Source organism: Sanguibacter sp. Leaf3 (assembly GCF_001425965.1).
GTDB classification, from domain to species: domain Bacteria; phylum Actinomycetota; class Actinomycetes; order Actinomycetales; family Cellulomonadaceae; genus Sanguibacter; species Sanguibacter inulinus.
The window spans coordinates 454,856-512,526 of sequence record NZ_LMRH01000001.1 but is presented as its reverse complement, the minus strand read 5'-3'; the positions used below and the strand labels follow the sequence as shown (position 1 = coordinate 512,526).

Sequence of the window (57,671 nt, the reverse complement as noted above, 5' to 3'; positions counted from 1 at the left end):
GCGTGGTCGACGACAACCACCTCGTCTTCGTGGTGGTCGACGGCCGCAGCCCCGGGTACAGCGCCGGCGTCACCATGACGGGTCTCGCCGAGATCATGCAGGGCCTCGGTGCCACGACCGCCTACAACCTCGACGGCGGTGGGTCCTCGACGATGGTCTTCGGCGGCGAGCTCGTCAACGACCCGCTCGGCAAGGACCAAGAGCGCGGCACCTCCGACATCTTGTACATCGGCGGGTGAGGGCGGTGATCGTGCTGGTCCCCGCCTACGAGCCGGCAGCCCCGCTCGTCGACCTCGTCTCCTCGCTCCGGGCAGCCGACCCTGCGCTGCACGTCGTCGTGGTCGACGACGGCTCCGGACCGGCCTTCGCGCCGGTCTTCGCCGCGGCGCAGGCCGCCGGGGCCCTCGTGCTGACGCACCCGACCAACCGCGGCAAGGGCACGGCACTGAAGACGGGCTTCGCCTGTGTCGTCTCGGCCTTCCCGGGGCACGATGTGGTCTGTGCAGACTGCGACGGCCAGCACAGCGTGGTCGACGTGCTCCGCGTCGCCGACAGGGTGCAGACCTCCGAGGCCGCGATGGTCCTCGGCTCGCGCCGGTTCGTCGGTGACGTCCCGCTGCGCAGCCGGGTCGGCAACAGCGTGACCCGGGCGATGTTCCGCCTCTCCACGGGCCTCGACGTGCACGACACCCAGACCGGGCTGCGCGGCTACCCGGCCGCGATGCTGCCGTGGCTGCTGACCGTCGACGGGGACAGGTACGAGTACGAGCTCAACCTGCTGCTGCGCGCCTCGGCCACGGGGAGGGCCGTCGAGGAGGTCGAGATCGCGACGATCTACCTCGACGACAACGCGTCGTCCCACTTCAGGCCCGTCGTCGACTCGGCACGGATCTACGCACCGTTGCTGAGGTTCATGCTCGCCTCCTTCGCGGCGTTCCTCGTCGACACCGTGGTGCTGCTGGTCCTGCACGCGCTCACGGGCTCGTTGCTCGGTGCCGTGCTCGGCGCACGTGCCGTGAGCTCGACGGTCAACTTCGTCACCAACCGCCGGCTCGTCTTCGAGTCGGCCCGGGAGAGACCTGTCGGCTCGGCGGCGGTCCGGTACTCCGCCGTCGTCGGGCTGCTGCTCGCTGCGAACTACGCCCTGCTGCTGGCCCTCACCTCAGCCGGGCTGGCCCTGCTCCCCGCGAAGGTGCTCACCGAGGTCGTACTCTTCGTCGCCAGCTACGAGCTCCAGCGCCGCGTCGTCTTCGCCCAGCCCTCGCTCGGCAGGTCAACCCCACAGGGAGCCGCTGCGGTCGAGGGGACGTCACGACGCGCGACCCGCGCCTGAGGCGACGAGCCCCGGCGACCAGCAGGTCGTCGGGGCTCGTCCCACCGTCGGTCAGGCCTCCGGGGCGGCCTTCTTGGCGGGTGCCTTCTTGGCCGGGGCCTTCTTCGCCGTGGTCGCCTTGGAGGCCGTCGACTTCGCAGCCGTCGCCTTGGCGGGGGTCTTCTTCGCCGGGGTCTTCTTGGCGGCGGTGGCCCGGGTGGTCTTCTTGACCGGTCCCTTCGCCCGCTTCTCCGCGAGCAGCTCGACGGCCTGCTCGTGGGTGATCGCCTCGATGGTGATGTCCTTCGGGAGCGTCCGGTTGGTCGTCCCGTCGGTCACGTAGGCGCCGAAGCGGCCGTCCTTGACGACGATCGGCTTCTGCGAGGTCGGGTCTTCGCCGAGCTCCTTGAGCGGCGGCGCAGCCGTGGCCCCGCGCCCGCGCTTGGGCTGGGCGTAGATCTCGAGGGCCTCGGCGAGGGTGACCGTGAACATGGCCTCTTCGCTCGGGAGCGTCCGGGAGTCCGTGCCGCGCTTGAGGTACGGACCGTAGCGGCCGTTCTGCGCGGTGATCTCGGTGCCCGTCTCCGGGTCGACACCGACCACGCGCGGCAGCGAGAGCAGCTGGAGCGCGTCGTCGAGGGTGATCGTCTGGAGCGACTGGGTCTTGAGCAAGGACGCCGTGCGCGGCTTCGGCAGAGCAGCCTTGGCGCGCTTGAGCGCAGCGGCAGACAGACCCTCGTCGAACTCAGGCTCGGGCAGCACCTCGGTCACGTACGGGCCGTAACGGCCCGCCTTCGCGATGATCGTCGTCTGCGTGGACGGGTCCACGCCGAGCACGATGTCGCCGTCGCCCTGGGTCTCGAGGAGCTCGCGCGCCTTGGCGACCGTGAGCTCGTCAGGGGCGACCTCGTCGGGGACGGAGGCGCGCGGCGGGTTCTCGCCCTCGGCCACCTCGGCCGCGGTGTCTTCGATGTAGGGCCCGTAGCGTCCGACGCGCAGCGTGATGCCCTCGCCGATCGGGACCGAGTTGATCTCGCGGGCGTCGATGTCGCCGAGGTCTTCGACCAGCTGGCGCAGACCCTCGTCCGAGCCTTCGGTGTCGTCACCGAAGTAGAACTGGGTCAGCCAGGCGACCCGCTCTTTGTCGCCCGCGGCGATCGCGTCGAGGTCGGCCTCCATCTCGGCCGTGAAGTCGTAGTCGATGAGCTGCCCGAAGTGCTCCTCGAGCAGCCGGATCACCGCGAAGGCGAGCCAGCTGGGCACGAGGGCCTGGCCACGGCTCAGCACGTAGCCGCGGTCCTGGATGGTCGAGATGGTCGAGGCGTAGGTCGAGGGTCGGCCGATGCCGCGCTCCTCGAGCGCCTTGACCAGGCTCGCCTCGGTGAAGCGCGGCGGCGCGGAGGTCGAGTGCCCGTCGGCGGAGAGCTCGCGCGACGTCATCGCGTCACCCTCGGCCATCTGCGGCAGACGGGCGTCGCCCTCGGCCTTCTTCGGGTTCTCGGCGCCGTCGGCCGAGTCGTAGCGCTCGGAGTCGCGGCCCTCCTCGTAGGCGGCGAGGAAGCCGCGGAAGGTGATGACCGTGCCCGAGGCCGCGAAGACCGCATCGGCCTGGGCACCGGGGCCGGCGTCGCCGATCGTCGGCGCTCCGGCCGGGAGGGTGCCGGCGACACCGAGGCGGACCGAGGCTGTCGACCCGCGGGCGTCGCCCATCTGCGAGGCGACTGTGCGCTTCCAGATGAGCTCGTACAGCTTGAACTGGTCGCCGCTGATCTCACGGGACACCTGAGCCGGGGTCCGGAAGGAGTCACCGGCAGGGCGGATGGCCTCGTGGGCCTCCTGCGCACCCTTGGACTTCGAGGCGTAGACGCGCGGCGAGGACGGCACGTACTCGGGCCCGTAGAGCTCTGCGGCCTGGCGGCGCGCGGCGTCGGTCGCCTGGGTCGACAGCGACGGGGAGTCCGTACGCATGTAGGTGATGTAGCCGTTCTCGTACAGGGTCTGCGCCGTGCGCATCGCCTGCCGCGAGGACATGCGGAGCTTGCGCGACGCCTCCTGCTGGAGGGTCGACGTGGTGAAGGGGGCTGCCGGACGGCGCGTGTACGGCTTCGTCTCGAGGCTGCGGACCACGGCCGGCTGGTCGGCGAGGGCGGTCACCAGGGCGTGGGCCGCCTGCTCGTCGAGGTGCACGACGCCCTTGGCGTTCTTGAGCGTCCCGGCGTCGGTGAAGTCGCGGCCCGAGGCCACGCGCGAGCCGTCCACCTGGACGAGCTTCGCGGAGAACCACTCGCCTGCGTCGGGGCCGTCCTGCGTGGTGAAGTCACCCGAGACGTCCCAGTAGTTCGCGGTGACGAAGGCCATGCGCTCGCGCTCGCGCTCGACCACGAGGCGGGTCGCGACAGACTGCACGCGCCCGGCCGAGAGGCCTTGACGGACCTTGCGCCACAGGACCGGCGAGACCTCGTAGCCGTAGAGACGGTCGAGGATGCGGCGGGTCTCCTGCGCGTCGACCATGCGGCCGTCGATCTCGCGGGTGTTCTCGAGCGCTCGCTGGATGGCCTCGCGGGTGATCTCGTGGAACACCATGCGGTGCACGGGGACCTTCGGCTTGAGCTCCTGGAGCAGGTGCCACGCGATGGCCTCGCCCTCGCGGTCCTCGTCGGTCGCGAGGTAGAGCTCGTCGGCGTTCTTCAGCGCCCGCTTGAGCTCGGCGACCTTCTTCTTCTTGTCGGCGTAGACCTCGTAGTACGGCTCGAACCCGCCGTCGACGTTGACGGCGAACTTGCCGAAGGGGCCCTTCTTCATGTCGGCCGGCATCTCGGAGGGCTGGGGCAGGTCCCTGATGTGCCCGACGCTCGCCTCGACCTCGTAGTCGTCGCCGAGGTAACCGGCGATCGTGCGTGCCTTGGCGGGCGACTCCACGATGACGAGCTTGCGACCAGCGGACATTCAGCGCCCTGCTTCCGTGACGAGAGGTGGTACGAGACCTGGACAGGCGTTCAACTCGGCAGCCTACGGCCTCCGGGCTCCAGTCGTCACACCTGGCCGCTGCGGGAGGCCGTCGAACGGGGCCTCGCGACGGTCTGGCGGAGGGCCAGGAGGAGGCCGAAGGAGACAGCCGTGGCAGCGACGACACCGGCCGCGCCGCCCGCGTAGGCGACCAGCTCGGCCTGGGAGGTGAAGGGCTGGCCGCTCCCGTCGACGACGGTCGCCGTCTGCTGGAGGGCCCAGAGCGCGACCCCCGCGGCCCCGGTCCCGGCCACACCGAGGATCGCGAGGACCCAGGCGGACGACGAGCCCTTCGGGGCGGAGATCTTGCGCGGGCGGTCGTCGGCTGGGCCTGGGTCCTGGGCGTCGCGGGTGGTCAGCGCACAGGCGAGGGCTCCCCAGAACAGCACGACGAGGACGGCGGCGACCACGTCGCTCGGCCTGTGCCACTGACCCACGAGCGTGGAGATCCCCGTCGCCGCGGTGTACCCGGCCCCGAAGAGCGCGACCCACGGCCGCGCGAGGCGCGGGACCGTGAGCAGGAGCGCGACCGAGACGGAGGCCGCGACGGTGGTGTGCCCACTCGGCAGAGAGTTGGTCCACCACATCTCGGAGTCGAAGACAGGTCGTTCGAGGACGATCTTCTTCAGCACCTGCGTGGTGAGGTTCGCCCCGCCGACGAGGACGAGGGCCTGGACGGCGAGCAGCCAGCGCCTGCGGACCAGCGCCACGAGGATCGCGGCGAGGGTGCCCAGGACCACGAAGCTCACCGAGACGACGCCGAGGACAGGTTCGGCGACGGTCCACAGACGGGTGCGACCCGTGAGGGCACCGTCGTAGGCGTAGTCCTCGATCACCTGACCCGTGCGGGTGGCGACGAAGACCTCCCACACGACCACGATGCCGACAGCCGCGGCGACGGCCACGAGCACCGCGAGGAGGCGGGTGCGGACGGGGACGCCCGTCCAGAGGTCTGCGCCTCGTGGTGCGCTCGGCGGGCGGTGACCGCCCGCCCGGGGACGGGCCGCCGGCGAGCCTGCCGAGGTCACGGTGCTCGCAGGGCCGACAGGTCCACGAGGACCTGCAGGGCCCGTCGGGAGGACCTGGGTGGCGCGGGTCGACGGCGCGGGCCGCCCACGGCGTGCGGCGCCCGAGGCACCCGCAGCCGGCAGCACACCGGGTCGTCGGTCAGAGTTCACCGTCCAACGGTAGTCCACCCCCTGTGACCGTCCTGGGAAGACCGTGTCGACGAGTCGCGCACACCGGTGCCGGTCGGGTGTCCTCGGCGTGCACCCTCACAGGAAACTCATAGCCCGGGCTCAGGACATCCAGGGTCACCCGGAGCACCATGGAGCCATGGCCTTCTCCGACACCTCCGCCCGCGCCGCCCTGCCGCGCCTCACCCGCGCCGACGGCAGCCCTCTGCGGGTGCTCGTCGTCGACGACGAGCCCAACCTCGCCGAGCTCCTCACCTCGGCGCTGCGCTACGAGGGCTGGGACGTCTCGACGGCTCTCGACGGCCAGTCCGCGGTGCGCCTGGCACGGGAGACGCTGCCCGACGTGATCGTCCTGGACATCATGCTCGGCGACATCGACGGCATCGAGGTGCTGCGCAGGATCCGCCAGCAGCAGGACGGCGTGCCGGTCCTGTTCCTCACCGCGCGCGACTCCGTCGAAGACCGCGTCGCCGGGCTCACCGCCGGGGGCGACGACTACGTGACCAAGCCCTTCAGCCTCGAAGAGGTCGTCGCACGTCTCCGCGGGCTGCTGCGCCGGGCCGGGGCGAGCGCCGCTCGCGACGAGGCGCTGCTGGTGGTCGGCGACCTGACCCTCGACGAGGACTCGCACGAGGTGAGCCGGGGTGGCGACGACGTGCACCTGACCGCGACAGAGTTCGAGCTGCTCCGCTACCTCATGCGCAACGCGCGTCGGGTGATGTCGAAGGCGCAGATCCTCGACAGGGTCTGGCAGTACGACTTCGGCGGGCAGGCGAACATCGTCGAGCTGTACATCTCCTACCTGCGGCGCAAGATCGACGCCGGCCGCGAACCGATGATCCACACGCTGCGTGGGGTCGGGTACGTGCTCAAGCCCGCAGTCTCTGCTGCGCAGGTGTCGACCACCGCTGTGGGCGCCGGGCCGGCTGCGTGAGCGCGGTGCCCGCGGCCGACAGCCGAGGTCACGCGCAGAGCCAGCGACGTCCGTGGACCCTGCGCCGCCAGCTCGTCGCGCTGCTCATCGGTCTCGTGCTGCTCATCTGCTCGATCCTCGCGGTGGTGTCGACGCTCTCCTTGCGCAGCGAGCTGGTCGGGCAGATCGAGGACGACCTCCGGCAGGCGAGCTCGCGTGCCGTCGACAGGCCGCTCAAGGACCTCGGCGGCTCGTCGACCCCGCCGGCCTCCGGGTGCCCTGACGGCACGGGCTGCTCGACGGCCGACCCCGGACAGGCCCCCACCCCGTACCAGGTCCCCGGCCAGGGGGCTGGTGACATCGACGTCCTGCTCTCGGGGAGCACGGTCGTGCACGCCGGGTACGTGGACGAGAGCGGGGACTTCCGCTCGCTCGTGGGGACCGACGCCCTCGCGACCCTCGAGGCCCTCGCCACCGACGGCCGCATCCACGAGGTCGACCTCGGCGACCTCGGCAGCTTCCTCGCGATCTCCACCACCACGCCGGCCGGGGACACCGTGGTCACCGCGGTCTCGACAGCGCCTGCCGACGACCCGCTGCGCTCCTACGTCGCGGTCGAGGTCGCGCTCATCGTCCTCGCCGTGCTGCTCGCCGCTGCGGCCGCGACAGTCCTGGTCCGGCGGGCGCTGCGGCCCCTCGAACGCGTGGCGGGGGCCGCGCTGCGGGTGTCCGAGCTCCAGCTCGACAGGGGCGAGGTCGAGCAGATCCACGGCGTAGACCCGCAGGACACCGACGAGCGGACCGAGGTCGGGACCGTGGGGGCCGCGCTCAACAGGATGCTCGGGCACGTCGAGTCGTCGCTCGCGGCCCGGCACGAGTCCGAGACGCAGGTCCGCCAGTTCGTCGCCGACGCGAGCCACGAGCTGCGGACCCCGCTCGCCTCGATCCGCGGTTACGCCGAGCTCGTCCGACGGTCGCCCGACGACGTCCCCGTCGACACGCTGCACGCGCTCGACCGGATCGAGTCGGAGGCGCTGCGCATGGGCGCCCTCGTCGAAGACCTGCTGCTGCTCGCCCGGCTGGACGCCGGCCGTCCGCTCGAGCGCGAGGAGGTCGACCTCACGCTGCTCGCCGTCGACGCGCTCGCCGACGCCCACGCGGCCAGCCACGACCACGTGTGGGAGCTGGACCTGCTGAGCGCTGAGAGCACTGAGAGCAGAGACAGCACTGAGAGCACTGGCAGCGCTGAGAGCACTGGCAACACAGAGAGCCCAAGCAGCACTGACGACCCGGACGACGACGCGCCAGCCCCCGACGTCGTCGTCCGCGGAGACGAGGCGCGGCTGCGGCAGGTCTTCGTCAACCTGCTCAGCAACGCCCGGGTCCACACGCCTCCCGGGACCCGGGTGGTCCTCGGGCTGCGGGCCGAGCCCGGGACTGTGGTCGTGAGCGTGACCGACGACGGCCCGGGCATCGCTCCGGCGCTGCTGCCGTCGCTGTTCCAGAGGTTCAGCCGCGGGGACTCGGCCCGCAACCGCGTCGGGGGCTCGACGGGTCTCGGCCTCGCGATCGCCCAGGCGATCGTGCAGGAGCACGGCGGCACGCTCACGGCGCACAGCCCGGCGCAGCCGCTCGGAGGCGGCCCCAGGACCGGTCTCCGGGGCACCGGGGAAGCACACCGCGGGGCGACCTTCGAGGTCAGGCTGCCGAGGATCGGCTAGAGGTCGGGCGAAAGGTCGGGCGAGAGGTCGGGCTGCCGGTCTGGGTGCGACCGCCCGTCCGGCTGTCAACCTGCGCCGGCTCGTCCGCCGGTCAGGTTGCCGCGGACGGCCAGACGTCACCCCGCGTCTCGGACCAGGAACCCGTCCCGGACGAGGTTGCGGACCGCAGGCAGCAGCTCGGCGGCCAGCTCCGCGCCGGACACCTCGAAGATCGACGCGATCGCCGCGACGATCTGCCCGACAGAGAGCTCGCCGTCGCACGCCCCGACCAGGGCCGAGAGCGAGGTCGACGCGTGCACGCCCCGGCCGAGCCCGTCGCCCTGGCGCACGATGACGATGTTCGGGTCGGCGGCGCCCGGGGTGTAGAAACGCTCTTCGGTCACGTCGGCCGCGACCACGAGCCTCTGCTGCGCCAGGGCCTCGTCGTCGAGGGTCTCGAGCCAGAGGTGCGCGGCGAGGCTCGCCTCGAGGTGCGTGCCGAGGGGCTGGCGGACCGATCCTGTGTGCTCTTCGAGACGCCGCAGCGTCACGTCCTCCCCGGGGAGGGGCTTGCGCAGCACGAAGAACCCGAAGCCGATTGCCTCGACGTCGCGGGACGCGAAGTCGTCGAGCCAGGCTCCGTAGGCGCTCGCCCACGCCTCGGGCTCGCGCTCGGGGGTGGTGCCACCGTCGCGGATCCAGGTCTCGGCGTACTCGGCCGGGTCGAGGACCTCGCGCTGGACCACCCAGCCGTCCAGGCCAGACTCGTCGAGCCAGCGTCCGACCCGCTCGGTCCACGCCTCCCCGGCGCGGTGCTCCCAGTTGCCGAGCATCTGCGCGACCCCGCCGGGGGCCAGGACCGCTCCGACCCCGGTGACGAGGTCGCGCACGAGGTCGTCGCCCGAGCGTCCGCCGTCCCGGTACTCGTACGTCGGGATCTCGCCAGGACCTGCTGCCCGGTCGGCTGCGTCACGCCCGGGCTCCATGGGCTCAGCGGGCACTGTGCGCGGGGTGATGACGAAGGGCGGGTTCGAGACGACGAGGTCGAACTCTTCGCCTGCGACGGGGTCGAGCATCGACCCGAGCCGCAGGTCGAGCTCAGCCCCGTCGAGGGCGGCGTTGAAGGCCGCGAAGCGCAGCGCCCGCTCGGAGATGTCCGTCGCGACGACGGTCTGGGCGTGACGCGTCGCGTGCAGCGCCTGGATGCCGCAGCCTGTGCCGAGGTCGAGGACCCGGGCTCGCGGAGACCGGCCTGTCACCTGGGCGAGGGTGATCGACGCACCACCCGCACCGAGGACGTGGTCGCCCGAGAGCCGGGTGCTCGTGGCGAGCTCGCCGAGGTCAGAGGCGAGCCACCAGTCGACAGGGCCGCGGGCGTCGTGCGCGGAGTACGGCCGGAGGTCGACGAGCGGGCGGACGACAGGTCCGGCAGCGGTGAGGTCGCTGGGGTCGTCGAGGGCGACGAGGCCGAGCTCCTGCGCACCTGCCGACCCCAGGGCCGGGAGCGCGGCGTCGAGGTCACGTGCCGGGACCTCGCGCCCGAGCACGAAGAGCCGCGTCAGCGTGAAGACCGCAGAACGCTGCTCAGGCTCTGCGCCGGCTGCCGACGGAGAAGACGCGGTCGCAGCGGCTGGGCTGGCGCCGGCCGAGGCGGCGACGGCGGTCGCCCGGAGCGCGGGCAGCGCCTGCTCACGGTGCAGGGCCGCTGCGGCGACGGGGCCGAGTGCGTCTTCGACGCCCTCGACAGTGAACCCGCTGGCCTGCAGGTCGGCCCTGAGGAGGGCGACCAGGGCCGGGTCGGTCGAGGGGCCGGGGGCGCTGTGCGTGGTCGGGCTCATGGCAGCAATGATTCCTCATCGGAGCCGACCACCCGAGCGCGTCGCGGCCGGCAGACGCGCAGAGGGCGGCTCCCCTGTCGGGGAGCCGCCCTCTGTCAGTCGGTCACGCCGGGACCTGGAGGATCAGGCCTCGCAGTTCTCGTCGTTGAAGGTGGTGACGCGGTCGCTCGCTGCGGTGACCTCGTCGGAGTTGAGCTCGGTCGTGAGCTCCATGAACTTGGCCTGGTCGTCAGCGTCCGTGAGGTCGAGGTCCTTCATGCCGTCGTTCAGCTTCTCGACGGACTCGACGAGGACGTTCCAGTCGTCCTTGATCTCGTCCGGGGCGTCGATGTCCTTGACCTTCGTGACGATGTCGTCGAAGGCAGCCTTCATCGCGTCGGGGTCGTTGGGGTCGATGTCCTGGGCGAAGTCGCCGGAGGAGAGGGCCTCGCCCTCCTTGCAGTAGTCCTCGAGGGACCCGCCGCTGCTGCACCCGGCGAGGAGGCCGAGGGCGAGGACGGCGGCCGTGGAGGTCGCGAACAGGTTCTTGGTGTACCGGCGTGTAGTCATGCGTCCATAGTCGGGGGGCGTCACTCACAGCCGCAACTCAGAATCGGGGCACTAGTCCCCATCCGCTGCGGATCTCACCCGGTCGCTCAGGACGCGCAGTGCTCGGCCACGTAGCCCTCGACCTCGGCCGTCGCCGCGTCGAGGTCGTCGGACCTGAAGCCCTCGACCGACGCGAAGTACTCCTGCTGCGCCGCCTCGGAGGACCAGTCGACGCCGCGCATCACCTGGACCTGGTCTTCGCTCGCCTGGAACACCGTGGTCCACGCTGCGGAGATCTCGTCCGGGGGCTGGATCTGCTTGGCGTCCTGCACCATCGTGTCGAGGGCCGTGAGGACTGACGCGACGTCGGTCGTGTCGACCCCGTCGAGGAACTCGGCCTGGCTGAACTGCGCGTAGTCGGCGCAGAACGCCTCGTCCGAGCCCCCGGCCTGCTGGTCGTCGCCGCACGCCGAGAGCGAGAGGGCCACCGCACCCGCGAGCACGAGGGATGCCAGGACCGTGGGACGAGACGCGCGCGGCCGGGAGGGTGTCATCTCTCTATGGTGCGCGGCGCAGAGCACCCCTGACAAACCGGTGCGCGCCGCGCGCCTGCTGATCCTCAGCCCGGCGGACGCGCCTCGTGCCCCGCACGGCCCGGGGTGCGGTTCTGCTCTTTCAGGCCAGCCTCGTAGACGTGCCTCCGGCCGCCGAGGAGCCTGTCGCGGACGGTCTTCTCCCAGCCGCGGAACCGCGTCCAGTAGCCGTCGTCGTAGTCTTCGACCACCTGGAAGGTCCAGCGGCCCTGCAGCACGTTGAGGCCCACCAGGTCGGCCCGGACCTCGTCGGCGAGCTCCTTGTGACCGGCCTCTTCGAGCTTGTCGAGGGCCTCGGCGAGCTCGTTGTCGGCGCGCCCTGTGAGCCTGTGGAAGGCGTAGAGCATGCCGCGCGCCTGCTCGACGACCTCGAGCGCCGCGGTCACGCCGCCGACGGCCTCGACCGTCGCGTCGTCGACGCCCTCGGGCGGCAGGTGGTCGGGGGACGGGGTGTCGGGGTGATCAGCCATGCCCCATGGTCGGACGCGCCGTCGCGGCACGCACCCGGAACACCTGTGCACGGAGGGCGCGCCGGCCCGCGGCCCGTCGGCGCGGAGCTCAGGGGCGACGGGGCCGTCCTCAGGGCCCTCAGACCCGGCGCGCGACCTCCACGAGCAGCGGCAGGTGGTCGCTCCCCCGCAGCGCCGCAGGCGTGCGCAGGACCCTCGACGAGATCACCTCGAAGCCGTCCCCGACGAGCACCCCGTCGATCCGCCGACGCGGCTTGGGCGCCGCGAAGGTGAGGCCGGGCGCCTCGGGCACGGCGTCGTGCAGCAGCGTGCCGAGGGCCTGCCACGCCGGTCCCCCCGGTTCTTCGTTGAGGTCCCCGGCGACCACGCACCGTGCCGCCCCAGCACGCTCGACGAGTCGCGCGACCTCGGCGCAGTGGTCCAGGCGCTCGCGGGCGTCGAGCCCGAGGTGGACCGAGACCACGACGACGTCGCCGAGGTCGACGAGAGCGCTCCCCCGCCGGGTCGGCCACGCCCGCAGGTCGCGCCGGCGCCACCACCGCCAGCTGAGCGGTCGGCCGCGGCGACGGACGACAGCACCCTCGTGCCGGCGGGCCACGAGGAGCGCCGTCGTGTAGGCACCGAAGGGGCTGCCTCCGGGGATCACGCAGACGGTCCCCGTCGCCGCAGCAAGGGCTCGCATCCGGCGCCGCCCGCCGGTCAGGTAGCGGCAGGGCTCCTGGATCGCGACGACGTCGGGGTCGCTCTCGCGGATGACGTCACGGACGGCGGTCGCGTCCATCTGCAGGCTCTTGATGTTGTAGCTGAGGATCCGCAGCTGCGGGCCGCTCGGTCCGCCTGACGGCGGGCGCTGGTCGTCGAGGTGGTCCATTCGGTCATGCTCGCCCCGCGCACCCGCTGCCGCAACCGCCGCGACCGCATGACCGCCGACCAGGCGGCCAGGCGGTCGTGCGGCCAGGTGGTCGTGCTGGCGTGCGGTCGTGCTGGCGTGCGGTCGAGGCTGCTGGCCGGCCGACCTGCGCCGACCGCAGCCGGTCACCGGTCGGTCAGCGGCTGACCACCGCCGGCTCAGCGGTCCTGAGGTCGTCGCGCAGCACCCGCGGGTTCTTCGGTGAGCGACGCCGCGTCCACGCGTGCGGCCCGCAGGCGGCTCGCGACGATCGCCCCGAAGGCGATCAGCGCGGCCACGACCGCGATCCCGATGCGGAGCGTGTGGTTCGCGTCGGCCGGGACGCTCATCGCGACCACCGCGGGCGCGACGAGCACGGCGACCAGGTTCATCACCTTGATGAGCGGGTTGATCGCCGGGCCGGCGGTGTCCTTGAAGGGGTCGCCGACGGTGTCGCCGATGACCACGGCCTCGTGGGCGGGCGAGCCCTTGCCGCCGTAGGCGCCGTCTTCGATGATCTTCTTCGCGTTGTCCCACGCACCCCCCGAGTTGGCGAGGAACACGGCCATGAGCACCCCGGCGCCGATCGCCCCCGCGAGGAACCCGGCGAGCGGACCGACCCCCAGCCCGAAGCCGACGGCGATCGGCGCGAAGGCCGCGAGCAGACCAGGGGTCGCGAGCTCGCGCAGCGAGTCGCGGGTGCAGATGTCGACCACCCGGCCGTAGTCGGGACGCTCCTCGTAGGTCATGATCCCCGGGTGCTCGCGGAACTGGCGCCGGACCTCGAAGACGATCGCCCCGGCCGCCCGGGTCACGGCGTCGATGGCCAGCCCGGAGAAGAGGAAGACGGTTGCCGCCCCGAGGATCACCCCGACGAGGGTGACGGGCGAGATGATCGAGAAGCTGAGCATCGACGTGACGATCCCCGTGCTCGCGGCGTCGGTGACGTCGCGCAGCGCGGACTGGACGGCGTCGGCGTAGGAGCCGAAGAGCGCCGTCGCGGCGAGCACGGCCGTCGCGATCGCGATGCCCTTGGTGATCGCCTTGGTGGTGTTGCCGACGGCGTCGAGGTCGGTGAGCACCTGGGCGCCCTCCTCGTCGACGTCGCCCGACATCTCGGCGATCCCCTGGGCGTTGTCCGAGACCGGCCCGAAGGTGTCCATCGCGACGATGACACCGACCGTGGTGAGCAGCCCGCAGCCGGCGAGGGCCACGAGGAACAGCGAGAGCCAGACCGAGCCGCCCGCGAGCAGGAAGACCCCGCAGATCGCCGCGGCGATGATCCCCGCGGTGTAGACGGCGGACTCGAAGCCGACGCCGATCCCGGAGAGGATGACCGTCGCGGCCCCGGTCCTGGAGGTCGCCGCGACATGCAGCGTGGGCTTGGAGGTCGTCCCGGTGAAGTACCCCGTGACCCAGAGGATGATGCCGGCGAGCACCACCCCGACGAGCACGGCGAGGCTCGCGACGACCCGCGGGTCGCTCGTGACGTCGGAGAGGTCGGCGGTCCCGGGCGACTCGGCGAAGGTCGCGGGCAGGTAGGCGAAGGCCGCGACCGCAGCGAGCACAGCACCCAGCAGCGCGGAGACGTAGAAGCCACGGTAGATGGCGCGCAGCCCGCTCTCCGTCCCGCGCACCCGGGTGGTCGCGATGCCGAGGAGCGCGACGAAGGCCCCAGCCGCGGTGACGATGAGCGGGAAGACGAGCCCCTGCTCGCCGAGGGTCGCCTTGCCGAGGATCAGCGCGGCCACGAGCATCACGGCGTAGGACTCGAAGAGGTCCGCGGCCATGCCTGCGCAGTCGCCGACGTTGTCCCCCACGTTGTCGGCGATGGTCGCGGCGTTGCGCGGGTCGTCCTCGGGGATGCCCTGCTCGACCTTGCCGACGAGGTCCGCGCCGACGTCGGCGGCCTTGGTGAAGATGCCACCACCGACGCGCATGAACATGGCGAGCAGCGCCGCTCCGAAGCCGAAGCCCTCGAGGACCGACGGCGCGTCGCCGCGGTAGAGCAGCACGACCCCGGAGGCACCGAGCAGCCCCAGGCCGACGACGGACAGGCCGACCACTCCCCCGGTGCGGAAGGCGATCCGGGCCCCTTCGGTCCGGGCTCCAGGGTGCATCGCGGCCGCGGCGACGCGGAGGTTCGCCCGGGTCGCGAGCCACATGCCGAGGTACCCGATCGCGGCCGAGAAGCCGGCCCCGACGACGAAGGCGACCGAGCGGCCCACCCGGATGCTCGCGTCGCCCGGCAGCACGAAGAGCAGCCCGAAGACCACGACGACGAAGAGCGCGAGGGTCCGGAACTGCCGGCTGAGGTACGCCGAGGCCCCCTCCTGGACCGCGAGCGCGATCTCCTTCATGCTGTCTGTGCCCTCGGGGGCGGCGAGCACCTGGCGCCGGAGCACGACGGCGACGACGAGGGAGAGCGCCCCGATCACCGCGATCGCGCCGACGATGACAAGACTGGTGGTTCCGAGCTCGAGCATCCGTCCTCCTTGACGACTGCACCGCACACGACGTCCGTCGCGTGTGACGCCGATCACACTCGGTCGGCGTAGCGGGCAGTCTACGCAGGCCGGACGGGGTACGCAGGGGGACGCGCCCCAACGTTCTGCGGGCACGGTGCGTTGTGGAGGGGTGAGGGCACCGACGACTGTCGGCGCCGGGCAGCAGGGACAGCAGGGGGACCGATGACCGACGAGCACGAGCTGAGCAGGATGGTGCGCGAGCGCATCGGCGCGCTCACCGGCTACGCCTACCTCCTGTGCGGCAACGTCAAGGAAGCCGAAGACCTGGTCCAGGACGCCTTCGTCAAGGTGTTCAGCCGTCGTCGCGCGCCCGAGGCCGCGACCTCGGAGTCCTACGTGCGCCGCGCGATCCTCACCCTGTACCTCGACCAGTACAGGCGACGGCGACGGTGGTCCGGCATCAAGCACCTGGTGGGGGTCGCCGACCGCCAGGAGAGTGCTGAGCTGGCCACGAGCGCCCAGCTCGACGTGGCCGTGGCCCTCGACGCTCTCACCCCCCGACAGCGCGCCTGCGTCGTGCTGCGGTACTACGACGACCTCACGGTCCCGCAGGTGGCGCAGTCTCTCGGGTGCGCTCCGGGGACTGTCAAGCGGCACCTGTCCGACGCGCACCAGGCCCTCCGGGCGATCCTCGGCGAGGACGTCGAGCTCCCGGACGACTCTCCGGTCACGCTCGGTGCGTCCCCGGCTGTCGAGCCGGGCTCCGTGGAGCCCGACCAGACCGACGGCGGCTCCGCGGACGGCGGTGGCGACCCGTCCGGTCGCTACGACCTGCCCGGCGCCGGAGACCACTCACGCTTCGCGCCGCCCACCACCTCCGCACCGGAGATCGACCGCGCTCCTGCGCACCAGACCAGCCCGACGACAAGGACACGACAGTGAACCGCACCCTGCGCGACGACCTCGGATCCCTGGCCTCTCTCGGCGCCTCGAGGGTCGACCGCGACGCGGCGACCGAGCAGGTCCTCGCGACCGTCAGGCAGCGCAGGCGCCGCAGGCCCGTGCTGGTCGCCGGCGCGACGGCGGCCTGCCTCGCCGTCACCGCGACGGGCGCCCTCGCCGCACTCCAGCTCTTCCGTGACGACGACGCGCCTGTCGTCGCCCTCCCGGACGACCCGCGCGGCCAGAGCATCAGGACGCTGTGCGGGCAGCCCGCACCCGACTACCTCGAGGCCACGGCGTCCCCGTCGATCATGTACTCCTTCACCGCGAACCGTCCCGCCGCGGTCGGCGACCTCGACGGTGAGGACATCACCTCTGGTCCGCTCGACGACCGGCCGTTCTCGACGACCGAGCCTCTGCCGACCCTCTACGTCAACGTCCGTGCCGACGAGGTGGAGCGCACGGTCGTCGGCCCGACAGGCTTCGTGCTGGTCAAGGACGGCGTGGTCGTCGCGACCCCTCCGGCGAGCCCGACGACGTGGTCGAGGATGCAGACCTCGCTCGACGCGGACAGCGTCGCGGTGCTGTCGAGCTGGGGCGTCGAGGCCTGCGGTCAGGTCTCCCAGCCGGGTGCGTACGAGCCCGGGACCTACACCGTCTACGGCATCACCCGCGTCGAAGACCCTGACGCGCCCAGTCCTGCCACCTGGCCCGAGATCGGCGACCCAGGCCTCGTCGTCGGACCAGCGCTGAGCATGACGCTCGCAGAGACAGACGACGGTGGTGTCGTGAGGTACTTCGGCGACGCAGCCGGGACCATGTCCGTGGGCGACCTCGCCGGGGCTGGCTCTACCGAAGGCTCGGTCGAGAGCCTCGGGTCCGGCCTCGACGAGTCGTCCGCGTCGCTCGACTGGCCCGCCGACGTCACGCCTGCGGTCCAGGCCGGGACCGCGACAGCCCAGAGCGTCGTCTGGTTCGCGCCGATCGCCGGATTCGGGGCCCGGAGCCAGACCGACAGGATGGACGCCGCTGTCGTCCAGGAGGCTGCCTGGACGACCCTCGAGCACATCGGCTACGCCCCTGGAGAGCACGTCCTCCCACTCACCTGCCAGCCCGAGGCCGCGGGCACCCTCGCCGGGGTGTCGCCGACAGACGACCTGCAGCTCACCCTCGGGTACGCCGTGGCCTTCGAGACTCCCGAGGACGCCGCACGGTTCGTCGACCTCTTCACCGAGGCCTTCGGCTACACGCCGGTCCAGGTGGACGGCGAGGCTGCCTGCCGCTGACCCAGCAGCGCGGGCGGCAGGACCTGCTCGTGGTCCCCGCTCAACGTTTCTCACCCCCCGCGCGTCATGATGTGTGACGGCCCGAGATACCGGGCCGCGTGGGGGAGAGAGAGACGACATGCCTGACTGGCACGACGAGCTGAGCACCTTGGTGCACGAGCGGCACAAGGCGCTCGTCGGCTACGCGTACCTGCTGACCGGCAGGACGAAGGACGCCGAAGACCTGGTGCAGGACGCCCTGGTCAAGACCTACACACGCAAGAGCACACCGGAGGCTGGGGGTGCCGAGGCCTACGTGCGCCGCGCGATCCTCACGATCTACCTGGACGGGTACAGGCGCCGACAGCGGTGGTCGGGGATCCGCCACCTGGTCGGGCGCTCGGAGCAGTCCTCCGGTCACGCCGGGGCGGTGGACGACCACGTCGACGTCTCGTCGGCGCTCGACGCGCTCACGGCCAGGCAGCGGTCCGCGGTCGTCCTGCGCTACTACGAAGACCTCACCGTGCCGCAGATCGCCGAGCAGATGGGGTGCTCCGCAGGGACCGTCAAGCGTCATCTCTTCGACGCCCACGCCGTCCTCAAGGGCCACCTCGGAGAGCTGGCACCGCTCGAGGCCGACGAGACCGTGGACAGGTTCCGCCCTCCGTCCGCCGCCGAGACGCTGAAGTCGCCGCCACGTCCGTCGGCGAGCCCACCGCCCGAACCCGCACCGCCGTCGACCGCCCCGTCCTCCACGACTCCCGGGAGCCCTTCATGAGCCACGACCTGCGTCGCTCGCTCGCCGACCTGGCACAGGCCGGGAGCGCACGGACGACCCCACCAGCCGACGTCGTCGCGAGGACGACCGCCGACGTCGAGCACCTCCGCCGCCGGCGGCCCGTGATCATCGCGTCGGTCACGGCCATCTCGGTGCTGGCCGCCGGAGCCGCAGCGGCAGCTGTCTACACGTCGACACGCGACGACGCCTCGACCTTCCCCGACCGCCCACCGGTGACGATCACCGCCGACCCGTCGCCGTCGAGCACACCGGACGAGACACCGGCGCCACCGGAGACGTCTGCACCGACCGAACCACCTGCCGAGGACCCTGCCCCTGTCGAGAGCGAGGCACCGGCAGCTCCGTCGGCCCTCGCGCCGCTCGACCCGGCAGCCGTGTTCCCGCAGTGCGGTGCCGCGCCGGTCTCGACCACGGGTGCGCCAGTCCGCCTGCAGGCCTTCGACCAGCAGTCACCGAGCCCCTCGGACGGGACCGTCACGGGTCTCGAGGTGCAGGCTCTCAACCAGAGCGTCATGCAGCTGCAGGCCGAGGCGACCGATCCCACGCTCGTGCTCGTGCAGGACGGTCGCGTCGTCGGTAGCGCAGCCCCGTCGGGCCGGACGAGCGTCGTCGAGCCGCTGACAGGCTCGGTCGCCAGCTTCACGGCGGACCTCCCCTCCACGCCCTGCCTGACGGGCCCCGAGGTCCCGACGAACCTGCCGAGCGGGTACTACGAGGTGTGGGCCCAGCAGTCCTGGACGGTGCTCGAGCAGACCCTCGAGCCCCAGGAGTACCTGCGCGGACCCGTCACCGACGTCCCAGGGACCTTCACCACGAGCGACCTCGTCGGTGGTCTGTGGCTGGATGCTGACGGCGTCCCGTCACCGGCCCCGCAGCGCCCCGAGGGCTGGCCGGCCGAGGTCGAGTGGACCAACGCCTTCCCGACCGGGGTGACCATCGTGTGGTTCGCCCTCGGGAGCACCCCGCAGGAGCTCCTCGACGCGACCCGCACCGTCGACGCCCTCGGGTACAGCGGCCAGCCGATCTCCGTCGGGCACTGCCCTGCCGACCCGTCCGCTGCCCTGGGTCTGAGCCCGTCGACGCTCGGCGTCGGTGTGGTCTTCGCGGACCGGGCGAGCGCCGAGTCCTTCGTCGCCCTGTCGGGTGCTCAGGTCCTCGGGATCGTCGAGACAGAGCCCACCTGCCCCGGCGGCTGACAGGTCCAGACGCCGACAGCCCCGCCCCCACCCTGGGGCGGGGCTGTCGGCGTCTGGCGGGTGGCGGGTGCCGCGCGCTCGGCAGGGGCGAGATCACAGGCCCTGGTGGCAGCCCGCGGTGGCACCCCAGAAACTCACCCCCACTGTTCTGCCGACCCCGAGCGTCATGATGTGTGACAGCGACACCAGGACAGGGGACGAGATGGACGACTGGGAGCACGACATGGGAGAGCTGGTGCGCACGAGGCACCGAGCACTCCTCGGGTACGCGTACCTGCTGAGCGGGAACGTCCGCGACGCCGAAGACCTCGTGCAGGACGCGCTGGTGAAGGTCTTCTCCCGGAAGTCGGCGCCGCAGCCCCACGCTGCAGAGGCCTACGTGCGGCGGGCGGTCTACACGATCTACCTCGACGGGTACCGCCGCCGGACGCGCTGGTCCCGGGTCAGGCACCTCACCGCGAGCGCCGACCGCCAGGAGAGCGCAGCGCCTGCGACAGGTGACCAGGTCGACGTGGCTGCCGCCCTGCAGCGGCTCTCGCCGCGTCAGCGGGCCTGCGTGGTGCTGCGGTACTACGACGACCTCACGGTGCCGCAGATCGCCGACGAGCTCGGCATCGCCGAGGGCACAGCCCGCCGGCACGTCGCCGACGCGCACGCGGCGTTGCGCGGTCTGCTGGCCGACCTCGCACCGGTCCCGGCAGGCGGTGGGCGTGCGGGCGGCGGGCGTGCAGGCGGCGCGGTGGGCGACGAACGGTTCGCCCCCTCGCCCCCGGGGACCTCGCCAGGCACACCGAGCACGTCTGGCGCCTCTGATGCGCCCGACAATGGCGCACCACCCACCTGGACCGACCACCCGACCGACGACGAGCCGAGGAGCCACCGGTGAACGACGACCTGCGTACCACCTTCACCCGCGCTGCGGACGACGCCGTCGACGGAGCCATGCCCGCTGAGCAGATCCGCCGGGCGGCTGCCGAGCGCATCCGCGCGAAGCGTCGCCGCCGACCGTTCTTCGTCGTCGGTTCTGCAGTCGCCGGGCTGACCCTCGTCGGCACAGGCGCCTTCGCCGCCGTGCAGCTGCTCGGGGACGACAGCGCTCCGCTGCCTGACGTGATCGGCTCTCCGCAGCCTGGCTCGGCCCCGAGCGAGACGACCGCACCCGCCGAGCCGACCTCGGAGCCCGCCGAGACAGAGGCACCCGTCGAGCCCGCGGCTCCGACGGAGCCAGAGCCGTCCCAGCCCGCTGCCCTGCCGCAGGCAGACCCGACCGCCGTGTTCCCGGCGTGCGGTGCCGTTGTCGCTCCTCCGTCGGGCAGCCCGGACCTCGACTTCAGCCCGACCTGGATCGAAGGAGCCGCAGGCGACAGCATCACCGCGAGCTTCTGGAACAGCTCGGGAGACGAGCTCGCCGGGGTCGTCTCGACGCACCTCACCGCCGTCGCGGTCAAGGACGGCGTGGTCGTCGGGTGGACCGAGCAGGCACCGCCTGCGACGACGACGCCTTTCGACCTGGACAACGGTTTTCCGTCGAAGGTGTCCACGACCGGCACGCTCGCGCGCACGCTGTGCACGGACGGCAGGACCCCGCTCCCTGCGGGGCGGTACTCGATCTGGGTCTCCCAGACGGCCACGGTGACCGAACGCATCCCCTACGACGAGTCGTTCAACCCCGGCGCCCCGATCACCACCCCGGAAGACATGATCATCTCGCGCGACGTGGCGTCCCTGTGGGTCGACGAGCAGGGACAGTCGGTGCCGAACCCTGGCGTCGCGGCGGGGTGGCCCGCGCAGATGTCTCAGGACCAGGCGTTCTTGGGAGACACGCGCCCCGACGAGACGATCGTGTGGCTCGCTGGGAGCGACCGCGAGTACCTCATGGACGTGGACCCTGCCCTGTACAGGCCGGCGAACCAGGTGCTCGACCTCGGGTACCTCGAGCCCGAGGTGCCGTTCCGGTGCCAGCCTGGGGCTGACGCCGAGCTCGGCATCGGTGGGGCCGGAGGCGGTGGGTCTTCGGGCTCGGGCATCGGCGTCATCTTCGAGACCCGCGAGCAGGGCGAAGCCTTCGCCGCACTGTGGGAGCCGCTCCACGGACCTGTCCTCGGGGTGGTCACGATGACTGTCGGCTGCGACTTCAGCTGACCGAGCCCACCTGAGCACAACCCCCGAGGTCGCCCTCATCCCCTGAGGTCGCCCGCATCCCCCGAGGTCGTCCTTACTGCGTCGAGGTCGTACGGACACGCCAAGATCGCAGTGGTCAGCCCGCGGAACGGCGTGTCTGTACGACCTCGTGCGCGCAGGGACGACCTCGTCCGACCGTCCGCCTCGCGGGCGGACGGTCGGACGGTCTGCCGGGCGGTCGGGGTAGCGCTGGGTCGGACTGGTTCAGGCGGGTCCGACTGGGTCGGGTTGCGCGGATCGGGTGGTCCAGACAGGGTCAGGCGCGTGCGGCCGCGGCCGCGGCCTCGCGGAGCTGCTTGCGGCTCGGCGGGGCCTCGGCCGCACGACCTGGCGCGGCCGGGTCGAGGAACCCCTCGCGGGCGACCTCGCCGACCACGATGACCCCTGTCGACGTGAGACCAGCCGTGTGGCAGGCGCTCGCGAGCTCGGCGAGCGGGGCGCGGACCACCTGCTCCCCCGGCAGGGTCGCCCGGACCACCACAGCCGCAGGTCTGCTCGGCGCGGCACCGCCCGCGAGGGCCTCGGCCACGATCCGCTCGATGCCCGCGAGCCCCATGAGCATGACGACGGTGACCCCCGGCGTCGCGAGCGCCGCGAGGTCGAGGTCGGTCAGCCTGCCGTGGCCGTTGACCACGTGCACCCTGTCGGCGGTCCCGCGGTGCGTCACCGGGATGCCCGCGACCTCGGCCGCCGCGACAGCCGACGTGATCCCTGGCACCACCTGGACCGGGACGCCCGCAGCCCTGCAGGCGAGGACCTCTTCACCGCCGCGACCGAAGAGGAAGGCGTCTCCGCCCTTGAGCCTGACCACGCGCAGCCCTGCCTGCGCCCGGTCCACGAGGATCTGGTTGATGCCCTGCTGCGGGACCTGGTGGATGCCCGGGCTCTTGCCGACGTGCACCACCTCGACGTGGTCGGCGAGCTCGGTCAGCACAGCCGTCGGCCCGAGGCGGTCGGCCACGACCACGTCGGCCTGCGCGAGGAGCGTGCGCGCCCTGACCGTCATGAGGTCGGGGTCGCCCGTCCCACCGCCGACGAGCGCGACGGTGCCTGGTCGCAGGACGGGGCCGCCCAGGAGGGAGGCGTACGGCTCGGCTGTCGGGGCGGCACCCGACGTCGAGGTCACCACGGTCGCTGCGGCAGCCGCCGGGTCGGGCACGCCAGCGGCCGCCGCGGCCCAGCCGTCGAGACCCTCGGTGCTCAGGGCACCTCCAGGACCACCCGGTAGACAAGCCACCCCTCGACGCCCAGCCGCGCCTCGACGCGCAGCGCCGACGTCGACCTGCCCGCCGCGCACCAGCGCGACCAGGCTGTCCCGCACGGCGACGACCCGCCGAGGGTCGGCCGTACCCGTCGAGGTCACGGCGAGCACCATGCCGGCGACCGCGGCCGTGGCCGGGGTGCGCGCGGAACCGACCGAGACGTCGGAGGAGACGACGCAGAACACCCTGTCGGCGTCGGCGCGCGCGGCGAGCATCGCGTCGGCTGCGGCGTCACCGGTGCAGGCGTGGACCAGCCAGCAGCCGTCGACGTCTGCAGGCTCCACGGTCCGCTCGGCGAGCGAGACGCGGCCCGTCGCGGAGAGCGTCCGCAGCTCGTCGCCCGTCTCGGGTGCGACCACGAGGACGTCGGCTCCGCCGTCGAGCATGGCGGCGACGCGTCGGGTCGCGACAGGTCCGCCGCCCGCGACCAGGACCCGGCGACCGCGCAGGTCGAGCCCGAGCATCGTCGGTGGGACGGGTGCCGACGCAGCCGAGGCCTCGTCGGCCGGACCAGGGACGCTGCTCGGCAGCGCGGGCCCGGTCACCGCACGACCGCCGGTCCGACGAAGACGTCGCCGCCGTCGACCCGCACGGGGAAGGTCGCGAGGTCCTGCGGCTCCTTGCCACCGGCGTCGAGGCACTCACCCGTGCGCAGCGACCACACCTGCTTGAACATCGGCGAGGAGAGCACAGTGACGTCGCCGACGGACCCGACGAGACCGCGGCACAGGACGTTCGCGCCGGAGAAGGGGTCGTGCTGCTGCACGGCCAGGACGCTGTCGTCCTCGAGCCTGAACAGCGCGACCTGCACACCGTCGACGAGGGCAGCCGCCCCACGCTCGGGGACGAGGTCGGTCAGCGAGCACACCCGCGTCCAGCGATCAGTCGTGGCGTTCACCGTCGTACCTCCAGCGTGCGAGCGATCACGGGGTTGGGGTCGGCGACCTCTCCGGCCCGAGCAGGCCGGACCTGACCGCGCTCGGACGTGTACGAGAGGTCGGGGTCGTGCTGGTCGGGGGCATTGACGAAGGACACGAAGCGGCTGAGCTTCTCCGGGTCCGCGAGGGTCTCGGCCCACTCGTCACGGTAGCTCTCGACGTGGTGGGCCATGAAGGCCTCGAGCTCCGCGCCGATACCGAGGATGTCGTCGACGACCACACGCCGCAGCTCCGCGATCCCACCCGGGTAGTCCGCGACCCACGGCGCCGTGCGCTGGAGCCTGTCCGCGCTGCGGACGTAGAGGGCGAGGAACCTGTCGATCACCTGGATGAGGCGCTCGTCGTCGAGGTCTTCGGCGAGCAGGTCGGCGTGGCGCGGCGTGAAGCCGCCGTTGCCGCCGACGTAGACGTTCCAGCCCTTCTCGGTCGCGATGATGCCCACGTCCTTGGCCCGGGCCTCCGCGCACTCGCGGGCGCAGCCGGAGACTCCCATCTTGAACTTGTGCGGCGCTCGCAGCCCTCGGTAGCGCATCTCGATCTGGACCCCCATGCCGACGGAGTCCTTGACCCCGAAGCGGCACCAGGCCTGCCCGACGCAGGACTTCACGTTGCGCAGCGCCTTGCCGTAGGCCTGACCGGACTCGAAGCCGGCGTCGACCAGGCGGGTCCAGATCGCGGGGAGCTGGTCGATCCGCGCCCCGAACATCCCGATGCGCTGGGCACCGGTGATGCGCGTGTAGAGGCCGAACTCCTGCGCGACCTCGCCGATCACCAGGAGCTTCTCCGGGGTGATCTCGCCCCCGGGGACGCGCGGGACGACCGAGTAGGTGCCGTCCTTCTGCATGTTCGCCATGACGTGGTCGTTGGTGTCCTGGAGGGCTGCCTGCTCGGGCTCGAGCACGTGGCCGGGGCCGAGGGAGGACAAGATCGAGGCGACGACAGGCTTGCAGACCGAGCAGCCGCGCCCGGTCCCGTGGGCCCCGACGATCTCGGAGAAGGTCCGCAGCCCCTCGCGGCGCACGAGGTCGTAGAGCTCGGCGCGGGCCATCGAGAAGTGCTCGCACATCGCGCGGGACACCTCGATGCCGGACTTCTCGAGGGTCGTGTTGACGATCTTGGTGAGCAGCGGGACGCAGGACCCGCAGACCGTCCCGGCCTTGGTGCAGGCCTTGACCTCACCGACGCTCGTGCACCCGTGCTCGGTCACGGCCCCGCGGACCGTGCCCGCCGTGACGTTCGCGCAGGAGCAGACGACCACGTCGTCGGGCAGCTCGAGGGACGGCACGCCGGCGCCGCCCTCGGGGGCGAGGAAGGCCGACGGGTCGGCGCCGAGCGGGCGGCCGAGCATCGGGCGCAGCGACGGGTAGAGCGCGACGTCGCCGACGAAGACCCCACCCAGCAAGACCTTCGCGTCGTCAGAGACGACGAGCTTCTTGTACGTCTTCGCGACGGGGTCGGCGAAGGTCACCTCGAGGGCACCAGGGGTGAGGGCGAAGACGTCGCCGAAGCTCGCGGCCTCGACTCCGACGCCCTTGAGACGCGTGCCCTCGGGGAAGGTCTCGTAGGTCGCGGTCCCGCCGAGCAGCTGGTCGACGACCACCTCGGCCATCTTGTTGCCCGGTGCCACGAGGCCCGTGCACTCGCCCTCGTAGGAGGCGCACTCACCGATCGCCCACACGGAGGGGTCGGAGGTGCGGCACGTCGGGCCGACGACGACGCCGCCGCGCTCGCCGACCGCGAGGCCGGCCTCGCGGGCCACCCTGTCGCGGGGGCGGACGCCCGTCGAGAAGACGACGACGTCGGCGGGGACGCTCGACCCGTCGGAGAGCTCCATGGTCGCGACGGCTCCGTCGCCGGCTGCGCCCAGGCGCGTCGCGCCCGTCGAGGTCCGGACGTCGAAGCCGAGGTCGGTCACCAGGACGCGGAGCGCCTCGCCACCGCCCGGGTCGAGCTGGACGCTCATCAGCCTGTCGGAGAACTCCACGACAGTCGCGCTCGTGCCGAGGGTCTGCAGGGCGGCGGCGGCCTCGAGGCCGAGGACTCCCCCACCGACGACGGCCCCCGCGAGCGGCCGGCCGAGCTTTTCTGAGCGCAGCCGGACCCACTCGTCGAGGGCGACCACGTCGGCCATCGTCCTGTAGGTGAAGACTCCCGGCAGGTCCGTGCCGTCGGTGCGCGGGGTCCAGGCCCACGAGCCCGTGGCGAGCACGAGGTCGTCGTAGGCCTCGACGCGGCCGGAGCGGGTCGTGACGGTCTGCCCCGCGAGGTCGAGGTCGGCGACGGCGTCACCCGTGACGAGGGTGACCCGCGGGTCCGACCAGGGTCCGGCGTCGAGCACGAGGTCGTCCGGGGTGCGCCCTGCGAAGAACTCGGAGAGGTGCACGCGGTCGTAGGGGGCGTGGGGCTCGTCGCCGATGACGGTGAGGGTCCAGTCGCCCTCGGGCGAGCGCTGGCACAGGTGCTCGGCGAACCGGTGGGCGACCATGCCGCCGCCGACCACGACGATGCGGCCGTGAGGAAGGGAGCTCATGTGATCTTCTCTTCAAGATGGGGGCCGGGCGGGTACGCCGGTGCCACTATCGTCCGACGACTTCACGAGGCCCTCCGGGGTCCTAGGACCCAGTCCGACAGGCGGGACGCGGTCCGCCAAACGGACTCACCGCCTCGCTGGAGGGCAGTGAGGTCTTGTGATCCAGGGCCTAGGTCACGTGTGCTCCGGGCTCTGGGCTGGGAGGCTCGAGAGATGGAGAAGCTCTCGCTCACAGCCAAGGCCCGCACCACCCTCGACGAGGCCCGGATGTCCTCGAACGGACGCAGCGCGCACACCGTCTACGGGGGGCACGAGCAGACGCTGCGGCAGACGATCATCGCCCTGACAGCCGGTGAAGGTCTCGCCGAGCACGACAGCCCCGGGGAGGCGACGCTGCAGGTGCTCGAGGGACGGGTCCGCCTCGTCTGCGGTGACCACACGTGGCACGGGGCGCCGGGTGCGCTGCTGGTGATCCCCGACGCCCGGCACTCCCTCGAGGCAGACGAAGACTCGGTCGTGCTGCTGACGGTCGCCAAGCGCGGCTGACCGCTGCGGCGAGGTCGCGGGCCTGGGGCTCGACCTCGGCGGAGAGCTGCAACCTCGCCGGACGGCACCCCGTCGCTAGGGTCGGGGGATGACGAGAACCTTCGCCTCACGCGTCGACGACGACATCGAGCTGGTGCTGCTCGACCACCACCACACCGACGCGATCCACGCGCTGGTGCTCTCGAGCCTCGACCACCTCCGTCCGTGGGAGGAGATCGCCCGGCCCGGCCTCACCCGCGAGGAGACCCTCGAGTACGTCACCGCCGGCCAGCGCTCGTGGGCCGAAGGACGCGCGCTCCCGAGCGCGGTCGTCTACCGCGGAGAGATCGCCGGAGTGGTCGGCGCCCGGATCACCCGTGAGGTCGACAAAGCACAGATCGGCTACTGGCTGGGCTCTGCGTACCAGGGGCTCGGGATCATGGCGCGCTCGGTGCGCGCCGTCGTCCAGACGCTCTTCGACGACGAGGGGATGCACCGCGTCGAGCTGCGCACGGCGGCGGACAACCAGCGCAGCAGGGCGCTCGCCGAGAGGCTCGGCTTCACCCTCGAGGGCACGCTCCGTGAGGCGTACCCGATCGACGGGGTCCGCCACGACCTGTGCATCTACGGCCTGCTCCGCAACGACCGCTGACGAGACCGATGCACCTGACCCTTGCTGCAGGTTCACGCGATCGGTGCATGTCTGGCTGGCGAGGCTCTGATCGACAGACCAAGGCATACCGCTCGTTCTCGTGCCTGGCCTGGCTGACGGATGGCGGCTACTTCTTCTTGCTTCTCTTCTGCACAGGAGGGACGTTCAACGATGGCACGGCGCGAAGCATGAACTTGTCGAAGTCGGGCACGGTGAAAGCAGCGTAGCCGTGCTCCGGCGTGTACAAGAGGCCCATGTCAATCAGCTCGGCTCGGGTCGGGCCCAGCTGGGTGGACTCCCGACCCATCACCCTTGCGACGTCCGATGCCTTCTGGGCATCAGGGCCGAGCTCGGCCATCGCGCGCATGTAGGCCGTCTGCAATGGTGTGGCCCTGTCCAGGCGTACCCGGAAGAAGGAGCTGTCGAGCTTCGTCTCATAGACCTCACGGGCCTGCTCGACATCTTCGCGCGTCAGGGTGGGGCCTTCTGCAATCTCCCAGACCTGATAGCCGAGCTCCTGGATGAAATAGGGGTAGCCCTTCGTGATGGACCTCGCGAGGTCTAGTGCACCCCGGTCGAACACGACCCCTTCGGTCTGGGCTGGTTCGAGGAGCGCCTGTTCTGCCTCCGATTCGCTCAACGAGTCGATCTTGGGGAACTTGAAGAGGCGCTCCGCGTAGGATTTGGCATCACCAGCCAGCTCAGCGATCTGAGGAAGCCCCGCGCCCACGAACGTCAGCGGCAGCTTCTTCTGCACAGTCTTGTGCACGCCCTGGATCAGAGCTTCCAGCTGGACAGCCGAGAGGAACTGCACCTCGTCGATGAGCAGCGCTACCCCCCGCTGCCTCTCTCTGGCGGCTTCCCCGACCGCCACGAAGACGTCCGTGAGATCCATGGCCAGATTCCCGTGGTCGGCCAGACCTTCGGCCGCTTCGACGTCCCACGACAGCGACCAGGTGCCCTGCTGGTCGACCGTCGCGGCGAACGATGTGACGACTTGCGCGGCACGCCGCCCGATGTCGGACCAGCGGGCCCGGGGAGAGAGCCGGAGCAGAGCCCCCTTGAGGAGCGAGGCGATCGTCTGCCGGAAGTGCACGTCGCTGTGCTTGGAAGCTTCAATCTCCAGCACTTCCCAATGAGCCGCGCGGGCCATCTCGCCGAACTCGTTGAGGAGAACGGTCTTGCCGACGCCCCTCAGCCCCGTCATGATCATGGACTGCTCGGTGCGCCCCCTCTGGAGTCGCTGCAGAAGCATGTCGAAGGCACGCTTGTGCTCGTCCCTCCCCACGATGATCTCAGGCGAGGCACCCGCGTTGGGCGTGTAGGGGTTACGGATGCTGTCCATGGACCGACCTTAGTAGGTTTACCAAGCTTTATGAAGATCTCATAAGATCTTGTAAGACCTGAAAAACTGACTGGTCCCCGGTGGACCAGGTGGTCCACCGGGTGCGGTCAGCTCGCAGGGCCGCCCGCGACCGCGACCAGGAACCCAGGCGCGCGGAGCCCCTCGGACTCGAAGGCTGCGGCGATCTCGCCGGCGACCTGCTCGGCGTCCTCGACGCGGACCAGGGCGATCGCGGAGCCGCCGAAGCCACCGCCGATCATCCGTCCGCCGAGAGCACCGGCCTGCACCGCGGCGTCGACCGCGACGTCGAGCTCGTGGCAGCTGACCTCGTAGTCGTCGCGCAGGGAGGCGTGGGCCGCAGACAGCACGGCACCGACCTCGGACGTCCGTCCGGAGTCGAGCAGGGACACGACCTCGCCGACACGGGCGATCTCGGTGACCACGTGCTTCACGCGTCGCGCGGTCACCTCGGGGTCCTGCCCAGAGGCGTCGAGCGCACCGGGGGCCGCGAGCGTCGCGAGGGCCGCGTCGAGGTCGGTGACCTCGCGCAGCGTCTCGACGCCGAGGACGGCCGCGGCCGCCTCGCAGGTGTCCCGGCGCGCGGCGTACTGACCGTCGACGAGCGCGTGCGGAGCACGCGTGTCGACGACGAGCAGCGCGAGCCCGTCGGAGGCGAGGTCGAAGGGGATCTGGCGGACCTCGAGGCTGCGGCAGTCGAGCAGCAGCGCGTGCCCCTCCTGCGAGCGGAGCGCAGCGGCCTGGTCCATGCCACCCGTCGGTGCACCGGCGATCTCGTTCTCCGCGCGGATGCACGCCGCGACGAGGTGCTGGCGGCCTGCGTCGTCAGCCCCGTGCCCGAGGCCGAAGAGCGCGTCGAGACCGATCGCGACCGAACCCTCGAGGGCAGCCGACGACGACAACCCCGCGCCGTAGGGCACGCAGGACGTGATCGCCACGTCGAAGCCGCCGAGCGTCGCGCCGGCCTGCTCGAGAGCCCACGCGACACCCACGACGTACGCGACCCACCCGGTGACGGCGCCGGGGGCGACGGTGTCGAGGTCGACCGTGACGACGGTGCCGGCCTCCTGCGCCGAGACGAGGCGGACCGTGCGGTCTGCGCGGCGCGTGATGGCCGCGTAGGTGCGGTGCGGCAGCGCGAAGGGCAGCACGAGACCGCCGTTGTAGTCGGTGTGCTCACCGATGAGGTTCCCGCGGCCCGGAGCCGACCACACGCCGTCGGGCTCTGCGTCGAAGACCTCGGTGAAGAGGGCACGCGCCTGCGCGCTGCCGTCCTCGACGTCCCAGGCGTCGAGCCAGTCCACGTCGATGCTCGTCATGACGCCACCTGCACGAGACGGTCGGCGATGCGCTCAGGAGTCGTGTCGGAGATCCACGCGCCACCGCCGGACTCGGAGCCGGCGAGGTACTTGAGCTTTCCGGGGGCGCGCAGGATCGAGAAGATCTGCAGGTGCAGGCGCAGGTCGTCGCGGCCCTCGCGGACCGGGGCCTGGTGCCAGGCGGAGATGTACGGGGCCTTGGTCGGCGTGCCGTCCTCGGCCGCCGGGAAGAACCTGTCCATGCGCCCGAGCAGCTCGAGGTACACGGTCGCGAGGTCTTCGCGCTCGGCGTCGGTCAGAGCCGGCAGGTCGGCGACGTCGCGGCGCGGCGCGAGGTGGATCTCGATGGGCCAGCGGGCGGCCATCGGCACGTACGCGACCCAGTGCTCGGACTCGAGCACGATGCGACGGCCCGAGCGCAGCTCGGCGGCGAGGACGTCGGCGAGCAGGTTGCGGCCGGTCTTCTCGCGGTGCGCGCGCGCCTGGCGCAGCATCGTCTCGGTCTTGGGCATGAGGTACGGGTAGGCGTAGATCTGCCCGTGCGGGTGGTGGAGCGTCACGCCGATCTCCTGGCCGCGGTTCTCGAAGCAGAAGACCTGCTCGACGCCGTCAACCTTGCCGAGCTCGGTCGTGCGGTCGGCCCACGCCTCGATGATGGTGCGCATGCGACGAGGGCTCACCTGGGCGAGGGACTTCGTCGAGTCGGGCGAGAAGCAGATGACCTCGCAGCGGCCGACGGCCGGGCGCTGCTGCCACAGGTCCTCGCCGTCGACGTGGGTGATCTCGTCGACGGTCCCGGGGACGCGCATGAGCGAGGAGAAACGGTTCTCGAAGACGACGACGTCGTAGTCCTCGGCCGGGATCTCACCGTCGGAGTACGCGGCACCCGGCTTGGCGGGGGCGAGCGGGTTCGCGTCGGCGGGGGGCAGGTGGGTGCGGTTCATGCGGTGCGCGGCGTGCGGGATCCACTCGCCTGTCAGCACGTCGTAGCGCATCGTCGGACCGGTGACGGGCTGGACGGTCTCGACGCCGTCGGCACCGATCGTCACGACGGGCTCGTAGCGCCCGGGCAGCGGGCGCGGGTCGTCGAGACGGCGCGTCTGCTCCCCCGAGACGTAGGGCTCGGAGTCGTCGAAGTAGAAGAGGTCGCGGCCGTCGGCGAGGGTCGTCGCCGTGCGGCGCACGAGAGGTGCGGAGGAGTCCGTGGTCATGATGGCCTCTGGTTCGGGTGGTGCGGGGTGGGTGGTCGAACGGGTGGAGCAGGTCTCTCGGTGGCCGGTCAGACGGCCTCGACGTGCAGGAGCACCAGGTGCTCCGGGTTCTGGGTCGGCCCCTGGACACCGACGCGGTCGAGCGTGCGGCCCGAGAGCTGGACGCCCTCGTCCCACCACGCGAGGCGGGCGGCACCGGAGCGCGTTCCCATAGCGTCAGCAGGGTCGATCGGCGTGACGCGGTACTGGCGCGCCGGGTCGAGGCCGGGCAGGCGGACGCGGCCGGGGTACTCGTCGGCCCCCGACCCGAGCTGCACGACGGCGAAGATCGCCTCGTCCTGCTCGGTCGAGACCACGCCGTGCACCCAGGTGGTGGGCTGCGGGTGGTCGGCGCGGACGACGGTCCCGGTGTGCAGCAGACCGCGGTGCTGCTTGTGCAGGGCGATCCAGCGGGCCAGCTGTGCCTTGTCCTCGGCGGAGGCCGACGTGAGGTCCCACTCGATGCCGAGGTGGCTGAAGAACGCCGTCCCCGCCCGGAAGCTCAGGTCGTGGCGGCGGCCCGTGGTGTGGCAGTGCGGCGAGCCGATGTGCGAGCCCATGAGCTCCGGCGGCACCAGCAGACCGGTCCCGGCCTCGATGCTCTGCCGCTCGAGGGCGTCGATGCAGTCGGAGGCCCACACGCGGTCCGTGCGCTCGAGGATGCCGAGGTCGACGCGACCGCCGCCGCTCGAGCAGCTCTCGATCTCGAGCCCGGGGTGCCTGCGGCGCAGCTCGTCCATGAGCCTGTAGACGGCGAGCGTCTGCTCGTGCACACCGGCCTGGCCCGTCGTGGTGTGCCCGGCCTCGACGACGTCGCGGTTGAAGTCCCACTTGACGTAGTCGACGCCGTACTCGGAGATGATGGCGTCGACTCGCTCGAGGACGTAGTCGTAGGCGCCCGGGTGCCCCAGGTCGAGGACCTGCTGCCAGCGGGCCTCGAGGGGCAGACGGTCGACGGGCCGCAAGATCCACTCCGGGTGCGCCCGCGCGAGGTCGGAGTCGGGGTTGACCATCTCGGGCTCGAACCACAGGCCGAACTGCATGCCCAGACCGTGCACGTGGTCGACGAGCGGTCCGAGCCCGTCGGGCCACACACCCTCGTCGACGAACCAGTCGCCCAGACCCGCCTTGTCGTCGCGGCGGTGCCGGAACCAGCCGTCGTCGAGGACGTAGCGCTCGACGCCGATCGCCGCAGCCTCGTCGGCGAGGGCCTTGAGCTTGTCGAGGCGGTGGTCGAAGTACACGGCCTCCCACACGTTGATGAGCACCGGGCGCTCGGGGCGTCCGTTCGCGACCGAGGGGTGCTGCGGGCGGGCGCGCAGGTCGGTGTGGAACCGGCCGGAGACCTCGTCGAGGCCGTCGCCGTAGGAGGCATGGACCCACGGAGACGAGTACGTCTCGCCGGCCGCCAGGATGATCTCGCCCGGGAGCAGCAGCTCGCCGGCCGCGAGCTGGCGGGCTCCGTTCATCACCTTCTCGGCGACGACGCGCGAGTTGCCCGACCACGCGACGTGCACCGCCCACACCTCGCCCGAGCGGTAGCCGAAGCCCGTGCGCCCTGCCGCGACGAGGAACGACGCGTCGAGGCCGCGGGCCTTGCGGACCTCGCGGACGTGCGTGCCGTAGGTGAAAGGCTTGCGCTGCGCCGAGCGCTCGCGGATCCAGCGCCCGGTGAAGTCGAGGATCTCGTCGGCCTCGGTCGGGACGGGGAGCGAGACGTCGAGCGAGGACAGGGTGTAGGGCGCGCGGTCTGGCGCCGCGGTGCTGGTGACCGAGGAGCGGGTGCGGACGACGCCCGCGGCGGTGAGCTCGATCTCGAGGGTGAGCGTGAGGGCGGCGGCGGGGTCTTCGGCCTGGACCGTCACGCGCTGCGAGCCTGGACGCTCCCCCGCGCCGAGGGTGATCCCCTCGGGCCCGGTGGTGCGCAGGGCCGTCGTGAAGTCGGCTCCGGCGCGGTGGCCGGTGATGCCCGGGGTCCCTAGCCAGCCTGCGGAGGCCTCAGGGACGACGGTCAGGGCTGCGGGCTGGTCGAAGCTCGAGCCGGCGACCTGCGGGACGCTCGCGCGGCGCAGCTCGACGAGCTCGGCCTGGGAGACGTCCCCGAGGTCGGCGCCCCAGTGCAGGACGCGCGGGAGGAGGTCACCGGAGACGTCGAGGACGAGGCTGACCCCGGCCGCGCGCAGGTGCAGGAGGTCGGGTGCTGCAGTCGTCACAGGGGTGACTCCTTCGTCAGGGCGTCGTCGCGGGGTGCTGCTGGGGTGCTGCTGCTGGTTACGGCGGTGTCGGCATCCGCCGAGCGTCGTCGGCTGCTGACGCCCGTCTGCATTATTTCTACGTCAAAACTTAAAGGACTGTCAAGGGCGGGGCCCCGAGGTCGCACGTCGTCGCGCGAGGTCGCACGGACACGCCAGATATCGTCGAGAACCCCCGAATCTGGCGTGTCCGTGCGACCTCGGAGTCATTGGGACGACCTGGGCAGGACCGGGGCAGGGAGCGGGCGACAGATAGTTGACAGGTGGAATAAACTCGTCCACACCATGACCTTCCCACTCCAGCCGACGGTGTCGGCGCCGTCCGCTCCGACAGCGTGGACACCGCTGTCCGGGCCGACGCGCCAGATCGCCCTCGAGGTCCTCCTCGACGGGCCGCTGTCGCGCAGCGCCCTGTCGCAACGGCTGGGGCTCTCCCCCGGCAGCCTCACCCGGCTCACCAAGCCGTTGCTCGACGCCGGGCTGCTCGTCGAAGCACTCACCCCCGCAGAGACCGAGGACGCACCACGGCTCGGGCGCCCCGCCCAGCCCCTCGACGTCGACCCGTCCTCGCACCACTTCGTCGGCGTCAAGCTCACCGGCGACCACGCCTACGCCGCGCTGACCGACCTGCGCGCAGGCGTCCTCGCCGCGACCGACGCACCGCTCGACGCCACCGATCCTGAGCACGTGGTCGACGTCGTCGCGACCCTCGTCGACGAGCTCGTCGCGACCCTCGCGACGGTCCGGCCGTCAGCATCCGTCACCGGGCTCGGCGTCAGCCTCGGCGGTCACGTCGAGCGACGCACCGACGTCACACTCGCCGACCACCTCGGCTGGCGCGACCTGCCGCTCGCGGCGCTGCTGTCAGAACGCACAGGTCTGCGGACCGTCGTCGAGAACGACATCGTCGCGGTCACCGAGGCCACGCACTGGTTCGGCGAGGGCCACGGCTGCTCCCGCTTCGCGCTCGTGACGATCGGTGCCGGGATCGGCTACGGCCTCGTCGTGCACGACGAGGCGGTCGAGAGCCCCGAGGCCGGGCTGAGCCTGCTGTCGCACTTCGCGCTCGCCCCCGACGGGCCCGTCGGTCCGTGCGGGCACACAGGTTGCGCGACGGCGATGCTCACGACGGGCGCGCTCATCACCCAGGCCTCCCGACACCTCGGCCGGGACGTCACGTACGACCAGCTGCTCGACCTCGCGGCCGCAGGCGACCCCGTGGCCCGCGACCTCGTCGACGCGAGCGGACGCGCCCTCGGCCGCCTCATCGCCGCGGTCGCGAACTTCACGATGCCCGAGCGCGTAGTGCTCGGCGGCGAAGGCGTCCGCCTCGCCGAGGTCGCCGCCGACGCCGTCCAGCACGGCCTGCACGGCGACCGCGACCCCCGGACCCGCCCGCTCGACATCCGCCTGCAGAGCCCCGAGCTCGCCCACTGGGCCCGCGGGGCCGCCGTGGTCGCGATCCAGGCCTTCGTGCTGGGGCGCTGACGAGCTGGGCGCGCGGAAAGTCGAGAGCGAGAGCGTGCAACAGTCGCAAACCAGCAGAGGCTAGACAGAGTGCTGCGGCGTCAGTACGGTGTGGTTCGCAGACCTCCCCCACTCATGTGGACTCGGGAGGTCTCGCTGTCTCGCCAGGACGTCGCTGCCGCCACAGTCGGGCTCGAGCCCGTGACCACGAGTGCTGCACGGCTCGACCGTAGACGGCCAGCGTGGAGGCCGAGCGGGCGGGGTGCGGCGCTCGTGTGCAGGCATCCTCCCCTAAGGTCAGGGCATGACTCGACCCGGTACTCAGGTGCTCCCCAGGCGGTGGTGGGCTCTGCTGCTCGGTGCCGGTGTGATCCTGCTCGTCCTCGGCGCGGTGATGGCCGTGACCTACTCCCTCGCCTTCGTGCAGAGGGGTGAGACGCCCGGCGGCCTGTCGTTGCCCTTCGTCGACGCCTACCCGACGACCACAGACGTGCTGCTCCCACCCTTCGGCGCCTTCCTCGTCGGTGGCTGCCTGACCTTCATCGGCGAGCTGCAGCGACGCGGGGCGATCGTCCGCGGGTACGGGAACAACATCGCGCTGTTCAGGCCGCTCGGTCTGGTGATGCACGCCTTCTGGATCGTGGTGTCGCTCGCCGTGTGGGTCGCGATCGTGCCGCTGACCCTGTCGAAGGCCTCGCTCGACCAGGCCGCGAGCCCGTCGCTGTCGAACCTCGACGGCGGGTCCGACGTCGTCTTCCTCCTAGGCGTCTACGGCGGGCTGGTCGGTGCGATCACCGGAGCCCTTGTCGGCTCCTGGGTCAAGAAGGCCTGGTACCTGCGCACGGAGCAGCGGCTCGGCCCACCCGACCCCGGGACGAGGTCACCGGGCTGGTGGACCTTCACCTACTACTGGCGCGCAGACGTCTGGCTCGTCGCGCTCGGCGGGCTGCTCCTCGGCGTCGTCCCGCTGCCCTGGTTCCTCGGGAGCACGACAGCGGCTGTCGTCACAGCAGGCATCGGCATGGTCCTCGCGGTCGCCGGGCTGGCGTCGAGCACCCAGTACAGACGCTCGGGCATGCCCCTCGGCACGGGTTCCTCGCTCACCGGCGGGGCGACCACTGAGGCCGGTCCGGACCCCACGCCAACACGCCGCAACCGGCACCGACAGCCCTAGGAGCCCGTCATCCCCAGCCTCGTCCTCGGCGTCATCGGCATGAACGTCTTCGCCGTCGTGCTCGTCGTCGCCCGCGCCCGCGCCTTCCACCAGCCGCTGTACAGGCCGATGCTGCTCAACATCGGCCTGTCGATCCTGCCGGTCTTCGTGCTCCTCGTCGGGCTCGTGGCGACCTTCGTCGCGCTCGCCGGCGCGCGCAGCGACTCGACCGAGGGGGCCTTGCACCCTGTCGCGATCACCATCGCCGTGGTGAGCGCGCTCGTCTGGTTGCTGCTGCTGCCGAACGCGAGCTACCTCATCACCGAGCTCAACCTGAGCCACCGCACCGACGACGACCCGACGCCGCTCTGGTACGACATCGTCCTGGTCATCACCCTGGCGATGTCCGGGGTGCTCAACCTCGTGGTCAACGTCCTCGTGGTGCAGGTGATGTACGGCGTCGCCATGCACCCGACGGACGACGTCGCCGGGCTGACGCGGCCCGACACCCGGCTGATCGCGATAGCGATCATCATGCTCAGCGCGGTCGGCGTGTACCTCGGGCGGTACCTGCGTCTGAACAGCTGGGACGTGACCCACCCGGCGTCCTTCGTCCGCAAGGTGCGCGACCACTTCTCGCAGACCGGTGCGGTGAAGACCTTCCTCGGTTTCACGCTCGTCCACACGATCTTCATCGCGCTGCTGTACCTGACGATCGGCGGGACGATCATCGACCTGGTCGTCGCCTCCCAGCACAGCCGCTGACGAGCAGCCGCGCCCTCCCCGCTCCGCGAGGTCGTACCCTCGGCCTCGAGGTCGCCTGGACACGCCAGAACCGACCTCCCAGGCGCTTCAGCCGGCGTGTCCGTACGACCTCGGCGGCACAGGCACGCGCTCGCGGAGCCATTCGAGCTGGCGGCGGACGTGGAGGGCGTCGCCGCCCTCGTGGTGGTTGAAGGGGTAGACGCAGATCTCCGTCTCGACGACAGGCGACCCACCGCGGCTGCCGTAGTGGTTGTACGCCGCGAAGACCGTCGACGGAGGGCAGATGCTGTCGCGCAGCGCGACGGCGAAGTGCGCGGGGGCCGTCGCCCGACGGCCGAGGTTGACCCCGTCGACGTAGGACAGCGTCCGCATGACCTGGTCGACCTTCTCCCGCTGGACCGCGAGATAGGTGACGACCTCGCCGTAGGGGTGCTGGTCGGTGATGCCGAGCGCCCGTCCCACGTGGCACAGGAACGGCACGCTCGTCAGCAGCGCCGCGAGGTCGGGGACCAGCCCGGCGACGGCGAGCGAGAGCCCTCCGCCCTGGCTGTTCCCCGCCGCGACGACCCGGGCCGGGTCGACGCCGGGGAGCTCGCGGACGGCGTCGACGGCCCGGACCGCGTCGGTGATGAGCCGCGTGTAGTAGTACCCGCTCGGGTCCTCGATCCCGCGGGTCACGAACCCTGGCGCCGCGGGACCGCTGCCGACAGGATCGGGAGTGTCTCCCCCGCTGCCGTGCTGGCTGCCCTGTCCACGGGTGTCCATGACGAGGCTCGCGTACCCGGCGGCGACCCAGGTCAGCCGCTCGTGCGGGAACCCGCGCCCGCGCCCGTAGCCCGCGTACTCGACGACGGCGGGCAGCGGCGTGCCGTCCGAACCGGTCGGGCGGGAGAACCAGGCCTTGACCGGGTCACCGCCGTGCCCGGCGAAGGTCACGTCCCAGGTGTCGACGAGCGCGAGCCCGGTGTCGACGCGGACCGCGTCGACGAGCGCCGGCCGCGCCCGCGCCTCGTCGAGGGTCCTGCGCCAGAAGGCGTCGAGGTCGTCGGGCTCGGGCACCTGCGGGCGGTAGGTCTCGAGCTGGTCCAGGGGCAGGTCGAACAGGGCCATGTGCCGTCCTCGTCGTCGGTCATGTCGAGCCCCGGGCGCCGTCGCACGGGGCGGTGAAGGTCGTACGGTTGGTGCAGGTGGCGCAGCTCGTGCACGGTCCACCGGCGGCATCAGCCTCTCCCGGTGGGTCCGGGACGCACCTCGGATCTCACCCCTCCCAGCGCGCCGTGCTCTCCCTGACGACGAGGGACGTCGCCAGGTCGATGCGCCGGTTGGGGATGCTCTCGCCCCGCGCGAGCGAGATGAGCATGCGTGTCGCGGTCCCGGCCATCTCCTTGAGGGGCTGGTTGACCGTGGTCAGCGCGGGTCCGATCCACTCGGTGAGCGGCAGGTTGTCGTAGCCGACCACCGAGAGGTCTTCGGGGACGCGCAGCCCGAGCTCGCGGGCAGCCCGCAGCACCCCGAGGGCCTGCATGTCCGACCCCGCGAAGATCGCGCTCGGCCGGTCCGGCCGCGAGAGCAGCGCGAGGCCGTGCTCGTAGCCGCCGTCGACGTAGAAGTCGCCGTAGCGGGTCAGGCTCGGGTCGAGCGGGACGCCGGCCTCGTCGTGCGCGCTGCGGTAGCCGTCGACCCGCGCCCGCGAGCACAGGACGTCGCTCGGACCGGAGATCACAGCGACGCGCCGGTGACCGAGGGCCAGCAGGTGCCGGGTCGCGGAGAGCCCGCCGTTCCAGTTGTTCGACCCGACCGTCGGCACGTCCTCGGGCGGCTCGCCCGCGGTGTCGACGACGACGAAGGGGATCGACCGGCTCTCGAGCTGGTGGCGCTGCGAGGCGTCGAGGTTGGAGAGCACGAGCAGCACACCGAGAGGCCTGCGGGCCAGCGCCGCGTCGAGCCACTCCTGGGGAGGCCTGTGCACGCCTCCGAGCTCGGACAGCACGACGCCGACCCCGGCGGCCGCTGCGGCGTCCTCGACACCCCGGATGATCTCGATCGACCAGGCCGAGTCGAGCTCGTGGAAGGCGAGGTCGATGAGCGGCTGCCCGGCCGAGGTCGGCCGCTGACGACGCCGCCTGTACTGGTGACGCTCGAGCATCTCTTCGATGCGCGAGCGCGTCTCGGGCGCGACGTCCGGGCGACCGTTGAGGACCTTGGAGACCGTCGGGATCGACACCCCGGCCTCGGCCGCGATCGACGCGATGGTCGCGGGGGCGGCCGTCCCGGCCTGGGCAGCGGCGACCGCAGGCGCGCTCGGCACCCCGGCCTCGGTCGGGGCGTCACCCCTGGTCGTGCGTGCTGCCATGCGGCTCTCACCTGTCGTCGGGTCGCAACTTTCGAGCGACCATAGCACCCGCTCCCCCGCGCTCGGCAGCGGGGAAAGCCTGTTCCACGAAACCCTTGACGCCCGTCAAGACTTCACCCTACTGTCACGTCTCAACAGGTATCGCCCTTTCGGCCGATACTTTCGAGACCACGACGGAGTGGTGCGCCTGGCGACGACGCCGGGCGACGGCACGACGACGTGACCGACGACGAGGGGTCGCATGACCACGCAGACATCTGGGGCAGCCACAGGCACCCCCGAGCTGGACGCCCCGTGGAGGGACACCCGGCTCGCACCGGCCGAGAGGGCCGCGGCGCTCGTCGCCGTGATGACCCTCGAAGAGAAGATCGCGCAGCTCGTGGGCGTCTGGGTCGGGGCCGACGCCTCGGGCGGAGGCGTCGCACCGCACCAGGCCGACCTGACGCAGGACGTCCCGCCGTGGGACACGCTCGTCCAGCACGGCCTCGGCCAGCTGACCCGGCCCTTCGGCACGGTCCCCGTGGACCCGGCCTCCGGTGCCAGGTCGCTCGCCGCCTCGCAGGAGCAGATCATGGCGGCCAGCCGCTTCGGCATCCCCGCGCAGGTCCACGAAGAGTGCCTCGCCGGCTTCGCCGCCTGGCAGGCGACCGCCTATCCGGTGCCGCTCTCGTGGGGCGCGTCCTTCGACCCCGCGCTCGTCGCCGAGATGTCCCGGCAGATCGGTGAGTCCATGCGTGCCGCCGGGGTCCACCAGGGGCTCGCCCCGGTCCTCGACGTCACCCGCGACTACCGCTGGGGCCGCACCGAGGAGACCATCGGCGAAGACCCCTACCTCGTGGGGACCGTCGGCGCGGCCTACGTGCGCGGCCTCGAGGACTCCGGCGTCGTGGCGACCCTCAAGCACTTCGCCGGGTACTCCGCCTCCCGCTCGGGACGCAACCTCGCCCCGGCGTCGATGGGCCCGCGCGAGCTCGGCGACGTGATCCTGCCGCCCTTCGAGATGGCGCTGCGGCTCGGCGGGGCCCGCTCAGTCATGCACTCCTACGCCGAGGTCGACGGCGTCCCGGCCGCCGCCGACGAGGGGCTGCTCACCACGCTGCTCCGCGACACCTGGGGCTTCGACGGGATCGTGGTCGCCGACTACTTCGGCGTGAAGTTCCTCGAGACGCTCCACAAGGTCGCGGCCGACGCGACCCAGGCCGCGCACCTCGCGCTGCGCGCCGGGGTCGACGTCGAGCTCCCCACGGTCGACGCCTACGGCCCGGCCCTCGTCGAGGCCGTCCGACGCGGCGACGTCCCCGAGGCCCTCGTCGACAGGGCGCTGGACAGGGTGCTCACCCAGAAGGCCGAGCTCGGCCTCCTCGACCCCGGCTGGCAGGCCCTGCCCACCGACGTCGAGACCCTCACCCTCGACGACGCCGAGCGGCAGGACGTCGCGCTGCGGCTCGCCCGCGAGGCCGTCGTCCTGCTCACCAACCGCGACGCGACGCTCCCCCTCGCACCCGGCGCCAGGGTCGCGCTCGTCGGCCCGCTCGCCGACCAGCCGATGGCGATGCTCGGCTGCTACTCCTTCCCCGCGCACGTCGGGGTCCACCACCCCGACCACGCCGTCGGGATCGACATCCCGTCCGTCCGCACGGCCCTCGCCGAGCACCACGACGTGACCTACGCCCGCGGCTGCGACGTGATCGACCCCGACACCAGCGGTATCGCCGAGGCCGTCGAGCGTGCCCGCGACGCCGACGTGTGCGTGGTCGCCGTCGGCGACCGCGCCGGGCTCTTCGGCCGCGGCACCTCGGGCGAGGGCTGCGACGCGACCGACCTGCGGCTGCCCGGCGTGCAGGCCGAGCTCGTCGAGGCCGTGCTCGCGACAGGCACCCCCGTGGTCCTGCTGCTGCTCACCGGCAGGCCCTACGCGCTGGGCGGTCTGGCCGACGAGGCTGCCGCCGTGGTCCAGGCCTTCTTCCCCGGGCAGCTGGGCGGGGTCGCGCTCGCGGAGATCCTCACCGGCGCGGTCTCCCCCTCGGGACGCCTGCCCGTGAGCATCCCTGCCCACCCCGGGTCGCAGCCCGGCACATACCTCTCGCCGCCGCTCGGGCACAGGTCGAGCGTGTCCTCCGTCGACCCGACAGCGGCCTTCCCCTTCGGCCACGGCCTCGGCTACGCGTCGATCTCGTGGGGCGAGGCCTCCGTCGTCGGCGCAGGGCCTGGCGACAGGGCCGCGTGGGCCGTCGACGGCGAGGTCCAGGTCGAGGTGACGCTCGAGAACACCGGCGACGTCGCCGGCGCGGACGTCGTCCAGCTGTACCTGCACGACCACGTCGCGCAGGTGACCCGACCCGTCGTCAGGCTCGTCGGCTACGCACGGGTCGCGCTCGAGCCCGGTGAGTCACGCCGCGTGACCTTCACGGTCCACGCCGACCTCACGTCCTTCGTCGGTCTCGCCGGCCACAGGGTGGTCGAGCCCGGTGACGTCGACCTCCTCGTCTCCAGGTCGAGCGCGGAGGTCAGCACGAGGCTCGCGCTCCGGCTCGTCGGCGAAGAGCGCCGGGCGGACCACAGCCGCGAGCTCGTGACGGGCGTCGAGGTCGGGGCGCCCACCGGGGGCCGACCGTGACCGCCCCGGAGGCTGTCGCCCCGCCGCCGGGTGCGTCCGCTGCGCAGGCCGGCCGGACGCAGAAGGCGCGGTCGACCACGCGGCGCGGCAGGTCGGACGGTCGGCCACCGCTGCGCAAGGTCCTGCGCAGGGACTGGCAGATCTACTCCCTCGCCGTGCTGCCGCTGATCTTCTTCCTCGTGTTCCGCTACCTGCCGATGCTCGGCAACGTCATCGCCTTCAGGCGCTTCCGCCCGGGCGGCAGCATCTTCGGCGACGAGTGGGTCGGCCTGCGCTACGTGCAGATGTTCCTCGAGGACCCGACGTTCTGGAAGGTCTTCGGCAACACGCTGGCCCTCGGTGCGCTGTCGCTGCTCGTCTGCTTCCCGCTGCCGATCATCCTCGCGCTGCTGCTCAACGAGGTGCGCTCGCGCTACTTCAAGCGCTTCGTGCAGACCGTCTCGTACCTGCCGCACTTCTTGTCGATCGTCATCGTGGCCGGGATGCTCATGCAGATCTTGTCCCTCGAGGGCACGGTCAACCAGATCCTCGGGTTCTTCGGCGGGGACGCGATCTCGTTCCTGCAGCAGCCCGAGTGGTTCCGCACCATCTACGTCTCCTCCGAGGTGTGGCAGACCGTCGGCTGGGGCACGATCCTCTACCTCGCGGCGCTCACCACCGTCGACGCGAGCCTCTACGAGGCGGCACGGATCGACGGGGCCAACCGCTGGAGCCAGACCTGGCACGTCACGCTGCCGGGCATCCGCCCGACGATGGTCACGCTGCTGATCCTCAACATCGGCGCGTTCATGGCTGTGGGCTTCGAGAAGATCCTGCTCATCTACAACCCCATGACCTATCCGACAGCCGACGTCATCTCGACGTACCTGTACCGCGTCGGTCTGGTGTCGAACAACTTCAGCTACGCCGCGGCGATCGGTCTCTTCGAGGCGATCATCGGGCTGACGCTCATCCTGTCCGCGAACGCGATCTCGCGCCGAGCCGTTGGAGCAAGCCTGTGGTGACCACGACAGTCTCCCCGACAGGGACCCCCGGCACGCCCGGGACCCCGCCCCGCACGCCAGCACCCACCCGCACCCGCGGCCTCAAGGACTCGCGCGGCTACCGCGTCTTCCAGGTGGTCAACGCCGTCGTGCTGCTCGGCGTCGTGGTGGTGACGCTGTACCCCTTCGTCAACATCCTCGCGCAGTCCTTCAGCTCGGACTCGGCGATCCGCGCAGGGCAGGTCAATCTGCTGCCGAAGGGCTTCAACCTCACCACGTACCAGCTGGTGATGAGCGACTCGATGTTCTGGACCAACTACAAGAACACCGTGGTCTACACGGTGGTCGCGACAGCCATCGCGATCGTCCTCACCACCTGCTACGCCTACGTGCTGTCCAAGAAGAACCTGCGCGGGCGGGGTCTGCTCATCGGCATCGCGGTGTTCACGATGTTCTTCAACGGCGGGCTGATCCCCAACTATGTGCTCATCACGAGCCTGGGGCTCAAGAACACGCTGTGGGCGATCGTGCTGCCCAACGCCATCTCGGTGTTCAACCTGCTGGTGATGAAGTCCTTCTTCGAGAACATGCCCGAAGAGCTCGAGGAGGCCGCGCAGATCGACGGCCTGTCGACCTACGGCACCCTCGCGCGCATCGTGCTGCCGCTGTCGAAGGCCGTGCTCGCCACGATGCTGCTCTTCTACGCGGTGAGCTTCTGGAACTCCTGGTTCGCGGCCTTCCTCTACATGGACAAGGCCGAGCTGTTCCCGGTGACCGTGTACCTGCGCAACCTCATCTCAGGTGCCACCTCGGCCAGCTCGACAGGTGCCGGCGTGGCCGAGGTCGCCCAGGTCTCGGCGAACATCCAGGCCGTGACGATCATCCTCACCGTCCTGCCCATCTTGTGCCTCTACCCGATGATCCAGAAGTACTTCGTGTCGGGCGTGATGCTCGGCTCGGTCAAGGGCTGAGCGCACCTGCCACCAACCTCCGAACGATCCGACCGACGAAGTGCGTATCGAAAGGTGTCCAGCAATGAAGCGAACACACACCATGACGGCAGTCGCCGTCGCGACAGGGATGCTCGCCCTCGCGGCCTGCGGCAGCGGCGGGGCGTCCGACGACGACACCGGCGCCGCGCTCGCCAACGACGCGGGGTCGATGGCCGACTACGGTGTCGGCGACCAGTTCACGGCGACGGAGCCGTTGTCCTTCCCGATCTTGTACAGCGACCACCCGAACTACCCGATCCAGGACGACTGGATGCTCTGGCAGGAGATCGAAGAGCGCGCGAACGTCACGCTCGAGCCCACGGTCGTGCCGATGAGCGACTACGAGCAGAAGCGCAGCCTGCTCGTCGGGGCCGGTGACGCCCCGCTGATCCTGCCCAAGACGTACCCGGGCCAGGAGGCCGCCTTCGTCTCCTCGGGCGCGATCTTGCCCGTGAGCGACTACATCGACCTCATGCCGAACTTCAAGGACAAGGTCGAGAAGTGGGGGCTCGACGCCAACCTCGACACGCTCCGCCAGGAAGACGGCAAGTACTACGTGCTGCCCGGTCTGCACGAGGCCGTGTGGCAGGACTACACGATCGCCGTGCGCACCGACATCATGGAAGAGCTCGGGCTCGAGCAGCCGAAGGACTGGGACGAGTTCCGCGACATGCTCGCGGCCATGAAGGCGGCCTACCCGGACGTCTACCCGCTCTCCGACCGCTTCAGCATCCCGACCCCGACGGGCAACCTGCTCAACCTGCTCGGCATGACCTACGGGACGTCCGCAGGCTGGGGCTACGCCAACCAGCAGTGGGACGAGGAGGCCGGCGAGTTCGTCTTCCCCGGGACCACCGACGAGTACCGCGAGATGGTCGAGTACCTGCACGGCCTCGTCGAGGACGGCCTGGTCGACCCGGAGAGCTTCACGCAGGACGACGACTCCGCGATCCAGAAGCTCGCGAACGGCAAGTCCTTCGCGATCAGCACGAACGCCCAGACCCTCGTCAACGACTACCGCCCGGCGCTGGCCGCGACGCTCCCAGACGCCGAGATCTCGAAGATCCGTCTGCCCGCCGGCCCGGCCGGTGACGTGGTGTCGGGGACCTCGCTGCTCGAGAACGGCCTGATGATCAGCTCCGACGCCAAGGACGACGAGAACTTCGTCGCGATGATGCAGTTCATCGACTGGCTCTGGTACTCCGACGAGGGCCAGGAGTTCGCCAAGTGGGGTGTCGAGGGCACGACCTACACCAAGGACGCCGACGGCACGCGGGTCCTCGACCCGGGGATCGACTTCATCGGGCTCAACCCGGGTGCCCCGAAGCACCTGCAGAAGGACTTCGGGTTCTCGGGCGGTGTCTTCGCCTACGGCGGCACGACAGACCTGCTGTGGTCGACCTTCTCCGACGAGGAGGTCGCCTTCCAGGAGAGCATGGCCGACAAGGAGGTCCTGCCGCTCCAGCCGCCGTTCCCCTTCGACGAGATCGAGCGTGAGCAGGCGACCCTGCTCGAGACCCCGCTCAAGGACACGGTCCAGCAGGGCACGCTCCAGTTCGTCCTCGGCCAGCGTGACCTGTCCGAGTGGGACGCCTACGTCGCCGAGATCGAGGCCAAGGGCTCGACGCAGTACATCGAGCTCGTCAACGCCGCCCACGACCGGTACGCCGAGGCCAACGGCTGACAGCCGCCCCGGGCGGGTCTGGTCGCGCACCACGCGCAGCCCGACCCGCCCGGTTCTCCCGTCCGACCCACCACGACTCCCCCACCTGGAGACCCCCGTGCGCACGATCCTCCCCGACACCTCGACAGGCCTTCTCGGCGACTCCTGGCGCACCTGCGTCGGCACCGGCCGGATGGAGCTCGCGCTGCGCCGCGACTACCAGGACTCCCTCGCCCTCGTGCAGCGCGAGATCGGGTTCCGGCACATCCGCGGTCACGGGCTCTTCAGCGACGGCATGGGGATCTACAAGCCCTACGAGGTCGACGGCCGCCAGGAGGTGCTCTACTCCTTCACCTACCTCGACCAGGTGGTCGACGCGTACCTCGAGCTGGGGATCGAGCCCTTCCTCGAGCTCGGCTTCATGCCCGAGGCCCTCGCCTCCGGGGACGCCACGGTGTTCTGGTGGAAGGGCAACATCACGCCCCCGTCCTCCTACGACGCGTGGGCGGACCTGGTCCGGGCGACCCTGACCCACCTCGTCGAGCGCTACGGCCTCGAGCGGGTCCGCGGGTGGCCCGTCGAGGTGTGGAACGAGCCGAACCTCGTGAACTTCTGGCTCGACGCCGACCAGCAGGAGTACTTCCGCCTCTACGAGGTGACGGCCCGGGCCGTCAAGGACGTCGACCCCCAGATCCAGGTGGGCGGGCCGGCGATCTCCCCCGGGGCCGACGCCTGGTGGGAGCCGTTCCTGGCCTTCGTCGAGGCGCACGACGCGCCGCTCGATTTCGTCAGCTCGCACGCCTACGCGACGGGGCCCGCGCAGCACGTGCCCTTCGGCACCTACCAGACGCTCCGCGAGTCCGACCACCTGCTCGAGCAGCTCGCCGCGCCCCGGGAGCACCTGGCCGGCACGCGCTACGCCGGTGTCCCCGTGCACATCACCGAGTACAGCTCGTCGTACAGGCCCGACAACCCCGTGCACGACACAGCCTTCAACGCCGCCTACCTGGCCCCGGTGCTCGCTGCGGGTGGCGACCTCGTCGACTCCTTCTCGTACTGGACCTTCAGCGACATGTTCGAGGAGGAGGGTGTCCCCGCGGCGATCTTCCACGGCGGCTTCGGGCTCCTCACGCACCGGCAGATCAAGAAGCCGACCTTCCACCTCTTCGCCTTCATGGCCCGGATGGGTCAGCACGTGCTCGCCCGCGGTGAGGACCACCTCGTCTGCCGCGACGACGACGGGCGGGTCACAGTCCTCGCCTGGCAGCCGGTCCACGGGACCGACGGCCCGGCCGCGCCAGCCCGTCACGAGATCAGGCTGTCGCTGCCTGTAGGCGCGGACTCGGCCCGTACAGGCTCGGGCTCGGGCTCGGGCTCGACCAGCACGTCCGGCCCGGCCACGGTGCTCGTCGAGACCGCGAGCGTCGACGAGACCGAGGGCAACGCCTTCGCCGCCTGGCAGCACATGGGCCGCCCGCGGTCGCCGAGCGAGCGGCAGGTCGCCACGCTCCGGGCGCTCGCCGAGCCGGTCCGCCGGCACGCGAGCCTGCCCGTGGTCGACGGACGCGTCGAGCTCGACCTGGACCTGCGCCGCCACGGCGTGACCTTCGTCGAGATCACCCCCGTCGTCGACGAGACCCCGTCGTGGCTCGACGACCGCCGGATCGTCGGGCAGGACGAGGTGGTCCGGTGAGCCTCACGGGGGTGCGCCCGGTCGAGCACCGGGACGGCACCCAGATCGGCGACGGCTTCCTCGCCCGGGGCGCCGTCGTCGGCTACAGGTTCCTCGTGCTCGAGGTCGTCATGCTGGTGAGCCTCGCACCAGCGCTCGCCCTGGCCACGGTGCTCGACCGCGACCCGAGCAACCTGCCACTCCTCGTGCTCGCCCTGCTGCCCGCCGGTCCGGCCCTCTCTGCTGCGGTCTCGGTCCTCGCGCACCCCGAGGAGATCGCCGACCTCGCCACGGGTCGCCGCTACTGGCGTGCCTACAGACGCGACGCGCTGGCCGTCCTCAGGCTCTGGGCGCCGCTCGTCGCCGGTCTCGCGGTGATCGCCTTCTCCCTCGCGCACCTCGACGTCGCCGGTGTCCCCGCGTGGTGGGGCGGGGCTCTCGTGGTGGTCGCGGCGCTCGCCCTGGTGTGGGGCATGAACACCCTGGTGATCACCGCGCTCTTCGACTTCAGGGCGCGCGACGTCGCACGCCTGGCCGGGTACCTGCTCGGTCGACGACCGCTCACCTCCCTCAAGCACCTCTCCCTCCTCGTGCTGCTCGCAGGGACCACTTACCTCACCTCCGACGTGGTCCCCGTGCTGCTCGCCCCCCTCGTCGCGGCCGTGCTGCTCAGCTCGAGCGCCCGGCTGCGCACCGACATCGCCCAGGAGTTCCTCGCATGACCCTCCCGACCACAGACCACCTGCCCTACGGCGGCGACTACAACCCCGAGCAGTGGGGGCCGCAGGTGTGGGACGAGGACTACAGGCTCTTCGACGCCGCTGGCATCACGACGGTCACGCTCGGGGTCTTCGCCTGGGCGCACACGCAGCCGTCAGCCGACACCTACGACTTCAGCCGCCTCGACGCGATCGTCGAGAGGGCGAGCGCCGAGGGCCGGCTGATCTGCCTGGCCACGGGTACCGGCGCGCAGCCGCCGTGGCTCGCCACGGAGTTCCCCGAGGTGACCCGGGTCGACTTCGAGGGCCGCCGGCACCTCTACGGCCAGCGCCACAACTCGTGCCCCTCGTCACCGGCGTTCCGCAGGTTCTCGACCGAGCTCGCCCGGCGGGTCGCCGCCCGGTACGCGGGCAACCCTGCCGTCGTCGCGTGGCACGTCAACAACGAGTACGGCGGGGCTGGTGGCGCCTGCTACTGCGACCTCTGCGCACAGGGGTTCCGCAGCTGGCTCCGCGAGCGCTACGGCAGCCTCGACGCGCTCAACCACGCCTGGTGCACCACCTTCTGGTCGCACACCTTCACGGCGTGGGAGCAGATCGTGCCGCCGTCGGCGCTCAGCGAGCACTGGCGCGGGCCTGAGCACACGGCCTTCCAGGGGATCACCCTGGACTACCTGCGCTTCATGACCGACGCGATGCTCGCGAACTTCGTCGACGAGAAGGCCGCGATCCGCGAGTCGAGCCCCGACGTGCCCGTGACGACCAACTTCATGGGGATGTTCAAGCACCTCGACTACCACCGGTGGGCGCCGCACCTCGACTTCGCGTCGTGGGACAACTACCCGCCCGACGCCCGGTCGCAGGCCCGGATGGCCTTCACCCACGACCTGATGCGCGGCCTCAAGGACGGTCAGCCGTTCTGGCTCATGGAGCAGACACCGAGCGTCACCGCGAGCCGCGACGTCAACCCGCTCAAGGCGCCGGGGGTCATGGCGTCGTGGAGCTGGCAGGCTGTCGCGCACGGCGCCGACGCCGTCCTCTACTTCCAGATGCGGGCCTCGCGCGGCGCGAGCGAGAAGTACCACGGCGCGGTCATAGGGCACTCTGGGCGCTCCGACACCCGGGTCTTCCAGGAGGCCGCTGCCCTGGGCGCGGACCTTGGACGCGTCGGGACGATCACCCTCGGCGCCCGCACCCGGGCCCGGGTCGCGATCCTCTTCGACTGGGACTCGTGGTGGGCCCTCGAGATGTCCGACGGACCCTCGCGGCGCGTGCGGTACCAGCAGGTGGTGCTCGCCTACCACCGGGCGCTGTGGGACGCGAACGTCGACATCGACGCCGTCGCGGTGACAGCAGACCTCAGCGGCTACGACGTGGTCGTCGCACCGGCGCTGCACATGATCAAGGGCGACCTCGCCGAGCGTCTGACAGCTGTCGCCCAGCGGGGCGGGACCGTGGTGACCACCTTCTTGTCGGGTCGGGTCGACGAGGACGACAACGCCTTCCTCGCCGACGTCCCCGGACCGCTCGCGCCGCTCGTGGGCGTGCGGGTCGACGAGTGGGACGCGCAGGAGGCCGACGTGGTCAACCCCGTCGTGCTCGACGACGGGACGGGTGAGGCCGTCGAGGTCGGCTCGACGCTGCTCTTCGAGCTCGTGCTGCCGCAGGGCGCCGAGGTGGTCGGGCTGTACACGCGCGACTTCTACGCCGGGACCGCCGCCGTGACGCGGAACGAGGTCGGCGAAGGAGAAGCCTGGTACGTCGGGGCCGGTCTCGACGCCGACGGCGTCGCCTGGGTGATGCGCCGTGTGCTCGACCGCCACGGGCTCGTCGGCCCGCTCGCCGACGTGCCCGACGTCGAGGTGGCCACGCGCTTCCGGGACGACGGCAGCCGGGTCACCTTCGTCATCAACCACCGCGACGAGGCTGTCGACGTCGCGTCACCCGTGGACGGGGACGAGCTGCTCGGCGGGACGGCGCTGCGCGCGGGCGAGACCGTGAGGCTGGCACCGCAGCAGGTGCTCGTCGTGGCGACACCGGCTGCCGCAGCACCCCGGTCCGACACCCCAGCCCGGTCCGACGCCGCAGCCCGGTCTGACCTAGCACCCCTGTCCCCCGAACCTGCCCTCACCGACGGAGACCTCCGATGATCCCGCAGACCCCCGGCGTACACCCCGCCTGGCTCCCCGACGCAGCACTCGCGACCCTGGGTGCTGTCGACACCGTCGTCCTCGGAGACGGGCCTCTCGTCGACACCGTGCGCGCCGAGGTCGCGCACGCAGCCACCCTCCGCGGTGGTGAGGCCGCCCCCGGTCGCCTCACCCTCGCACTCCTGGGTGCCGTCCCCGACGACGCACCCGAACCGGTGCTCGCGGCGATCGACGCCGCAGCCGGTGCAGGTCTCGGCGAACCCCGCGGTACCGGCCCGGGCGAGCCCCGCGAGGCTGCAGCCGACGAGTCGTCGAGCACGCTCGGCGACGAGGGCTTCGTCATCGTCAGGTCCGGTACCCCGCAGGGCCCGACCACCACGATCCTCGCCGGGACCGGCCACGGGCTGCTGCACGGCTGGTTCCACCTGGTGCGCGAGGGTGCGCTCGCTCAGGGGGGACCGGGCGCGCAGGGGGCGCGCGGTCCCGAGGGCACGAGCACCTCGACCGCGCCGGGCACCTCGAGCCACGAGCACGACGAGCTCTCCGTCGACGTGCACAGGCCCACCCACGACCTGCGTGTCCTCGACCACTGGGACAACATCTCGGTCCACCCCGTCATGGGGCAGGTCGAGCGCGGGTACTCGGGCGGGTCGCTCTTCTACGACGACGGGTCGCTGCGCCCGGACCTCGGCAAGGTCCGTCAGTACGCCCGTCTGCTCGCGGCGAGCGGCGTGAACCGTGTCGCCCTCAACAACGTCAACGTCGGACGACGCGAGGCCGAGCTGCTCACCACGCACCTCGACGACGTCGTCGCGCTCGCCGACGCCTTCAGGCCCTACGGCGTGCGCGTGCACCTGTCGGTGAGCTTCGCCTCGCCCGTCGTGCTCGGCGGGCTCACGACCGCCGACCCTGCGGACCCGGGCGTCCAGGCCTGGTGGGCCCAGGCCGCGAGCGCCGTCTACGCGGCCGTCCCCGACTTCGGCGGGTTTGTCGTCAAGGCCGACTCCGAGGGGCAGCCGGGCCCCTTCAGCTACGGGCGCGACCACGCCGACGGCGCGAACATGCTGGCGCGTGCGCTCGCACCGCACGGTGGGACCGTGCACTGGCGGGCCTTCGTCTACGACCACCACCAGGACTGGCGGGACAGGTCGACCGACCGGGCGCGGGCCGCCTACGACCACTTCACGCCGCTCGACGGGCGCTTCGACGACAACGTCGTGCTGCAGGTCAAGCTCGGCCCGATCGACTTCCAGGTGCGCGAGCCGCTCTCCCCCGTGGTCCTGGCGATGCCGCAGACCCGGGTGGCCGTCGAGGTCCAGGTGACCCAGGAGTACACGGGGCAGCAGAAGCACGTCGCGTACCTCGCACCCCAGTGGACGGACGCGCTCCAGGCGCGGCCGTGGGGGGACGAGGGGCCGGCGGTCTCCGACGTGACGTCGGGGACGAGCCGAGGGCTCGACGCCGCGGCTGCCCGGACCGAGGCTGCGGCCTCGGGCACAAAGGACAGCGGCGCGGGCGCACCTCGCACCGCAGGCGGCGGCCTCGCCGCGGTCTCGAACGTCGGGGACGACGTCTTCTGGACCGGGCACCCCTTCGCCCAGGCGAACCTCTACGCCTTCGGCCGCCTCGCCTGGGACCCGACGCTCACGGCCGAGCAGATCCTCGACGAGTGGGTCGCGCTGACCTTCGGCGACGCACCTGCAGAGCTGCGCTCGACGGTCCGCAACCTGCTGTCAGGGTCCCTCGACGTGTACGAGCAGTACACAGCACCCCTCGGCGTGGGCTTCATGGTGAGCCCGACCCGTCACCACTACGGCCCCGACGTCGACGGCTACGAGTACACGGCGTGGGGCACGTACCACTTCGCCGACCGCGACGGCGTGGGCGTCGACAGGACCCGCGCGACAGGCACAGGCTTCGCGGGGCTCTTCCCCCCGGAGCTCGCCCAGACCTACGAGTCCCTCGACACCTGCCCCGACGAGCTTCTGCTGTTCCTGCACCATGTGCCGTACTCCCACGTGCTGCACTCGGGGAAGACAGTCGTGCAGCACATCTACGACACGCACTTCGCGGGGGTCGAGCGTGTCGAGGAGATGCTCACCGCGTGGGAGAAGGTCGCGCCGCTGGCCGACCCCGACCTCGCCGCCCGCGTCACCGAGCGCCTCGCCGAGCAGCACAGGTCGGCCGTCGAGTGGCGCGACCAGATCAACACGTACTTCTTCCGCAAGTCCGGGGTCGCCGACGAGCGGGGACGGAGGATCTACTGACACGGCCGAGGTGTCAGCCGTCGTAGGTCACGAACTCGTCGAGGATCTGGGTCCCCCACAGACGTCGGCGCTCGACCGAGGTCAGCCGTGCTCGGTCCGCAGCGTCGTCCCACTCCTCGGTGATCGTCTCCACCTGGTGATCGATGATCTCCTGGGCCTCGACGGTCGTCAGGTGGTAGACGTGCGCCGCCCGGAGGCACACCGCGAGCTGCGAGCGGCGCTCACCGTCCCGGCCGATGGCCATGGCCTGTGCGGCCTCTCCGCCCGACCTCACCTGAGGGCACAGGTCGTAGGCGGGCGTCAGCGTGAGCGCTGCACCGTCCCAGAAGGCGGCATGGTTGCGGGCGTGGTCGTCGATGTTCCCGACCGCGATGTTGAAGACGATCCTGGAGAACAGCTCTCGCAGCGTGGCGGTCGGGTCGGTGAACCGGGCGCGGACCAGGTCGGCGAGGTCCGCGTACGAGGCGTAGCGTCCGTTCATCTCGGAGAGGCCCAGCATCGTCAGTGCCGACACCATGAAACGACGGCCGCCACCTGCGGGACGGTCGAAGCGGTCGACGAGCAGGACGTCCTTGTCGAGGCTGCGCACCACCTCGGTGCGGGCGACATCGAGGCCGACCCGACGCGCGAGGTCCATCGCCACACCTTCGGCCTTGACCACCGGGTAGCGGTCTGTCGTCGAGGAGAACTTGGCGATGAGCCTGCGGTCTCCGCTCTCGACGAGTGCCTTGGGCCGCGCACCACCGATCGACGTCCCTCGCAGGAGTGCCAGCTCGAGGACAGGTGGGAGGGGCTCGCCCCGGTCGAGCAGGTCGGCGGCATCCTGCAGCTCGTGCAGTGTCGTCGTGGTGCTCTGGGTCCTCGGGACGTAGTCCGTCGGCGACTCCTGGAAGTCGAGGGCCCCGATGCGGTCTGACCCTGACTCCAGCAGATAGGTGAGCGTGCCGAGGTCTTGTCCACCCGCTCCGGGGTACCTGTCGTCGATGACACGTTGCCCCCAGGAGTCCGGACCCGCGTCCGCCAGGCACCCGGCGATCGTGAGGTCGCCGAGCGGGTCGATGACCCCACGCCCCAGCGGGAGCTCCGGGAGGAACAACGAGAGCGCGTCCGGACGCGCGAGATAGCTCTGACCGTACGTGAAGCTCGTGCGGCGCCCGACGACGTCCACCCGCCCGGCCACGACAGGTTCGGTCGCGCCCGGGAGCCAGACCCAGACGAAGGCGGAGGTCGGTGCCTCGCGTCGGCCCGACCGCTCAGAAGGAGTCATCAGGCGCCTCCTGCGCCTGGCGCACGCGTGCCGGGAGGAGGCTCAGGACCTCACGCTCGTGCGCTGCCCGCTCACGTCGGAGCGACCTGTCACGAGCGAAGAGCGGCACCCCGACCAGCGTGGCGACCTCGAAGGCGATCCCCGCCGCCACCGTAGGTTCTCCCCGCTCGACGCCGCGCAACGTCTTGACCGAGATGCCCGCGCGCTCGGCGAGCTCAGCGGCGGTCCACCGCCGACGTCGTCGCTCGACGGACACCTGGAGCCCGAGGAGCTCGAGGGCTTCCAGGGTCTCGGGTGCGTAGCTGTGCGCTCGTCGCATGACAGTCCCGTCGTGGTCTTGTCGCACCTTTTAAAGCACTTACCGGAAGTGTACTGCCGATTACCGGCCGCGATGTTTCCAGGTGGGAGAATCCTCGGGTGGCCCGCGTAGACGAACTCCTCGACGTCCTCCTCGCCGGAGGCAGGCGCTCGGGGCAGCTGACGCACGTCGAGCACATCCCCGCCCGCGAGGGCACGCAGGCCGACTGGCCCACGTGGGCCGACCCCTCCCTCGTCTCGGGGTACAAGGCCCTCGGTGTCGACCGCCCCTGGGTGCACCAGGTCGAGGCTGCCGAGGCCGCGTGGTCCGGCAAGCACACCGTCGTCGCGACGTCGACGGGGTCCGGGAAGTCCCTCGCCTTCTGGCTGCCCGCGCTCACGTCTGTGCGCGGCGACCGCGCCGACGCCGCCTTCGACCCGGGGCGCATCGAGTCCGCCCGCGACCGCGGATCCGTGCTCTACCTCAGCCCCACCAAGGCGCTCGCCGCCGACCAGCTCGCCTCGGTCACCCGGCTGCTCTCGGCGTCGAGGGCCCGCGACGTGCGGGTCGACACCTGCGACGGCGACACCCCCTTCTCGGCGCGGAAGTGGATCCAGGACCACGCCGACGTGGTCCTCACCAACCCGGACTACCTGCACTTCTCGATGCTGCCCAACCACGCCCGGTGGGGCCGGTTCCTGAGGTCGCTGCGCTACGTGGTCGTCGACGAGGGGCACGCCTTCCGCGGGGTCTTCGGCGCGCACGTCTCCCTCGTGCTGCGCCGGCTGCAGCGCCTCGCCGCGTACTACGCACCGAGCTCGGCGACCCGCGGCAGCGGACGCTCGCGCGCGGCCGTGCAGCAGCGCAGCGCGAGCGGGCTGCTGCTCCCCCGCGTCGGGCCGACCTTCGTCGTCGCGTCGGCCACGACGGCCGACCCGGCCGTGAGCGCCGGGCGACTCGTCGGTGTCGACCCCTCCGAGGTGGTCGCCGTGACCGAGGACGCCTCGCCCGCGGGTCGCAAGACCTTCGCCCTGTGGGAGCCGCCCGAGCTCCCGCGCTACGACGCCGCCTCCTTCGAACGGTCCAGGGCCGACAGGGCCGACGGGGACGCCGCCGTCGCGGCGCTCACCGACGACCCGTGGGACGTGGGCGGCGCAGCGGACCTCGGGCTCGTCGACGACCTGGGGCTCGTGGACGACGCCGACCCCGTCGACGCCGCGGCCGACGCCGACCGACCGCGCCGCTCCGCGACCGCTGTCGCCGCAGACCTGCTCGCCGACCTCACGGTCCACGGCGCCAGGACCCTCGCCTTCACCCGGTCGAGGCGCGGCGCGGAGTCCGTCGCGACGACCACCCAGGAGCACCTGCGCCCCGTCGACCCGTCGCTGCCGGGGATGGTCGCGGCCTACCGTGGCGGCTATCTCCCCGAAGAGCGCCGCGCCCTCGAGGCCGCTGTGCGCTCGGGCGAGATCCGCGCCCTCGCGACCACCAACGCCCTCGAGCTCGGCGTCGACATCTCCGGTCTCGACGCGGTGCTCATCATCGGCTGGCCCGGCACCCGTGTCTCGCTCTGGCAGCAGGCCGGGCGCGCGGGGCGCGCCGGGGCCGACGGTCTCGTCGCCTTCGTCGCGCGGGAAGACCCTCTCGACACCTTCCTCGTGCACAACCCCGACGCGATCTTCCGCACGCCCATCGAGGCGACGGTCTTCGACCCGACCAACCCCTACGTGCTCGCCGGGCACCTGTGCGCCGCCGCCGGCGAGCTCCCCGTGCGGACCGAGGACCTGCCGCTGTTCGGCGGGGACGCTGCCCGCACGCTCCTCGACCAGCTCACGGCACGCGGGACCCTGCGGCACCGCAGCTCCGGCTGGTTCTGGACGCACCACGAGAACGCCGCAGGATTCACCAACATCCGCGGCGAGGGCGGGACGCCGGTCTCTGTCGTCGAGTCCGCGACAGGACGCCTGCTCGGGACCGTCGACGCCGCAGCCGCCGACGGGTCGGTCCACACGGGTGCCGTGTACGTGCACCAGGGCGAGACCTTCGTGGTCGAGGACTACAGCATCGTCGACTCGGTCGCGCTCGTCGGCCGTGAAGACGTCGGCTACGGCACGTGGTCGCGGTCGATCACCTCGATCGACGTCATCGAGGAGAAGGAGCACGTCGACTGGGGCTCGCAGGTCTCGGCCGACGGCCGCCCCGCGGTCGAGTGGGGCTTCGGCACGGTCGAGGTGCACAGCCAGGTCGAGAGCTTCCAGCGGCGCCGGATGCCCTCGCAAGAGGTCCTCGGGACCGAGCCCCTCGACCTCCCCGTGCGGACGCTGCGCACGGCCGCTGTGTGGTGGACGGTCTCGGCCGAGCTGCTCGAGGACGCGCAGGTCGACGCCGACGAGGCTCCCGGTGCGCTGCACGCCGCCGAGCACGCGTCGATCGGCCTGCTCCCGCTCCTGGCGACCTGCGACCGCTGGGACCTGGGCGGCGTCTCGACGGCGATGCACGTGGACACCGAGCGCGCGACGGTCTTCGTCTACGACGCTTTTCCCGGCGGCGCCGGGTTCGCCGAGCGCGGCTTCGGTCTCGCCGAGCAGTGGCTGGCCGCGACCCGCGAGGCCATCGCGACCTGCCCCTGCGCGACAGGCTGCCCGGGCTGTGTGCAGTCCCCCAAGTGCGGCAACGGCAACAACCCTCTCGACAAGGCGGCAGCGGTGCGGCTGCTGGACGCTGTGCTGGCGCAGCGGTGACGGGGGCGCGCAGCGGCGTGGTCGGCGAGCCAGGGTGGTCGGCACTGCTGGAGGCCGGCGACCCTAAAGAGTGACAGCGCCAGCCGCTATCACTCTTTAAGGAGTGATGGAGTGATAGCGGCCGCGTCGAGACTTCGAGGCTGCCCGTGCGCGACCGGCGGGAGATGATGGGGCACAGACGCGACGCCCTCACCCGGGCGGTGCCGTCCGCCAGGTCCCTCACACCCCCGACCGGCCCAGGACCCGCGACCCTGCGGTCCCGGACAGCACGACCTCCGGCCCACCCGACCACCAGGAGCCCTCCGTGACCGACGCCCCGTCCACCGCAGCGCTGCACGACACCGTCGCGACGACAGTCGCCGTCCGCAGCGACGAGCTGCTCGCGCTCTCCCACGCGATCCACGCGAGGCCGGAGCTGGCCTTCGCGGAGCACCACGCGTCCTCCCTCGTGGCGGAGCGGCTCACCGACGCGGGCTTCGACGTGACCGTCGGCGTGCACGGTCTCGACACCGCGCTCCGCGCGACCTACGGCAGCGGCGACATGAACGCCGTGATCTGCGTCGAGTACGACGCGCTGCCCGGCGTCGGGCACGCCTGCGGGCACAACATCATCGCGGCGGCCGGGGTCGGAGCCGCGATCGCCGCGGCGAACGTCGCCGACAAGCTCGGCATCCAGGTGACGGTGCTCGGGACCCCGGCCGAGGAGCACGGGGGCGGCAAGGTCCTCATGCTCGCCGACGGCGCCTGGGACGACGCGACCTTCTCGCTCATGGTCCACCCGTACCCGGCCGACACGTGGCCCACGACCACCCGCATGCAGGCCGTGCACCGCCTGGTCGTCACCTTCACGGGGCAGGGCGCGCACGCCGCCGCGGCCCCCGACCAGGCGCGCAACGCCGCCGACGCCGCGACCATCGCGCTCGTCGCCGTCGGTCTGCTGCGCCAGCAGGTGCGCGACGGGGCGCGCCTGAACGCGATCATCACCGAGGCCGGGCTCGTCACCAACATCATCGCGGACCGCGCCGTCGTCGAGATCGAGGTGCGTGAGGCGACCCTCGAGGCGCTCCAGACGCTCGAAGGACGGGTCCTCGCCTGCTTCGAGGGCGCGGCGATCGCCGCCGGCGTCTCGTGGTCGGTCGACGAGTCCGAGCCGCTGTACGCCGACCTCGTCCAGGAC

The 57,671-nt window shown here is 71.6% G+C and carries 44 protein-coding genes (2 of these 44 running past the window's edge); 25 read left to right on the top strand and 19 right to left on the bottom strand.

All coding sequences use genetic code 11. The annotated features are described in order from the left end of the window. Both ASG53_RS02210 and ASG53_RS02205 read left to right on the top strand, forming a co-directional pair. Positions 1-239: the end of a phosphodiester glycosidase family protein gene (locus tag ASG53_RS02210; protein ID WP_056127886.1), read on the top strand. The gene continues 754 nt to the left of window position 1, outside the view; 239 of the gene's 993 nt are visible here — the last part of the coding sequence; the start codon falls outside the window, past its left edge; it ends in the stop codon at positions 237-239. After that, positions 236-1,333, top strand: a complete 1,098-nt coding sequence (locus tag ASG53_RS02205; protein ID WP_235533807.1) for a GtrA family protein — start codon at positions 236-238, stop codon at positions 1,331-1,333. The genes ASG53_RS02210 and ASG53_RS02205 overlap by 4 nt, the downstream gene beginning before the upstream one ends. A gap of 51 nt (positions 1,334-1,384) precedes the next feature. On the opposite strand, the gene topA is transcribed toward ASG53_RS02205, so the two are convergent. Further along, positions 1,385-4,258 carry a type I DNA topoisomerase gene (gene topA / locus ASG53_RS02200; RefSeq protein WP_056127883.1) on the bottom strand — a complete coding sequence of 958 codons (2,874 nt, stop codon included), beginning with the start codon at positions 4,256-4,258 and terminating at the stop codon, positions 1,385-1,387. A gap of 86 nt (positions 4,259-4,344) precedes the next feature. Beyond that, positions 4,345-5,496 (bottom strand): phosphatase PAP2 family protein, encoded by a 1,152-nt coding sequence (locus ASG53_RS02195; RefSeq protein ID WP_235533806.1) that lies wholly within the window; start codon positions 5,494-5,496, stop codon positions 4,345-4,347. Between the two features lie 157 nt (positions 5,497-5,653). Between ASG53_RS02195 and ASG53_RS02190 the strand changes: the two genes are divergently transcribed. Both ASG53_RS02190 and ASG53_RS02185 read left to right on the top strand, forming a co-directional pair. Continuing rightward, positions 5,654-6,448 carry a response regulator transcription factor gene (locus ASG53_RS02190; RefSeq protein WP_056127880.1) on the top strand — a complete coding sequence of 265 codons (795 nt, stop codon included), beginning with the start codon at positions 5,654-5,656 and terminating at the stop codon, positions 6,446-6,448. Further along, on the top strand, positions 6,445-8,148 hold the full coding sequence (locus tag ASG53_RS02185; protein WP_235533805.1) for a sensor histidine kinase: 1,704 nt from the start codon (positions 6,445-6,447) through the stop codon (positions 8,146-8,148). The genes ASG53_RS02190 and ASG53_RS02185 overlap by 4 nt, the downstream gene beginning before the upstream one ends. Positions 8,149-8,264: 116 nt before the next feature. Here the strand turns inward: ASG53_RS02185 and ASG53_RS02180 are convergent, their stop codons facing one another. From ASG53_RS02180 to ASG53_RS02150, 6 genes are all read right to left on the bottom strand, one after another. After that, the gene (locus ASG53_RS02180) at positions 8,265-9,965 is read right to left on the bottom strand and encodes a DUF7059 domain-containing protein (protein ID WP_056127878.1); all 1,701 of its coding nucleotides are present in this window, start codon (positions 9,963-9,965) and stop codon (positions 8,265-8,267) included. 123 nt (positions 9,966-10,088) lie between these two features. Next, positions 10,089-10,514, bottom strand: a complete 426-nt coding sequence (locus ASG53_RS02175; RefSeq protein ID WP_056127875.1) for a hypothetical protein — start codon at positions 10,512-10,514, stop codon at positions 10,089-10,091. Between the two features lie 86 nt (positions 10,515-10,600). Beyond that, a complete protein-coding gene (locus ASG53_RS02170) occupies positions 10,601-11,047 on the bottom strand; it encodes a hypothetical protein (RefSeq protein ID WP_156382636.1) in 447 nt (148 codons plus the stop codon). Between the two features lie 65 nt (positions 11,048-11,112). Continuing rightward, a complete protein-coding gene (locus ASG53_RS02165; protein WP_056127867.1) occupies positions 11,113-11,556 on the bottom strand; it encodes a hypothetical protein in 444 nt (147 codons plus the stop codon). 118 nt (positions 11,557-11,674) lie between these two features. After that, on the bottom strand, positions 11,675-12,427 hold the full coding sequence (locus ASG53_RS02160; protein WP_056127857.1) for an endonuclease/exonuclease/phosphatase family protein: 753 nt from the start codon (positions 12,425-12,427) through the stop codon (positions 11,675-11,677). Positions 12,428-12,624: 197 nt separating this feature from the next. After that, complete coding sequence (locus ASG53_RS02150; RefSeq protein WP_056127851.1) at positions 12,625-14,931, bottom strand: sodium-translocating pyrophosphatase; 2,307 nt, start codon at positions 14,929-14,931, stop codon at positions 12,625-12,627. 204 nt (positions 14,932-15,135) lie between these two features. Between ASG53_RS02150 and ASG53_RS02145 the strand changes: the two genes are divergently transcribed. From ASG53_RS02145 to ASG53_RS02120, 6 genes are all read left to right on the top strand, one after another. After that, positions 15,136-15,855 carry an RNA polymerase sigma factor gene (locus ASG53_RS02145; RefSeq protein WP_056127849.1) on the top strand — a complete coding sequence of 240 codons (720 nt, stop codon included), beginning with the start codon at positions 15,136-15,138 and terminating at the stop codon, positions 15,853-15,855. Then, the gene (locus ASG53_RS02140; RefSeq protein ID WP_056127846.1) at positions 15,852-17,141 is read left to right on the top strand and encodes a hypothetical protein; all 1,290 of its coding nucleotides are present in this window, start codon (positions 15,852-15,854) and stop codon (positions 17,139-17,141) included. The genes ASG53_RS02145 and ASG53_RS02140 overlap by 4 nt, the downstream gene beginning before the upstream one ends. 118 nt (positions 17,142-17,259) lie before the next feature. Further along, positions 17,260-17,898, top strand: coding sequence for a SigE family RNA polymerase sigma factor (locus ASG53_RS02135; RefSeq protein WP_056127842.1), 639 nt, complete (start codon positions 17,260-17,262; stop codon positions 17,896-17,898). Beyond that, entirely contained in the window at positions 17,895-19,115 is a 1,221-nt protein-coding gene (locus ASG53_RS02130) for a hypothetical protein (RefSeq protein WP_056127839.1), read from the top strand. The genes ASG53_RS02135 and ASG53_RS02130 overlap by 4 nt, the downstream gene beginning before the upstream one ends. A 202-nt stretch (positions 19,116-19,317) precedes the next feature. Continuing rightward, positions 19,318-20,001: an RNA polymerase sigma factor gene (locus ASG53_RS02125; protein ID WP_056127836.1), complete on the top strand. Its 684-nt coding sequence runs from the start codon at positions 19,318-19,320 to the stop codon at positions 19,999-20,001. Then, positions 19,998-21,257 (top strand): hypothetical protein, encoded by a 1,260-nt coding sequence (locus tag ASG53_RS02120; protein ID WP_056127833.1) that lies wholly within the window; start codon positions 19,998-20,000, stop codon positions 21,255-21,257. The genes ASG53_RS02125 and ASG53_RS02120 overlap by 4 nt, the downstream gene beginning before the upstream one ends. 295 nt (positions 21,258-21,552) lie before the next feature. Here ASG53_RS02120 and cobA read toward each other — a convergent pair whose 3' ends face one another. The 3 genes from cobA to nirB are packed head-to-tail and all read right to left on the bottom strand — an operon-like array spanning position 21,553 to position 26,026. After that, positions 21,553-23,103 (bottom strand): uroporphyrinogen-III C-methyltransferase, encoded by a 1,551-nt coding sequence (gene cobA / locus ASG53_RS02115; protein ID WP_056127830.1) that lies wholly within the window; start codon positions 23,101-23,103, stop codon positions 21,553-21,555. Further along, positions 23,100-23,456 carry a nitrite reductase small subunit NirD gene (gene nirD, locus ASG53_RS02110; protein ID WP_056127826.1) on the bottom strand — a complete coding sequence of 119 codons (357 nt, stop codon included), beginning with the start codon at positions 23,454-23,456 and terminating at the stop codon, positions 23,100-23,102. The genes cobA and nirD overlap by 4 nt, the downstream gene beginning before the upstream one ends. Continuing rightward, positions 23,453-26,026, bottom strand: coding sequence for a nitrite reductase large subunit NirB (gene nirB / locus ASG53_RS02105; protein WP_056127821.1), 2,574 nt, complete (start codon positions 26,024-26,026; stop codon positions 23,453-23,455). The genes nirD and nirB overlap by 4 nt, the downstream gene beginning before the upstream one ends. Positions 26,027-26,239: 213 nt before the next feature. Here nirB and ASG53_RS02100 point away from each other — a divergent pair, with 213 nt between their 5' ends. After that, entirely contained in the window at positions 26,240-26,572 is a 333-nt protein-coding gene (locus tag ASG53_RS02100; protein ID WP_056127819.1) for a cupin domain-containing protein, read from the top strand. Between the two features lie 88 nt (positions 26,573-26,660). Next, on the top strand, positions 26,661-27,203 hold the full coding sequence (locus ASG53_RS02095; RefSeq protein WP_056127817.1) for a GNAT family N-acetyltransferase: 543 nt from the start codon (positions 26,661-26,663) through the stop codon (positions 27,201-27,203). 127 nt (positions 27,204-27,330) lie between these two features. Here ASG53_RS02095 and ASG53_RS02090 read toward each other — a convergent pair whose 3' ends face one another. From ASG53_RS02090 to ASG53_RS02075, 4 genes are all read right to left on the bottom strand, one after another. Beyond that, positions 27,331-28,548 carry an ATP-binding protein gene (locus ASG53_RS02090; RefSeq protein ID WP_056127813.1) on the bottom strand — a complete coding sequence of 406 codons (1,218 nt, stop codon included), beginning with the start codon at positions 28,546-28,548 and terminating at the stop codon, positions 27,331-27,333. 107 nt (positions 28,549-28,655) lie between these two features. Next, positions 28,656-29,885 (bottom strand): galactokinase, encoded by a 1,230-nt coding sequence (gene galK / locus ASG53_RS02085; RefSeq protein WP_056127811.1) that lies wholly within the window; start codon positions 29,883-29,885, stop codon positions 28,656-28,658. Next, a complete protein-coding gene (galT, locus tag ASG53_RS02080) occupies positions 29,882-31,096 on the bottom strand; it encodes a galactose-1-phosphate uridylyltransferase (RefSeq protein WP_056127807.1) in 1,215 nt (404 codons plus the stop codon). The genes galK and galT overlap by 4 nt, the downstream gene beginning before the upstream one ends. Before the next feature lie 68 nt (positions 31,097-31,164). After that, the gene (locus ASG53_RS02075; protein ID WP_056127804.1) at positions 31,165-33,348 is read right to left on the bottom strand and encodes an alpha-galactosidase; all 2,184 of its coding nucleotides are present in this window, start codon (positions 33,346-33,348) and stop codon (positions 31,165-31,167) included. 324 nt (positions 33,349-33,672) lie between these two features. Here ASG53_RS02075 and ASG53_RS02070 point away from each other — a divergent pair, with 324 nt between their 5' ends. The 3 genes from ASG53_RS02070 to ASG53_RS02060 all read left to right on the top strand — a co-directional run bounded on the left by ASG53_RS02070 (position 33,673) and on the right by ASG53_RS02060 (position 36,772). Next, a complete protein-coding gene (locus tag ASG53_RS02070; protein ID WP_056127801.1) occupies positions 33,673-34,875 on the top strand; it encodes an ROK family transcriptional regulator in 1,203 nt (400 codons plus the stop codon). A 283-nt stretch (positions 34,876-35,158) separates the two neighbouring features. Beyond that, the gene (locus ASG53_RS02065) at positions 35,159-36,028 is read left to right on the top strand and encodes a hypothetical protein (RefSeq protein WP_156382635.1); all 870 of its coding nucleotides are present in this window, start codon (positions 35,159-35,161) and stop codon (positions 36,026-36,028) included. Positions 36,029-36,067: 39 nt separating this feature from the next. Next, positions 36,068-36,772, top strand: a complete 705-nt coding sequence (locus tag ASG53_RS02060; protein WP_056127796.1) for a DUF1361 domain-containing protein — start codon at positions 36,068-36,070, stop codon at positions 36,770-36,772. An 87-nt stretch (positions 36,773-36,859) separates the two neighbouring features. On the opposite strand, the gene ASG53_RS02055 is transcribed toward ASG53_RS02060, so the two are convergent. Together ASG53_RS02055 and ASG53_RS02050 are read right to left on the bottom strand one after the other, a co-directional pair. Beyond that, on the bottom strand, positions 36,860-37,882 hold the full coding sequence (locus ASG53_RS02055) for an acetylxylan esterase (RefSeq protein WP_056127792.1): 1,023 nt from the start codon (positions 37,880-37,882) through the stop codon (positions 36,860-36,862). A gap of 148 nt (positions 37,883-38,030) precedes the next feature. Then, complete coding sequence (locus tag ASG53_RS02050; RefSeq protein WP_082543720.1) at positions 38,031-39,125, bottom strand: LacI family DNA-binding transcriptional regulator; 1,095 nt, start codon at positions 39,123-39,125, stop codon at positions 38,031-38,033. Between the two features lie 241 nt (positions 39,126-39,366). Between ASG53_RS02050 and ASG53_RS02045 the strand changes: the two genes are divergently transcribed. From ASG53_RS02045 to ASG53_RS02010, 8 genes are all read left to right on the top strand, one after another. Further along, entirely contained in the window at positions 39,367-41,742 is a 2,376-nt protein-coding gene (locus ASG53_RS02045) for a glycoside hydrolase family 3 N-terminal domain-containing protein (protein WP_056127789.1), read from the top strand. After that, positions 41,739-42,746, top strand: coding sequence for an ABC transporter permease (locus ASG53_RS02040; protein ID WP_082543719.1), 1,008 nt, complete (start codon positions 41,739-41,741; stop codon positions 42,744-42,746). Before ASG53_RS02045 ends, ASG53_RS02040 begins: the two co-directional genes overlap by 4 nt. Next, on the top strand, positions 42,740-43,696 hold the full coding sequence (locus ASG53_RS02035) for a carbohydrate ABC transporter permease (RefSeq protein WP_373367317.1): 957 nt from the start codon (positions 42,740-42,742) through the stop codon (positions 43,694-43,696). Before ASG53_RS02040 ends, ASG53_RS02035 begins: the two co-directional genes overlap by 7 nt. A gap of 64 nt (positions 43,697-43,760) precedes the next feature. Then, positions 43,761-45,401, top strand: a complete 1,641-nt coding sequence (locus ASG53_RS02030) for an ABC transporter substrate-binding protein (RefSeq protein ID WP_056127786.1) — start codon at positions 43,761-43,763, stop codon at positions 45,399-45,401. Between the two features lie 97 nt (positions 45,402-45,498). Further along, a complete protein-coding gene (locus ASG53_RS02025) occupies positions 45,499-47,073 on the top strand; it encodes a GH39 family glycosyl hydrolase (protein ID WP_056127783.1) in 1,575 nt (524 codons plus the stop codon). After that, complete coding sequence (locus ASG53_RS02020; protein WP_056127779.1) at positions 47,070-47,774, top strand: hypothetical protein; 705 nt, start codon at positions 47,070-47,072, stop codon at positions 47,772-47,774. Before ASG53_RS02025 ends, ASG53_RS02020 begins: the two co-directional genes overlap by 4 nt. Then, positions 47,771-49,921: a beta-galactosidase gene (locus ASG53_RS02015; RefSeq protein WP_056127776.1), complete on the top strand. Its 2,151-nt coding sequence runs from the start codon at positions 47,771-47,773 to the stop codon at positions 49,919-49,921. The genes ASG53_RS02020 and ASG53_RS02015 overlap by 4 nt, the downstream gene beginning before the upstream one ends. Then, positions 49,918-52,188 carry an alpha-glucuronidase gene (locus ASG53_RS02010; RefSeq protein ID WP_056127773.1) on the top strand — a complete coding sequence of 757 codons (2,271 nt, stop codon included), beginning with the start codon at positions 49,918-49,920 and terminating at the stop codon, positions 52,186-52,188. The genes ASG53_RS02015 and ASG53_RS02010 overlap by 4 nt, the downstream gene beginning before the upstream one ends. 13 nt (positions 52,189-52,201) lie before the next feature. On the opposite strand, the gene ASG53_RS02005 is transcribed toward ASG53_RS02010, so the two are convergent. Together ASG53_RS02005 and ASG53_RS02000 are read right to left on the bottom strand one after the other, a co-directional pair. Then, entirely contained in the window at positions 52,202-53,455 is a 1,254-nt protein-coding gene (locus ASG53_RS02005; protein WP_056127770.1) for a type II toxin-antitoxin system HipA family toxin, read from the bottom strand. Beyond that, the gene (locus ASG53_RS02000; RefSeq protein ID WP_056127767.1) at positions 53,442-53,774 is read right to left on the bottom strand and encodes a helix-turn-helix transcriptional regulator; all 333 of its coding nucleotides are present in this window, start codon (positions 53,772-53,774) and stop codon (positions 53,442-53,444) included. Before ASG53_RS02000 ends, ASG53_RS02005 begins: the two co-directional genes overlap by 14 nt. A gap of 98 nt (positions 53,775-53,872) precedes the next feature. On the opposite strand from ASG53_RS02000, the gene ASG53_RS01995 reads away from it, so the two are divergent. Together ASG53_RS01995 and ASG53_RS01990 are read left to right on the top strand one after the other, a co-directional pair. Further along, positions 53,873-56,494: a DEAD/DEAH box helicase gene (locus ASG53_RS01995; protein WP_056127764.1), complete on the top strand. Its 2,622-nt coding sequence runs from the start codon at positions 53,873-53,875 to the stop codon at positions 56,492-56,494. 304 nt (positions 56,495-56,798) lie between these two features. After that, positions 56,799-57,671: the 5' portion of an amidohydrolase gene (locus ASG53_RS01990; protein ID WP_235533804.1), read on the top strand. It continues 513 nt past the right edge of the window; only the first 873 of its 1,386 coding nucleotides appear in the window; the start codon lies at positions 56,799-56,801; the stop codon falls past the right edge of the window.

What these genes read in the sequence shown, in the direction of transcription:
- ASG53_RS02065 (WP_156382635.1), top strand. Translation starts at nt 35,159, where the DNA reads ATGACTCGACCCGGTACTCAGGTGCTCCCCAGGCGGTGGTGGGCTCTG.
- ASG53_RS02175 (WP_056127875.1), bottom strand. Translation starts at nt 10,514, where the DNA reads ATGACTACACGCCGGTACACCAAGAACCTGTTCGCGACCTCCACGGCC.
- ASG53_RS02005 (WP_056127770.1), bottom strand. Translation starts at nt 53,455, where the DNA reads ATGACTCCTTCTGAGCGGTCGGGCCGACGCGAGGCACCGACCTCCGCC.
- ASG53_RS02010 (WP_056127773.1), top strand. Translation starts at nt 49,918, where the DNA reads ATGATCCCGCAGACCCCCGGCGTACACCCCGCCTGGCTCCCCGACGCA.
- ASG53_RS02150 (WP_056127851.1), bottom strand. Translation starts at nt 14,931, where the DNA reads ATGCTCGAGCTCGGAACCACCAGTCTTGTCATCGTCGGCGCGATCGCG.
- ASG53_RS02125 (WP_056127836.1), top strand. Translation starts at nt 19,318, where the DNA reads ATGGACGACTGGGAGCACGACATGGGAGAGCTGGTGCGCACGAGGCAC.
- ASG53_RS02135 (WP_056127842.1), top strand. Translation starts at nt 17,260, where the DNA reads ATGCCTGACTGGCACGACGAGCTGAGCACCTTGGTGCACGAGCGGCAC.
- topA (WP_056127883.1), bottom strand. Translation starts at nt 4,258, where the DNA reads ATGTCCGCTGGTCGCAAGCTCGTCATCGTGGAGTCGCCCGCCAAGGCA.
- ASG53_RS02030 (WP_056127786.1), top strand. Translation starts at nt 43,761, where the DNA reads ATGAAGCGAACACACACCATGACGGCAGTCGCCGTCGCGACAGGGATG.
- galT (WP_056127807.1), bottom strand. Translation starts at nt 31,096, where the DNA reads ATGACCACGGACTCCTCCGCACCTCTCGTGCGCCGCACGGCGACGACC.
- ASG53_RS02060 (WP_056127796.1), top strand. Translation starts at nt 36,068, where the DNA reads ATGAACGTCTTCGCCGTCGTGCTCGTCGTCGCCCGCGCCCGCGCCTTC.
- ASG53_RS02180 (WP_056127878.1), bottom strand. Translation starts at nt 9,965, where the DNA reads ATGAGCCCGACCACGCACAGCGCCCCCGGCCCCTCGACCGACCCGGCC.
- ASG53_RS02100 (WP_056127819.1), top strand. Translation starts at nt 26,240, where the DNA reads ATGGAGAAGCTCTCGCTCACAGCCAAGGCCCGCACCACCCTCGACGAG.
- ASG53_RS02170 (WP_156382636.1), bottom strand. Translation starts at nt 11,047, where the DNA reads ATGACACCCTCCCGGCCGCGCGCGTCTCGTCCCACGGTCCTGGCATCC.
- nirB (WP_056127821.1), bottom strand. Translation starts at nt 26,026, where the DNA reads ATGAGCTCCCTTCCTCACGGCCGCATCGTCGTGGTCGGCGGCGGCATG.
- ASG53_RS02145 (WP_056127849.1), top strand. Translation starts at nt 15,136, where the DNA reads ATGACCGACGAGCACGAGCTGAGCAGGATGGTGCGCGAGCGCATCGGC.
- ASG53_RS02015 (WP_056127776.1), top strand. Translation starts at nt 47,771, where the DNA reads ATGACCCTCCCGACCACAGACCACCTGCCCTACGGCGGCGACTACAAC.
- ASG53_RS02130 (WP_056127839.1), top strand. Translation starts at nt 17,895, where the DNA reads ATGAGCCACGACCTGCGTCGCTCGCTCGCCGACCTGGCACAGGCCGGG.
- ASG53_RS02050 (WP_082543720.1), bottom strand. Translation starts at nt 39,125, where the DNA reads ATGGCAGCACGCACGACCAGGGGTGACGCCCCGACCGAGGCCGGGGTG.
- ASG53_RS02045 (WP_056127789.1), top strand. Translation starts at nt 39,367, where the DNA reads ATGACCACGCAGACATCTGGGGCAGCCACAGGCACCCCCGAGCTGGAC.
- ASG53_RS02165 (WP_056127867.1), bottom strand. Translation starts at nt 11,556, where the DNA reads ATGGCTGATCACCCCGACACCCCGTCCCCCGACCACCTGCCGCCCGAG.
- ASG53_RS02160 (WP_056127857.1), bottom strand. Translation starts at nt 12,427, where the DNA reads ATGGACCACCTCGACGACCAGCGCCCGCCGTCAGGCGGACCGAGCGGC.
- ASG53_RS02070 (WP_056127801.1), top strand. Translation starts at nt 33,673, where the DNA reads ATGACCTTCCCACTCCAGCCGACGGTGTCGGCGCCGTCCGCTCCGACA.
- ASG53_RS02090 (WP_056127813.1), bottom strand. Translation starts at nt 28,548, where the DNA reads ATGGACAGCATCCGTAACCCCTACACGCCCAACGCGGGTGCCTCGCCT.
- ASG53_RS02055 (WP_056127792.1), bottom strand. Translation starts at nt 37,882, where the DNA reads ATGGCCCTGTTCGACCTGCCCCTGGACCAGCTCGAGACCTACCGCCCG.
- ASG53_RS02000 (WP_056127767.1), bottom strand. Translation starts at nt 53,774, where the DNA reads ATGCGACGAGCGCACAGCTACGCACCCGAGACCCTGGAAGCCCTCGAG.
- ASG53_RS02095 (WP_056127817.1), top strand. Translation starts at nt 26,661, where the DNA reads ATGACGAGAACCTTCGCCTCACGCGTCGACGACGACATCGAGCTGGTG.
- galK (WP_056127811.1), bottom strand. Translation starts at nt 29,885, where the DNA reads ATGACGAGCATCGACGTGGACTGGCTCGACGCCTGGGACGTCGAGGAC.
- ASG53_RS02190 (WP_056127880.1), top strand. Translation starts at nt 5,654, where the DNA reads ATGGCCTTCTCCGACACCTCCGCCCGCGCCGCCCTGCCGCGCCTCACC.